Source organism: Streptomyces siamensis (genome assembly GCF_039543605.1).
Taxonomy (GTDB): domain Bacteria; phylum Actinomycetota; class Actinomycetes; order Streptomycetales; family Streptomycetaceae; genus Streptomyces; species Streptomyces siamensis.
The window spans coordinates 344,207-399,764 of record NZ_BAABKB010000016.1; the positions used below are offsets into that span (position 1 = coordinate 344,207).

The following is a 55,558-nucleotide window of genomic DNA, read 5'->3' on the forward strand; positions in this document are numbered from 1 at the left end:
CGTGGAGGAGGTGCGGGATCTTGACCTGGTTCTTGCGTACGGCATGCCGTAGGGGGCGTTTCGCGGCCGGATCCGGCGCCCTCGTACCTCGTCCACGCGTGCGTGCCGGCCGCGGCCGTCGGCATCCTGTGATCTTGCCGACGCCCGGCATGACAAGCTGTGCCTCCCACTGTCCGAACCCAGGAGGTCACGATGACCGCAGAGTCTGCATCACCAGAAGGTTCGGAGTCGGCTGACGCCGAGACGTCCGCCCTTGTGCCCGACAGCGACGGCCAGTACGACCTGAAACGCAAGTTCCGGGAAGCCCTGGCGCGCAAGCGCGCTGTGCAGGCGGACGCCGCTGACCTCGCTGCCAACCCCAACGCGTCGAAGATCCGTGGAGCGCACGGCCCGGCCGCGAGCCAGCGGTCGTTCCGGCGCAAGAGCGGCGGCTGAGCCGATGAGTTCTTCCGGCGTGGCCGCTGACCGGGTAGCGAAGTAGGGTCCGCGTCCCACTGCTCTGGTGCCGGTGAGAGGGGTGTGCCAATCCCAACTCACCGGCACCGGAACGTTGTCGGTCTTCCTCAGTCTGCCGTTCTCGGCCTACCCCGTGCCTTGGCCGAGCGGGTGACCTTCGCGCGTGGCCCGCGAGGGTGGCCCCTGCTGGTGTGTCCCGCACCGAGGTGCCACGGCCGACCCGGAGGCACCTGCGCTGGTACGACACCCTCCCGCAGCATGGTGGTTGAGCAGGGCCGCAATCAGGCCAAGAATGCCTGGGGGAGCAGGCTGGTGGTGGGGGAGCGGCAGCCTGGCCCTGCCGACGAGCCTCGCGGCTGCGTTCACCGGCCGAGGGCTATGCGCCCGCGGTGCCCGGCCGATGGCCGGTGAGGCGCTGACGAGACGCTCGCTGACAGATCTGTCATCGACGGCCTCGCCGAACCGACGGCCTGCCGCTATCGCAAGGACCGCCTTGATGCCGAGTCCTGGCCCAGGTCACCTGGCCCCTGCCGCGGCCACCTGGCCCGCGGCTGCTTTGCCGTCCTGATCCGCCGCCTCAAGGCTCACGAGCGTGGGAAGTGACGCGTGGCCCCGAGCGGGCCCCGATCGGGCCCCGATCGGGCCCCGAGCGGGCCCTGGGCGTCCCTGGCGCGTCCACATGGCGACGTTCCGGCCGGGCGGTGACACTGGGGAAAGCAGCGCCTGGAGAAGGTGGGCCATGCCAACCGTCGAAGAAGTCGTCGAGATCGCGGTCCCGGTGCGTACCGCGTACAACCAGTGGACCCAGTTCAAGAGCTTTCCGCGGTTCATGTCCGTGGTGAAGAGGGTCGAGCAGATCAACCCCGCGCTCACCCATTGGGTCATCGGGCTCGGCCCGGTGCACAGGGAATTCAAGGCGCAGATCGTGGAGCAGCATCCGGATTCGCACCTCGTGTGGCAGAGCCTGGGACGCAGCCCTTCTCACCGGGGCAGGGTGTCGTTCCGCTCCGTGGCAGCGGATCGCACCGAGGTGACCGTACGGCTCGAGACCACGCGGCCCGGACTCGCGGACACCGCCACGCACGCCCTCGGCCTCACGCGCCGCGTCGTCCGGGCCGAGCTGCGCAACTTCAAGGAGTACATCGAGGGCGTGGGCGAGGAGAGCGGTGCCTGGCGGGCGTCCATTCACAACGGACACGTACAGCCGGTGGAGCCGGAACCGCCACGGAGCCGGGTCCCGCGGTGGCCGGTCGGGTAAGAGTTTTCGCGTACGAGAGAACGAGAGACTGCAACCTCATGAAGAAGGCCCCGCGAGATGAGCCGGATGACGCACTCAGCGTGACTGCGCCCAAGACGTGGGCCGCGGGAGTGCCCGCGGTGAGGCACGCGCTGGAGTACTCCCTCGAGGAGACGTCGGTCCGGCGGACCGGAGTGACGCTGCTGACCATGAACCAGGTGGACGGCATCGACTGTCCCGGCTGCGCCTGGGCGGATCCCGCTCCCGGTCACAGGCACCGCAACGAGTACTGCGAGAACGGTGCCAAGCACATCAACGACGAGGCGACGACGCGCCGCATCAGCGCCGACTTCTTCCGGCGGCATCCGGTCTCCGAGCTGGGACGGCAATCGGATCTGTGGCTGAACCAGCAGGGTCGGCTCACCGAGCCGATGGTCAAACGGGCGGAGTCGGACCACTACGAACCGATCAGCTGGCGTGACGCCTTCGATCTGATCGCCGCTGAGCTGAACTCGCTGGAGTCGCCCGACGAGGCGTGCTTCTACACCTCGGGCCGGGCCAGCAATGAGGCAGCCTTCGTCCTGCAGCTCTTCGCCAGGGCGTTCGGCACCAACAACCTGCCCGACTGCAGCAACATGTGCCACGAGTCCAGTGGCACCGCGCTGCACGAGACCCTGGGCACGGGCAAGGGAACGGTGAGCCTGGACGACCTGCACCACGCCGACCTGATCTTCCTGGTGGGGCAGAATCCGGGCACCAACCATCCGCGCCAGCTCTCCGCCCTGGAGGAGGCCAAGCGCAACGGCGCCCGTATCATCGCGGTGAACACGCTGCCGGAAGCCGGGCTGCTGCGGTTCAAGAACCCGCAGCAAGCACGCGGGGTCGTCGGACACGGCACCCAGATCGCCGACCGGTTCCTGCACATCCGCAGCGGCGGCGACCTCGCACTGTTCCAGGGGCTCAACAGGCTGCTGCTGGAAGCGGAGGACGCCCGGCCGGGCAGCGTGCTCGATCACGACTTCATCCGCTCCAGCACCAGCGGCTTCGAGGAGTTCTCCCAGCACGCCCGCGGCATCGGCTGGGACCAGATCCTCCCCGCGACCGGACTCACCCGTGAAGAGATCGAGGGCGTACGGGACGACGTCCTGCGCAGTGAACGCGTCATCGTCTGCTGGGCCATGGGCGTGACCCAGCATCGGCACGGTGTCCCCACCGTCCGGGAGATCGTCAACTTCCTGCTGCTGCGCGGCAACCTGGGCAGGCCCGGAGCCGGAGCCTGCCCGGTGCGCGGACACAGCAATGTGCAGGGCGACCGCACCATGGGCATCTGGGAGCAGATGCCGGACTCGTTCCTGGACGCGCTGCAGCAGGTGTTCGGCTTCGACCCGCCACGCGCCCACGGCCTGGACTCCGTGAACTCGATCAAAGCCATGCAAGAGGGCCGCATCAAGGTCTTCCTGGCGCTCGCCGGCAACTTCGTCCGGGCCGCGCCCGACAGCACGGTCACCGAGGAGGCCATGCGGCGATGTCGCCTGACCGCCCACATCTCCACCAAGCTCAACAGGTCCCACACGGTCTGCGGCGGAACCGCACTCATCCTGCCGACCCTGGGCCGCACCGAACGGGACGTCCAGCCGTGCGGAGAGCAGTTCGTCACCGTCGAGAACTCGATGAGCGAGGTGCACACCTCCCGAGGGCGCCTGGAGCCGGCCTCCACACTGCTGCTCAGCGAGATCGCCATCCTGTGCCGGCTCGCACGTCACACCCTCGACGGCAAGACCGACATCCCCTGGAAGCAGTTCGAGACCGACTACGGAACGATCCGCCACCGGATCGCGCACGTCGTGCCGGGGCTGCACGACTTCAACCGGCGCGTGGTCCGGCCGGGCGGCATCAGACTGCCGAACCCGGTCAACGAGGGCGTCTTCGCCACCGCCACCGGCAAGGCCATGTTCACCTGCAACGCCTGGGCCATGCCGCAGGCCCCCGACGGGCACCTGCTGCTGCAGACCCTGCGCTCCCACGACCAGTGGAACACCATCCCGTACACGAACAACGACCGCTACCGGGGCATCCACGGCAGCCGTCGCGTCGTGCTGGTCAACCCCGCGGACCTCACCGAACTCGGTCTTCGCGAAGGACAGTCGGTGGACCTGGTGAGCGTGTGGACCGACGATGTGGAGCGTCGCGCGGAGGGCTTCGTGGTGGTCCCTTATCCGACTTCGCTGGGCTGCGCCGCCGCGTACTACCCCGAGACCCAGGTTCTGGTGCCGCTGGAGAGCGTGGCCGAGGCCAGCAACCAGCCGACCTCGAAGGGCATCGTCGTCCGACTGGAGCCATCGGCCACGCGCCTGGACGCCTCACCGCAATGACGCTGCGCCGCCCCCGGGCTCGGCGCCGTCCAGGAGCCGGCCCGGGTGATGTCCTGCGCGACGCCGTCAGCCGGCCGACGGCACCTGCCGCGGGCGGCCACCGTGGACGTCGGGCAGGGCCAGCAGCCCGAAGGCGCGGTGGGCCGCACCCGTCCCACGCCGGACGACTGCCAGGGCGATGAGGGCCACCGCTGCGGGCACACCGAGCCACCAACCCAGCAGGTGGATCAGAACACTTGAGGCTACGGCACTGCCGAGCGCCACGCCGAAGACGGCACTCAGCACCGCGAGCACGATGCGGACGTGCCCGGGTGCCGCACCGCTGCCCGGCTCATGCCGGCCCGAGCCGAGCCAGGAGACGATCGCTTTCAGCATCACGGGGACCAGGACAGCTCCCATCCCGTACAGCGTCAGCGCGACCGGCGAAGACAGCCAGTCGCCGACACGCGTCAGGGCCTGCCCGAAGCCCGGGTGCTCCGGCCAGGCCGCGAAGGTCTTCCGGTCGGCCGAGAAGAACCGCTGGTACCCGCGCCCGTCCCAGCCGTGGACGAGAATGAAGAACATTCCGAGGTAGCCCACTCCGGCCTGGAGGAAGGCGGCGTACACGCGGCCGGCCGCGATCAGCCGCGCCGCGACCCAGTATCCGAGCAGGCCCTGGCTCACGTTGGTCGCCGCGAACAGGGCGACCAGCCAGGCGGGCAGCACTTCGTGTCCACGCGCCACCTGCATCGTCTCCCAGTCCGGGAAGCCCCAGAGCAGCCATACGCCGCTGGGCGCGAACAGCAGTGAGCAGTACAGGACGGTACCCATGAGATACGGGTCCGACCACCGAAGGACGCGGTGGTGGGGCGAACCGGGCCTATTGGCGAGCCGGTACGCGGCGGCGGTCGCGAAGCTCGCGCCGATGCCGTACGACCAGAAGACGTCGACCTGGACCATCGTGCTCTCCATTCCGGAATGACACGTCATTCCGCTTCGAAGGCAGAAAAAGGAACAGTCGTGCGGGCCTGCGGCTCAGGAGGAGCCGAGGCCGTCGAACATGAGGGTTTCCACCGTGTGGATCCACGGCTGACCCATGCCGGCCGGGTCCTGCACGTGCAGCAGGCGTACGGCTCCGGTCACGATCATCCCGTTCACCGCGAGCCCGACCACGTGGGCGTCCAGATCGCGACGCAGGAAGCCACGGTCCTGGCCGTTGCGGATGAACGCGGCCGTGTACGCGGCCGCCGCCTCCATGGCCTGGCCCGCGAGGTCGGGTTCGGCGCGGTCGATGGCTATCGCGTCGTAGAACAGAATGCGGCCCAACTCGGGTTCCGCAACGACGAGTTCGAACAACTTTCGGCCGATCCGTCTGACCTGCTCCCGGTACTGCGACAGGGTCTCCGCGGAACCGGGGTCTTCGTCGGACAGCGCGTCCGATATCCGGCCGAGCGCCCGCGACACCACGCTCCGCGCGATGTCCTCCTTGTTCTTGAAGTAACGGTAGAACGTGCCGTGTCCGGCGCCGAGCTCCCGCGCGATGTCGGAGATGCCGGTCGCGTGGTAGCCGCGTTCGGCGAATACCTTTCCCGCGGCGCGCAGGATCGCCTCCCGCTTGTCGACCACACCTTCGGGCACGGGGGCTCCTCTCACGTCGGCGGAACACGGAATGACGTGTCATTCTCGAACTGGCCACCGGGCACCGTCAAGAGACCCGGCTCCGCCCGCTGGTCGAGGAAGCCGGCCCCCGCGCCGAGGCCGGACCCCGAACAGACGGGCAGTTGCCAGCCCAACGGGGCCGGCGCGAAGGACGGACTCAACCACTCGATCTCGGATGCCTGATGGGGGTGTTCTTGACGATCCTGCAATGAGCCACCACCGAGCGGTAGCGATCCGCTTCGAGAAGCGCGCGTAGGTCTTCCTGGTCACCGCCGTCGCCGCCGCCCTCGGCACCTGGTTCCGCACATGACCGCGTGCCACGACCTCAACTCACCGACGCACCAGGCGCCAAAACCAAACCGGCTGCCACGAGGAAGTCCTCAAGGTTGATGACACCACTGTCCGTGCCGTCGTCCCATTCGACCAGGAGCCCCGAGAGGCCCTCGTTCCAGGACTCCGGCGTGTCGACATCGGGGCCAGGATGCCACTCGACGCAGCCTTCACCATGCCGATATCGGAGATACAAGTACTGGCCGTCTGCCGTCCAGGCATCCCATTGCGACGGGCAGGCGGCACACGTTTGCACCACCCGCACCAGCTTCCAGCCATCATCCGCTTCCATCCGACGATGGTCACCCACCGGCAAGACCCGTGCAATCGACTCCAGACCGCCGTCGCGGCCGCCTCGACTGAGAGTTGACCATCCAGGGTCTCTGGGGTGGCGTGCGCCGGCGGTGGCATCGGCCGTCGGTGCGGGACAGGTGGTCCGGGCGCGTGTCGTTCTCCCTGCGAAGATGAGGAGACCAGGCCGCGCACACCAGGAGGGGATCCCCATCAACGAGGTACATGAAGGACTCTGCCTCATGGGTTCCGCCATGGTGACCGTATTCGTCATCGGCGCGGGCAACGAACCGCTGCCGCCGGAGGCGTTCCACCTCGCGGGACTCGTGCCCGACGAGGTGCACCCTTTCGTGCTGATGGACCAGCCGGCAGCGATCGCGTCGCTCGGCCTGATGTCGTACGACCTCACCTTCCGCGACACCTCTCTCGCGCTGTCCACCTACACGTGCGAGGCCCTGCGCCGTCTGTGTGCGGACGGCCGGGCCGTGGCCTGGGCCGGCTTCGAGGGCTCGTTCCACTACGACCACCTCCTCGCCGAGGACATCGCATCCTCGGTCTACGGATACTGCGTGAGCGGCGCCGAGCCCGTGGTCGTGGAGGACTTCGCCACCCTGCGCGGCGTGGCCTGGAAGATGCGGATAGGCGAAGCTCGCGCGGCCCTGGAAGAACTGCTGCCACCTGCTGAAGGCGACTGACACCGAAGCCCCGGTGACTTCATCGCATCGTCGGTTCCGGCGGCGTAGTCATGCCTCGGCCCCTTCCTTCAGGTGCCGAGGCATCAGCAGAACGCGGCAACGGCGGGCCCCGACTGCGTGGCAACCCAGCCGCCCCGAGGGGCCGCAGCGGTCGACACCACCCGCACCACCACCCTGCGGCTCAGTCCGCGGCCGCCCGCTCCACAACGGGACGCCTGCGCCACGCGCGATCGGTGAGTGACGGCGGCTGCCAGACACCGTCGGCCTGGTAGAGATCGGTGCCAGGCGCCACGATCTCGTCGATACGGTCGAGGACCGCGTCGTCGAGCAGCAGATCGGCTCCCTTGAGGAGCGAGGTGAGCTGGTCCATGGTGCGCGGACCGATGATCACCGATGTGACGGCCGGGTGCACCAGAGGAAAGGCGACGGCGAGTTCCGGCAGGGTGCAGCCCAACTCCTCAGCGAGAGTGACGAGTTGTTCGACGGCCGCGAATTTCGCGGCGTTGCCGGGGAGCGCGGGGTCGAAGCGGTGTGGCGTGCGTTTGGCGCGGCCGGCGGTGAGGTCGACGGGCTTGCCCGCACGCAGGGCGCCGGACAGGAATCCCGAGGCGAGCGGTGACCAGGTCAGTACTCCCATGCCCAGGCGCTGCGCGGTGGGCAGTACGGACCGTTCGATGCCGCGCGCGAGAATCGAGTACGGCGGCTGCTCCGTGCGCAGTCGCATCAGTCCGCGCCGCTCCGCGACATGGTGAGCCTCGACGAGGTCTTCCGCGGGGAACGTGGAGCACCCGAACGTCCGGATCTTGCCTGCCGTCACGAGGTCGCTGAGCACCGACAGCGTTTCCTCGATGTCGGTGGTGTGGTCGGGGCGGTGCACCTGGTAGAGGTCGATCCAGTCCGTGTTGAGGCGTCGCAGGCTGTCCTCGACGGCCTTGAGGATCCAGCGGCGCGAATTTCCGCCGCGGTTTCGTCCCTCTGCCAGCGGAAAGTGCACCTTGGTGGCCAGTACGACGTCGTCGCGCCTGCCCTTGAGCGACTTGCCGACGATCTCCTCGCATTCGCCGGCCGAGTACATGTCGGCGGTGTCCACGAAGTTGATGCCGGCGTCGAGCGCGGCATGGATGATGCGTGCGCTGTCTTCGTGGTCGGGGTTGCCGAAGGCACCGAACATCATCGTGCCGAGGCAGTGGGCGCTGACCTCGATGCCGGTCTTGCCGAGGACGCGATAGCGCATACAGGTGCTCCGTCACAGGTGAGGTGGCTGAGGGTCAGGTTAGGGCTTAGAGCGCACTTGACGGCAAGGGGACAGGGACGCTTCGCCCTGACCGAAGTAGCCCTGACTTGTGGAATCGCTCTGCTTCAAGTCCGCCGGCAACTTCATCAGGCATCATCGAGCCCTGTTCCACCGGGACCATCGTGATCGCGAGGAAGCTTCACCCAAGCACTGTTGGCCATCACATCATCATGGCCGCCGGACCGGCTGTCGTGCTCACCATGGGGCGCCGGATGAAGCGGCTGGACAGGAGTTTGTTGTGACTACAGCCTTGATCATCGGCGACCTCCAGCGAGGCATCACGAGCAGCTACCCCTTCACCAGGCAAGTCCTGCCACCGATCACCGAACTGCTCCCCGGTGCTCGTGCCGCCGGTGCTCTCGTTGTGTTTGTGCACTTCGCCGTCCGCGGCAACGGAGCCGACTTGCCGCCGGGAAACGCGCTGTTCAGGACGTTCTACGAAGCGGGGGACGCTTTCCATGAGGGATCGGCCGGAACCGAGCTCGATCTGGCGGTCGCCGACGAGGACGTCGTCGTACTGAAGCGCCGCGCCAGCGCGTTCGCCGGCACGGACCTTGACCTTGTGCTCCGCGCCGGCGGCGTCGACAGTCTGGCGATCGCCGGAGTCGCGACCAGCGCCATGGTGGCCGCGACGTGCTACGACGCGGCGGACCGCGGCTACCAGGTGACAGTGCTGCGTGACGGTTGCGCCGACGGCGATCCGGCAATGCACAGCTTCTTCATGGACGTCGTCTTCCCCAGCCGGGGGTTCGAAGTCCTGCCCTGCGAAGGGTGGCTGGCCACGATGCCTCGCTAGAACTGGCGCTTGCGGCAGTCAGGCAGAGGGTCCGTGCCGGCGGCGTTCGGCGCGGACCCTCGTCGGGCTTCCAGGACCGTCGTAAAACCTGCGCCGCCCGCTACTTTGCCGCGATCGTCGAGCGTCTCGCGCACTTGGGGCATCGGGTAAGAAGGGTGTCACCGGCCGTAGAAGCAGGCCGCTGGGGTCCGGAAGGGTGGCAGTGTGTTGAGGCGATCCCGGCGGTGGGTGCGCGTTGTCGATCTATTCGCGGACCGGCGCGTTCACTGTGGGATGCGTGTCGCGGGTGTCCGCGCCCAGGCCCGACAGCAGGCGCAGCCCGTCCTCGGCGGGGCTGCCGGGGGCCGCGGAAAGCACCAGCAACTCTAGGCCTGATTCGTCGGGTAGTGCGAAGTTCTCCTGATGGAGTTCCAGCAGTCCGACCAGCGGGTGCCGGTACGCCTTGCGCCCATGTGTGCGAGCCCGTACGTCAGCGCGAGCCCAGAGCCGGCGGAAGCGCTCGCTGCCCATGGCCAACTCGCCGATGAGCGAGGCCAGTCGAGGGTCGTCGGGGTATTTGCCGACGCCCAGGCGCAGGTGCCCGACCGCGTCGAGGGTGCACGTCTCCCAGTCCGCGTAAAGACCGCGCTCGGCCTCCTCGAGGAAGAGGTGCCGGGCGGTGTTCAGGCCCGGCATCGGCCTGCCGTAGAGGAGCCCGGCAAGCCGGTTGCCGGCGAGTACGTCCAGGCGATGGTCCATGATCAGCGCGGGTGCGTCGGGGACCAGGTCGAGAACACGCAGGAGCTCCGGCCGGACGCGCCCGCCAGGCACCTTCGTGCGACGGCGGCGCTGCCGAGCGAGTCGGTAGAGGTGTCCACGTTCGGTCTCGTCGAGGTCGAGAACGCGTGCGAGCGCGTCGAGGACCTGCTCGGAGGGCTGCGTCGCCCGGCCCTGCTCCAGGCGTACGTAGTAGTCGACGCTGACTCCGGACAGGTGCGCCACCTCTTCGCGGCGCAGCCCTTCGACCCGGCGGCGGCTGTCGGTGGTGATGCCGGCGGCCGCCGGATCGACCCTGGAACGCCGGGTTCGCAGGAAGCCCGCAAGATCGTCCATGTACCCAGTATGACCTCGATGTTGCACGTGAAGGTGGTCCTGCCAGTACCAGGAAGTCCCATCCGACGGAAGTGCCGCCCCTGAACGTCGGGCGCCGCAGCGCCCAGGATCGAAGGCAGCCGATCCGAAGGAGTTCCCATGAAGACGCTGATCGTCCACGCCCACCCGGAGCCGCGGTCGCTCAACAGCTCACTGAAGGACCTCGCGGTGTCCACGCTGGAGAACGCCGGGCACGAAGTACGGGTGAGCGATCTGTACGCGATGAACTGGAAGACGGTCGTCGATGCCGCGGACTACGGCTCCCACGCTTCAAGTCCGCTGAAGGTCGCCCTGGACTCGGGCCAGGCCTTCGAGGCCGGGACGCTCACCCCGGATGTCCTCGCCGAGCAGGAGAAGCTGCTCTGGGCCGACACGATCGTCTTCCAGTTTCCGCTGTGGTGGTACTCGATGCCCGCGATTCTCAAGGGCTGGGTGGACCGGGTGTTCACCTACCGCTTCGCGTACGGCGTCGGCGAGCACAGCGACACCAAGTACGGCGAGCGCTTCGGCGAAGGCACCCTCTCGGGCAGGAAGGCTCTGCTGTCGGTGACCGCCGGCGGACCGGAGTCGCACTACGCCGCTCGCGGGATCAACGGCCCCATTGACGATCTGTTGTTCCCGATCCACCACGGCATCCTCTACTACCCGGGTATCGAGGTGCTGCCGCCGTTCGTGCTGTACGGAACCGACCGGATGACCGACGAGGACTACGCGGACGTCGCCAAGGCATGGGAGCAGCGCCTGCTCACCCTGGATTCGACCGAGCCGATCGCGTTCCGGCCGCAGAACTTCGGCGACTACGAGATTCCCTCTCTGCACCTGAAGGAGGGACTGGAGCCCGCGGGCCGCAGGGGGTTCGGGCTGCACGTGCGCGGTTGCTGAGGTTGTAGGTGCGGGCACGGCAGGCCATGGGTCTGCGTCTCATGATGGAGTTGCTGCAACCTGCTGGACTGGTTCGGTGTGGCGGCAAGCCGGAGGGTGAGTGCCGAGAAGACCGTACCGCTGAAGCAGTTGAGCCGGCGGGCCATCCGCCGGCTGCGACGCGTACGTGGTTGGCCTTGCCGAGATCGACATCCCGCTCTCACTGCCCGCGGCATCGCCGAAGTTCGCGGGAGACAACCACCCCCGGCTGGCATGGCGGCGCCGCGTCGGTGCTCGAAGGCGCGGACGCCTTCCTCGTGGTGACCCCGGAGTACAACCACAGCTACTCAGCGTCATGTGCGGATCCGGCACAGGGCGTGAACCCGTGGGCCCTGGACGTGAGTCCGGCGAGATGAGGCCCGAGCGGTGTCCGACGTCAGGCTGCCCTTGACTCTTCGACCCTGGTGGCCTGTTGCCCACGGTCACGGTCACGAGGCGACGACGGCTCGCCGCGATGAACGACAGCGACTGCTGCGAGACCCGCGACGAGACCGAGGACGGTCTGAGGGCCGAACGGTTCACCGAACATCAAGGCTCCCCACACGGCCGTTACAGGAGCCATGAGGAACATCAAAGTATTCACCTTGGTGACTCCCGATCGCCGCAAGATGATCCAGTACAGTCCGTACCCGCCGAAAGTGGACAAGAGGATGAGCCAGGCGATCGAGGCCCAGAACGTGATCTCAGCGGGAGGTCTTGCGTCTCCCGTACTCATGGCGAGGGCGGTGAAGACGCCGGCGCTGGTCAGACAGTGCGTGGTCAGCGCTACCGTGGGTGCCACCCGGGTCCGGGAGCGGCCTTCGAGGAACGTCGCCGCCACCAGCGAGAGCATGCCGAGGAAAGGCATGGCGTAGGCCCACCAGACCACGCCGTCACCCGCCGCGGCATCGGCTCTGGTGACGACGACGACGCCACTCAGCCCAATGCACAGGCCAAGCCACTGTCGGCGTGAGACGTACTGATGCAGGAGCGGGCCGGCAAGTGCTCCGGCGACAAGGGGCTGGACACCGTCGATCAAAGCGGTGGTGCCGCTGGAAACCCCGAGTTGGATTGCGTAGTACACGGTGAGCAGATAGCCGGTTTGCGACAGGACTCCGATCGCGGCCTGCCGAGCCGCGTCCCGCAGTGCGAGGCCCCGCCACGACGTCCGGACCGCTGCAAGCAGTGACAGGGCGACAGCGAGCGGCACGAATCGCCACATCAAGATCGTGACGGCGGATGCGCTTCCCGCGCCGAGCTTGGCCCCGATGAAACCGGAGCTCCAGCAGAGCACGAAGGCCGCCGAAAGCAAGACGTTCATGGCCCATCTCCACTATACCGATCTGTATACTTGCTCACCCGGCCGACTATACAGATCGGTAAACTCCATGGGCATGGGACCTACGGTGCAACCACGACGCGTCACGATGACGCCTGCGGCCCTGCGCATCCGGGAGGCCGCGGCGAGGCTGTTCTACGAGCGTGGAATCCACGCCGTCGGCGTCGATCTGATCGCCGCCGAAGCCGGGGTCACGAAGAAGACCCTCTACGACCGATTCGGCTCCAAGGAGCAGGTCGTCGTGGAGTACCTGGCGGATCGCGATGAACGGTGGCGGGCCTTCCTCACCGAGCGTCTCGACGCCGCACAGCCGGAGCCGTCGGCACGGGTACTGGCCGTCTTCGATGCCTCGACCGCCTGGGCGCGGCAGAACAGTCCCAAGGGGTGCAGCATGGTGAATGCCCACGCCGAGATCAGCGATGCGTCCCATCCGGCGCACCCGATCATCAGCGGACAAAAGGATTGGATGCTCGCCCTGTTCACCGGCCTCGCCAAGGGCATCGCCTCGGACCGGGCCGACCAGCTGGGGCGAACCCTCATGCTGCTGCACGAGGGTGCACTCGTCGCCCACGGCCTGAACATCTTCCCGGACCCGATCGGCCATGCTCGTGAGCAAGCACACGTCCTCCTCGCCGCAGTGGGGAAGACCGTGACGGCAAACTGACCCACGACTCAAAGCGCCATGAGGGCAGAAGTGGAGGGAACGACAACGGTCGTAGTGCAGGACTGTATTGGGGTAAGGCGCCGGCGGCCGTCGCCCACGAGTTCCGGTGGTATCCGGCTGTTCGAGCAGTGCCCCGTGTCGAGCCGCACGCAGTCCGGCCGGGCCACGATCGGTTCCAGCCCCTAGCCTCTGCCCCTGGCCCCACAAGTCCGAGTCGGCTCGAATCGAGAGGAGTTGTGCCTTGTTCACCGTCGCAGATCGCACAGGGGTCCGAGAGCGCCTCCTCGCGTACGCGGAGGCGGATGACGCCATCGTGGGTGCCGCCTACACCGGCTCGCTGGCCGTCGACGCCGAAGACCGCTGGTCGGACACGGACCTTGTGCTCGCCGTCCGCGGCGACCTCACCACCACGCTGGACCGGTGGACCCGGTGGCTCTACGAGAAGCTCAACGCCCAGCACCACTGGGATCTACCTGCCGGGGCGAGCAGGATCCGCGTCTTCCTCCTGTCTCAATGGATCGAGATCGATCTGACGTTCGCTCCCGAAGGCGACTTCGGTCCGCGCGGCCCGCAGTGGCGAACCCTCTTCGGTCAGGAACAGCCGGTCGATTCCTTCTCGCTCCCTGACCGCAACACCCTCGTCGGGCTCGTCTGGCATCACGCCCTGCATGCCCGACTCTGCATCCATCGCAACCGCTGGTGGCAGGCGGAGCACTGGATCAGCGCCATGCGTGACCATGTGATCACGCTGGCAAGCCTGCGCCTGGGCCTGCCCGACTCCTACGCCAAGGGTGCCCATCTCCTGCCGGACGAACTCATGGCGGACATGGAAGCAACCCTCGTCACCTCCACCAACGCATCCGAACTCAACCGTGCTCTGGCTGTGACCATCGCCGTCGCCACGGATGAGCTGCGTCGATCCGCACCCGAACTCGCCACCCGCATCGGCCCGATGCTCGCAGAGCTCGCCGATGAGACCGCCGCATCCGGACCACCCGCAGGCCGGCGCTGCAGCCATGGCCGGTGAGCGCCATGGGCCGACAGGAGGCGACCGCACTTCGGCGCCAGAGACGACAGATCGGCTGGACGGCCCCGCCGGCAGACCGTCCGGACACTCACTCGAAGCCGCGGGTCGCCGGAGCACCGGACGACATGTCAAACAGGACCAGCGGAGCACGCCTTGGAGCGGAACGTGCGGCGGTAGGCGTCCGGAGGTACGCCGACCGTGCGATGGAAGTGCCGGCGCAACGATGCGCCGGTGCCCATCCCGGTGGCCGCGGCGATGGTTTCGATGCCGCTGTCGGTGGTTTCCAGCAACTCCTGGGCGTGAAGGATCCGTTGGGTCAGCAGCCATTGCAGGGGAGTGGTTCCGGTCACGGACCTGAAGTGGCGGCTCAGACTGCGCGAGCTCATGCGCGCCTGTCGAGCGAGATCCTCGACGGTCAGCGGTTGGTCCAGCCGTTCGATGGCCCAGGGGAGCAGTTCGGCAAGAGGATGGTTCTTCGGGGCAGGGGCCGGAGTGGTCACGAATTGGGCTTGGCCGCCGTCCCGGTGCGGTGGCACGACCAACCGGCGGGCGATCGAGTTGGCGATCGACGAACCGTGGTCGAGGCGGACGAGGTGCAGGCACAGGTCCATGGCGGCGGCCTTGCCGGCGGAGGACAAGACGCTGCCGTTGTCCACGTAGAGAACGTCGGGGTCCACCGTCACCTGAGGGTAACGCGCAGCCAGGGCGCGAGCGTGCGCCCAGTGAGTGGTTGCCCGACGGCCGTCCAACAGGCCCGCGGCGGCCAACACGAACGCACCCGTGCACAGGGAGGCAACGCGTGCGCCGGCTTCATGCGCAGCACGCACCGCGTCGACCAGGTCGGTGGGCGGGTCCTCGTTGATATCGGCCCAGCCAGGGACGATCACGGTGTGAGCGGTCGAAAGATGATCGAGGCCGTGATCGGGCTCAATCAGGAACCGGCCGAATCGCACGGGTGCTGGGCCGCAGACGACTGCGCTGTACCACGGATCGACCACGTCCGTCATGTCGGTGCTGAAGACCTCGTACGCCACGGAGAGCTCGAAGTGCAGCATGCCGTCAGTGACGGCCAGCGCGACAGTGTTCATGTCTGGAATTGTACGAGCCATGGCGTTCCAGACACTCGTCTGGGACATCCACCCTCCAGCAGGATGATTGCGATCCATCACAGCAGATCTTGAGCACGGGAGAATCATGAGTGGGCCCACGGTGACGGTGTTCGGTGCCTACGGGCACACCGGAAAATTCGTCGTAGCGCAATTGCGGGATCGAGGATTTGTCCCCGTTCTTTCCGGGCGCGACGCGAACAAGCTCAAAGAGCTGGCGACCTCATACGCCGAGCTGGACACTCGGCCGGCTTCGATCGACGACCCGGCCTCGCTGGACCGTGCCCTGGCCGGCGCGGACGCCGTGATCAACTGTGCTGGGCCCTTTGCCACGACGGCCCCGCCCGTGATCGAAGCGGCCTTGCGCGCCGGAATCCCCTACCTGGATGTGACAGGCGAGATCGAGGCCACCCTCGATACGTTCACACACTTCGCCGACCACGCCCAAGCCGCAGGCGTTGTGATCGTCCCTGCAATGGGCTTCTTCGGAGGCCTCAGTGACTTGCTGACCACCGCTGCGATGGGCGACTGGGAGGCGGCGGACGAGGCACACATCGCATACGGCCTGAGCAACTGGCACCCAACCCCCGGGACGCGTGCCGCCGGCGCCGTGTCCCAGCAACGACGAAGCGGGCGGCGTATCCGATACGCGAACGGACAGTTGGAGTACCACCAGGACGACCTGCCGGCATTGGAGTGGCCCTTCCCTGCCCCGGTGGGCCCCCGGGCCGTGGTCGGGGGATTCACGATGGCCGACGTCGTCACCGTTCCCAGTCATCTGTCCATCCGCGACGTCCACAACTACATGACGATCGACGCGGCCCGGGACGTGTTGAACGCGGACACGCCGCCGCCGGCCGCGACCGATGAACGTGGGCGATCCGCGCAGACCTTCCTCGTAGACGTCATCGTCCGTTCCGGCACCAGCGAACGGCGTGCCATCGCGCAGGGCCAGGACATCTACGCCGTCACTGCACCGATCGTGGTGGAAGCCGTGGACCGCATCCTCATGGGAAAGACACGGACGGCCGGTGTCGCCTCTCCCGGCAAGTTGTTCGACGCGCCCGACTTCCTCCGCGCCCTGTCCCCGCATGTCCGCCTGGACCTTCGTCCGTAGCGGTAGAAGCGAACACGTCGAGCTCCACACGTAAACACCAGTCAGCCTTCAGCCACCGTGTTACGACCATGAAGGGGTCCTGGCCACGCTCCATCACAGTGCGACAGTGTCAGGCAAAGGCTTGAGTCGGCGACCGACGACGAGCATCCCACCCACCTTCACAAAGGAGCCCGATGATCACCTGTGTCATCGACTACACCATCGACCCCGCAAAGATCGACGCATTCGAAGAGTTCGCGCGTCGTTGGATCGATCTGGTGAACCGGCACGGCGGAACGCACCACGGCTACTATCTGCCCGGCGAAGGCGCCAGCGACAAGGCGCTTGCGCTGTTCAGCTTCCCTGACCTTGCCTCCTACGAGCGCTACCGGATGCTCTTCGGTCAGGACCCGGAATTCATTGCCGCTGATGCCGTGCGTGACGACAGCTCATGCGTCATTCGCTACGAACGCACTTTCATGCGCCCCCTCCTGCCCTCCGATCCGCAGGACTCACGATAGATTTTTCGTCGGTGCGAAGGTCAACCACGGACGGAGGACTGACGTGCGGATCGGTGCCTTGGCGCGCGCAACTGGGGTAAGCCAGCGGTTGTTGCGGTACTACGAAGAACAGGGCCTGCTCAGGCCGACTCGGCAGCCGAACGGCTACCGCGAGTATGCCGAAGCCGACATGGCCGCAGTGCGGCGCATCCGAACCCTGATCCAGGCCGGCCTGCCGACCGCGGTCATTGCTCACATCCTGGCCTGCGTCCACGACGACGGCACGCACTTGATCCCCTCAACGTGTCCAGGCGTGACCAACCACCTGCGACGAGAACAAGCGCGGGTCGTTGACGCAATCACGCAACTCCGCACTGCTCAACAAGCGCTCGACGAGCTGCTCGGCGGGGCTTTGCAGCTCTCCCGGCACGACACGGCCGAGGAGACACGGCACCCGTGATCCAGGGCCGACGCCGCACACCGGCTTGTCTTTCCTCCCTACAGGGTCGAGGTGTTTCGCCGTCCGCGCACACACCTTCGCCTGCTGGACTCGTGGCCATAGTCTCCTGACATGCAACCACCGATCGTCTCCGTACAGGCTCAACCCCTGGATGCCACTACCTGGACAGCTCTGGCCCAGCGCGTGGAAGCAGACGGATACGATGCGCTGCTCGCGGCCGATCACCCAGGCACCACCGCCTCTCCCTTCGTCGCACTGGCTGCAGCCGCGGCAGTCACCGAGCGCATCGGCGTCGGCACGTACGTCTCCCAGGCAGGCGTCCGAGAGCCGCTCCTGCTCGCGTCGGACGTCGCGACGCTGGACGTGATCTCGAACGGACGCGCGCGCCTGGGACTGGGCGCTGGTCACACCCCGGCCGAGTGGGACATGGTGGGGGCGGAACGGCCGGACGTCGCGGGACGCGTCCGGCGCTTCCAAGCCGTGGCCGAGGCCTGCCGTGCCCTCCTGGCGGGCGAGACAGTCACCATCGACGGCCCCGAAGTGCGCGCCCACCAGGCCCGGCTCACCAACCCTCGCCCCGTTCAAGAGCGGATTCCGATCACCTTCGGAGGAGCCAACACCAGCCTGCTGCGCTTGGCCGGGGCGCAAGCAGACATTGTGGGGCTGAGCGGTCTCGGACGTACCCTGCCCGACGGGTACCTGCACGAAGTGCGGTGGAACGGGGCGGATATCGACCGCCAGATAGACCTCATTGAACAGGGGGCTTTCGGCCGGGCCACCGCCCCGGCCCGCGAAGCATTCGTCCAAATGGTGGAAGTCACCGACGACGCTGAGAAGGCGGCACACGAAATCGCCCAGCGACTCCACTGCAGCGCTGCCGAGGTGATCGCCTCTCCGTACGCGTGGATCGGGACGGTTGAGGAGATCGGAGCCGCGCTGACCGCCCACGAACTCCGCTGGGGCATCACTCGCTACGTCATCCGTGAGGCGTACCTGGACGCGGCGGACCAGGTGCGCGCGCACCTGTCGCGAGCCGCCGGATGAGGTCGCGTGCCATTCGTGTCCTGGTGACAACGACGCCTGTCATTGCATCGTGCACCCGCCCGCGTACTGGCGCGGGCCGAACAGCCGGGTCATGAAGTGTCGGCATCTCGGCTGCCACAAGACCGCTATTCCTTGTCGGAGTCCGGGCCGGCCTCGGTGACGGCAGGACGCCCCCTGTGGAGGACCTCCCGCTCCCATTGGTGCTGTGGCTGTGTGTGCAACCGCCAGTAGTGCTCGGCGATGACATCCGGATCGAAGTCCGTGTCAGGGACGACAGGCCCGTCGATGGTGATGCTTGCGACATGTACGCCGGCCGCACCGTACTGCTCGTCCAACATGTTCACCAAGGTCCGGACACCAGCCTTGCCCAGCGAGAGACTCACGTACTGCGGTTTCGGCTCGGGCATTCCTCCGGTGATGAGGAATGAACCCCCGCCCCGCTCGGCCATCTTCGGCAAGACGTGTGCTGCGGCGGTGATCGCTCCGACCACGTTGACCGCCCACATGTCCAGGTGTGCGTCCACTGACAGCTCGCCGATCGAGTCCGGCCGAACAGCTGCCGCGTTGTACACCACGACGTCTGGAAGGCCGAATTCTTTGATGGCGGTGTCCAGTGCCGCGCGCAGGGCAGGCGCGTCGGTGGCATCGGCGGCCGCGGAAGCGGTCGGCACCCCGAGGGAGGACACTGAGTCGACGGCAGCCTCCAGAGTGTCCTCGGACCGTGCCACGAGAGTGACCGGCAGGCCTTCGCGCGCGAAGCGACGAGCGACCGACCGGCCCATCCCCGGCCCCGCTCCAATGATCACTGCTCCGGGCATGTGTCTCCTTCATGGTTCGGGCTTCTGCGAAGAAGGCTAAAGCCTCTCATCGGTGTGAAGGTCAACCCCAAGCACGGGACTGATCAGGCAGGTTGGCTCCTTGGCCTGCTACGGGAAGTACCGGCGCTCCGGCGCGCGTACCACGGCGGATCCTTCCGGTCAGAGCACTGGACGCAAAGCCCCCGCCTGCGGGGCTCGGTGCCCGGCAGGCGGGGGCTGGGTGTGGATCGCTTCTCAGCGTCGGTGGGTCAGCGTGCGAAGGGCCCGCCCAGTCGCGTGTACGACAGCTTCAGTGACGTCACCGAGTAGGACTTCGAGCCGGTCGTCGTGATGCCCGATCCGGCGCCCTTGAGCAGGTGGACGAGGCCCCAGCGGTCCTCGTAGCCCAGCTGTTCGTTGGTGTCGATCACGAGGTCCGCGCGGCCGTCGCGGGTGTAGTCGGTGAGCTTGAGATGGGAGCCGAACTGGTCCTGGGTCTCGGCGGTGCCGGTGATGCCGGAGGTGTCCTGCGTGTAGGACTTGGCGCCGGTGCCGGACAGGCCGCCCGCGCGGCCGAACAGGACGGTGACCGCGCCGGCGTCGCGCGTGGTGCCGAGGTCCTCGCCGCGGGCGCCGACGGCGAGGTCCGCGTACCCGTCGCCGTTGATGTCACCGGCGGCGATGGCGGAGCCGAAGTAGTCCTCGTTCTCGGAGGAGCCGGGCACGCCGGTGGTGTTCTGGGTGAACTTGACCGGCTTGCGGGCAGTGTCGGGACCGCTGGGGCCGCCGTACTGGACGGTGACGTAACCGCGTTCGCTGTCGCCCGTCTCGTAGCCGCGGCCGATGGCGAGGTCGCCGTAGCCGTCCTTGTCGAAGTCGGCGACGGAGAGGATGTCGCCGCCCTGGTGGCCACCGTCGTCGGGCACCCGTATCGCGCCCGCCTGCTGGGTGAAGGTGCTGCCCCCGCGGTGGAAGTAGGCCCGCAGGTCCACGTCACTGTTGCGCTGGAGGTCGGAACCGAGGATGTACAGGTCGGTGGCGGCGTCGGCGGTGACGCGGCCGGCGACCAGGTTGGGGGCCCACAGGAGGCCGTAGGAGTTGCCGAGGGAGTCCCAGCCGCTCTTGCCGCCGGTGCGCGTGAAGGGGCCCTTCAACAGGACCACGCCCGCCCGGCTGTTGCTGGTGACGGCCAGGTCCTGGTCCCCGTCGCCGTCGAAGTCGCCGGCCACCACGTCCTCGCCGAACGCGTCACCCGAGCCCTCGTATTCCTGCGGGACCGGCGAGTTGAAGACCGTGCCCGAGCCGAGGCCCTGCGCACTGCCCCAGACGACGGTCAGCCCGCCGCGCATCTGCACGTCGCCGACATCCTCGCCGGGCGAGGAGACCACCAGGTCGGCGTAGCCGTCGCGGTCGAGGTCGGCCGTGGTGGCGGCGGTTCCCCACCCGTCCTCGGCCTCCACCGCGCCCGGGATGCCCGCCGAGTCCTGGTGGATGACCTGGACGCGGGTGCCGGGACCGGACGACGTGCCGTAGACGACGGTGACCCGGCCGTCCTTGCCGTGCGAGCCGCCCAGCATGACGAAGTCGCGGTAGCCGTCGCCGTTGAAGTCGTCGGACAGTTTGGCGGGGGCCGCGGACGCTCCGGGGGCGGTCAGGAGCGGTGTGCCGACCGCTGCCGTGAGGGCCACGGCAGCAGCGAGGGCGGTACGTCTGGCGTGCATGGATCTCCGTTGTCGAGAGCGTGCTGTGAGCGATCTGACCACCCTGCCTGGCCCTGGCCTGACAGGATCTTGATCTGATCGACTGCGCTCTACGACGAACGCGGCGGTCGAATGGTTGTACGCACTCTCTGGGGCAGTTGTAGGACGGCTTCCCGACACGGCGACCGGCGCTCACGCCGTCAGCGGTGCAGAAGGTCTTCCGTGACCCGCCCGTTCTCTAGGATCTAGCAACTAATTTCGTCTGATTCTTTGTTTTGCTGCGTGCTAGGCCTCGTGCGACCCACCAAACCCAGGCAACCTCAAGCGATAGGCAGCCTTTCCATATAGATCTATCGCAAGATACTTGAATCCGTAGCGAAAATTGGCTTTCTCAAGACACTTGACCGACTCCAAAAGAGACATATGGTGGAAAAAGAGATCGCCACCCGTCCCCAGAAGGCACGCCTCCATGGACCGCACGGATCCCCGCTCCATCACAACGATCGCCAACGAGGTCGCCCCTGCCCCGCAGCACTGCGCTTCACCTGCTCGAACTATGACAGGCAGTACACCCCTGGTTGCCGCCCGTGAGGAAGCGATCGTGGGCGGGCCCTGGTCCTTGCCGTGGTCGCCGACCTCCTGCGCCCAGGCCAGGGCGGTGGTACGCGAAGTGCTGCCTCAATGGGGTCTTGCCCGACTGATCGCCACCGCCGAGCTGCTGACGAGCGAGCTGGTGTGCAACGCCCTGCGTCATGCCGCCGGACCTCTCAGCCTCACCTTGGTGTGGGCCTCCGATGTGCGCTGCCTGGTCAACGACGGCTCGCCCGTGCCGCCGCGGCCGACCGTCGCCGACCTCGATGACGAGAACGGCCGCGGCCTCGCACTCGTGGACATGCTGGCAGCGCGGTGGGGATGGGAGCACGAACTCGTGGGCAAGAGCGTGTGGTTCGAGCTCGCCGCAGCGGCGGACAATTCTGGCCGTGCCACGGGCGACGGTCACGGTATTGCGAGGACGGGCGAGACCGATCTGCGCGACCTGAACGCCGGCAGGAGCATGGCGGCATGACACTCGACGACGAACCCATGGCGCTGGCTGCCGAACAGCTGCGCACGGCAGGCATGCGAGTGACAGCCCCGCGCATGGCCATGCTGATGGTTGTCTCAGAGTCACGCGGTCACCTCGACGCCGAAACCCTGCGCGAGCGCGCGCAGCGCATCACTGGCCGCCTGTCCCTGCAGGCCACCTACAACGTGCTGCGCGCCCTCACGGACTCCGGGCTGGTCCGGTGCACACAGTTCCCCGGTCACCCGGCCCGCTACGAGACCGAGCGCCACGACAATCACCATCACTTCGTGTGCCGCGGTTGCGGTGCCATCCGTGATGTGAAGTGCTCAGTGGGTGCGGCGCCGTGCATGGAGCCGCAGTTGCCGGAGGGCTACGACACCCAGGAGGCCGCGGTGACCTTCTGGGGCATGTGCCCCGACTGTCGGGCCGCGCCGCGAACATGACGCAGGCTGCGCATCGGAGCGAGCTCTTCGGGACGGCTCCTGCGCGGCCTTCGAGAACCGACCGCCAGGGACATGCGTCAACTGGCTGAGGTGCGTCGTGGTGTCCCGCTGTTTCCCTCCGGGTGGAGGAGATCGTCGAAGGGGCCGTCTGCGTGGTGGTGCTGGAGGTTCAGTCGATGTACGGCATGAGGGGCGGGCCGTCCTCCTCGACGGCGAGGGTCACGACCCGCAGGAGGGCGGCCAGGTGGTTCAACTCCTTCTTGTCCAGGGGTGCGAGCAGTGCGCCTTCGGCCTCCCGTTGGTCGTCGATCACCGCCGCCCATGTCGCGGCCCCCTGGGGAGTCAGGCCGACGAGAAGGCTGCGGCGATCCTCAGGTGCGTGCTCGCGAGTGATCAGCCCCGCCGACTGCAGTCGGTCGAGGCGGTTTGTGAGGGTGGCGGGGTGGACGCCGAGTCCCTGGGCGAGACGTGTAGGTGTCATGCGGTAGGGCTCTCCCGCTGAGCGCAGGCGCCACAGGATCTCGTACTCCCACAGCTTCAGGCCGTGCCGCGCCAGAGCGGCCTCCTTCCTTTGCTGCAGGTGCCGCACGAGCATCTGCATGCGGGTGACGGTGCCCTCCAACTCCGGTACCAAGCCGGAGACTTCGCGTCCCCAGCGAGCGATGTGCAGGTCGATCGAGTCCTGTGCCTGCGACGATTCCGCCGCCGAGTGCTGTGATGCCACGGCGTCACCTTACCCTCCGGAAATTATGGAATCAGATATTTTGAAATCGTAGTACTGTCCCGAGGCATGTCGACCTTCACGCTCGCCGGCCGCATAGACGAACACGTCATCGACAGCGCGTTGCTCCGCGGCAACCCCCTCGACGACCCGACGCAACGACCGCTGTGGGTCTACACCCCACCCGGCTACGACGATGCGCCCGAACGCCGCTACCCCGTCACGTATCTGCTGCTCGGCTACGCGGGGACGCTCCCGGTCTGGCGCAACCGCACGGCCTTTCGGAAGCCGGTCCCCGAGCTCGCCGACGAGATCTTCGCCCGCGGGGAGGCGCCCGGGATGCTGCTGGTGTTCGTGGACGCCTGGACCACCTACGGCGGCAGCCAGTTCATCGACTCACCCGGTACCGGCCGCTACCACTCCTACCTGTGCGAGGAGGTCGTGCCGTACGTCGACGCCCGCTACCGCACGCTCACCGCGCGCGACCACCGAGCCATCGCGGGCAAGTCCAGCGGCGGACTCGGCGCGGCGATCACTTCCATGCTCCGCCCGGACCTGTTCGGCGCCTTCGCCACCCACTCCGGCGACTCGCTGTCCGAGGCCCAGTACCACCCGCACTTCCTCACCGCGGCCCGCCAACTGCGGCCCTACGGCGGCGACATCTTCCGCTGGTGGGACGACTTCCGCTCGCGGACTGCCTTCACCAAGGAGGAGGACCTGAACCTCCTGGAGATCCTCGGCGTCTCCGCCTGCTTTTCCCCAGGCCACGACGGCACCCCCGTCCTTCCCTTCGACCCCCGCACCGGAGCGCTGCGCGAGAACGAATGGCAGCGCTGGCTGGCCTGGGATCCGGTACGGATGGCCACCACGCACGCCGACGCCCTCCGCTCCCAGCGCGGCATCTGGATCGACGCCGGAACCCGTGACGAGTGGTTCCTCGACCTGGGCGCAATGGCCTTCCGCGATGCGCTCACGGACGTCGGAGTGGCCGACGACATCGTGCATTTCGAGCTGTTCGAGGGTGGCCACCACGCCGTCGAGTACCGGATGCCGCCCGCTCTTGCCTGGTTGGCGCACCGCATCGCCGAGCGGCCCTGACCTCCCGCGTGGAATCAAACCTCACGAACGATCAACAGCGCTCAGAGCCCACCCGATGAGAATCTGTCAGAGCGAACGAGAATGACCCTTTTCGTCCTCAGCGCGAGGTTCTAGCGGGAGTACGGCCATGACCAGGGCGCTGACGAGGGTCGTGCTGACACCCAAATCATCTAGGAACAGATCTGTCCTAGTTGCTCCCTAGCGTCGCCACGTCACGAAGAACGACAAGGAACGACAAGAGAGGACCACACCGATGAATCGGACTGCACCCGAGGGCTACACCAGCGTTGCGCCGTGGGTGGTCACCGACGACACCGGCGCACTGCTCGACTTCATCACCGTCGCGTTCGACGGCGAAGAGATCGCACGGGTGCCGGTCGAGGACGGCACCATCGGTCACGGCGAGATCCGCGTCGGCGACACAGTCGTGCTGGCCTTCGACCGACGGCCCGACTGGCCGGTGATGCCCTCCCTGCTGCGGGTCTATGTCCCGAACGCGGACGCTGCCATGGCCGCCGCTGTTGAGCACGGGGCTCAGGTGATCACCGAGGCCGCAGACAGTGCGTGGGGGGATCGCGGCGGCAGGGTGCGGGACCCGTTCGGCAACATCTGGTGGGTGATGAGCCGGGTCGAGCACATCGCACCGGACCTCGCCTGGCAGCGAATGACCGAGCCGAAGTACGCCGACGCGATGCGTACGGCCCAGGAGACCCTGGATGCCGCGCTGAGCGGTCGGAAGACAGGGGTGGCCAGTACCCCGCAGCGCCCAACCCACTGAGATCCACTTCCGACCTGGCTGCAGGCGACGGAGTTGAGAGCCCGCTCGACGGCCCAGGGGCCGTGCGCCGGCAGCGGAGAGCCGACGGGGCCATCCGGGCGCTGGACGACTGCGCTTTGCCGCCGGCCTCGTCGGGTGCCTGGGATCCTGGCTTGGACAAGGACTCAGACGTGCCGGAGCGCGAGAGATTCTGGCCCCGCTGGACGGACGTCAGGTCCGCCGCTGCGTCGGCGGCCGGCCCGTCGGTCCCTCGGGTCGCGGACTCGCGTGCGGGACGGCTCAGCCCAGCAGCACTCCGCTGACGCTGGTGGCCGGGTAGGTGTCAGCGGCCTTCGGGACCTTCGGCTTCACCGGCTCACCGAAGTCCGAGAGATCCATGGTCGCGGTCACGCCGGAGCCCGACATGTTCAAGGCCATTCGCGTGCGCACGAGCCGTCCCTTGCCGTCGACCCATGCGTCGACGAAGACCGGGATGTCACTGCCGACAGAGGTGCGGACCTGGTCCATCTTGTCCCGCACGTCGTCAGCCATCCGCAGGGTGAGGGCGGCGTGGCTCAACACGCCGCGATAGCGCACGGCACGTACCCCATCGACGGTTTCTGAGCCCACCTTCGACACCTTGCGTATCGCGGACACCTGTCGCAGGACATGTTCTGGATCGTTGAGGGGAGCCCGCAGTGCGTAATGGACTTCCGCCTTGTCGCGGGCGACGACTCCCCAGGCGCCGTCGTCGGTCCCCGCGGTGCCGCTCACGTAGATCTTGCCGTCCGCGAAGACCTCTTCGCTGTGGTCGATACCGCCGCCGGGGAAGTCAACGGCGATGCTGCCCCGGTCTGCCGCGAAGTCGAAGTCACCGGCGACGGTGAGCGTGTATGTGCTGCCGTCGCCGGTGATCTCGATCCGCTCATCGACACCGGCGCTGCCCTTGCCGACGGTTTCGGCGGCCTTGCGTACGGCGTTTCGGTACGTGACCGAAGAAGTCGGAGCCGCGGAGGCGCGGGCGTCGGCGGCGCCGTCCGAGTCGGCAGTGGAGCATCCGGCACACAGCAACGCGGCGGCGGTGGCCAGCAGGACGGGTCTGCGCATCGAGAACTCCAGGAATCGTGACGCCGCATACGGGCGGACCGATCGACCTGGACGGTCGTCTCCGGTGCAATGTCTCCCGCCCGGACGGAGCCGTCCGCATGATCCGGCGCGCGGAGGCTTCAAGCACCTCCCGCACAGTGATCATACAAGCGCAGTGCTGATGTGCTGCATCGTCGGCCAGGCCTTCGCACGTCCAGCCCGCATCAGGAGCGGCGCCCGAGCGGCTCGCCGCGGGGCGCGCCGACCGCGACGATCTGGTGCCCGAGGCCAGGGCAATAGAGGCGTCACACGTCCTAGCAGGCTTTGGCCTTGAACTCCGCTATGGAGACGGTCACTGCGGATTCGTCACCGTCGTCCGAGATCCGCTGGTAGCGGACCTTTCCCGGGGTGAGCCGGTCCCGTTCGGCCGGGGTGAAGGAAACGCTGCGCGATGACCACGAGTTGTCCTTGGTCCAGCCGTAGAGGGTGTACGTGGTCCTCGTGGTGAGCGGAGCGAGAGATCTGGTCGCGGTCCACCCGACGGCAGGAGCATCGAGGGTCCATGTGGCGAGACCGGTCCCGAGGGCGCGGTCGGCGGTCCACGAACCTACTGTCACCGTCTTGTCGACGTCGGCATTGTCCACGTAGAGGGTCGCGCCATCGATGTGATGTCCGCAGACCATCATGACGCCGAGCAGACGGCCGTCGCCGGTCACAGAGATGCCGGCCACGGCATCGACGGGCACCGTGCACCCCGAGGCTGTGGTCAGGGCCACGCCGACCGCGAGGGCTGTGACCAAGCGCCGCAACGCCGACCGTGCAGTGATCGACCCCATGCCAGTCCCCCTGTCCGGAAGCGCGCACGAGCCCCCAGTCCCCGAATGGTAGAGAGCGATCGGCGGCGCGCCATCGGCTCGCCACCCACCTGTTGCGTACTCGTTGTTGTCTCGATTTGTTCCACCGGCCTTGGACGATGCGTGGCGTTCGCGGACCGGCAGACGGTCGATGAGGCTGTCCAGGGGCAGGGGCAGGGGCAGGGGCAGGGGCAGGGGCAGGGGCAGGGGCAGCCAAGTTGGGGCGGTCGCGCAGCCGACGGCCCGCGCACCGACGGGATGATGTCCTGTAACGACTCAGTCCGCCCTTGCTGATGGGGACAGTTGCTTTGAAGGGAGGGGTTGGGGATGCTGCCCGACGGATGAGCAACCGCTCCCCGCTCGGAGGTGACTCCTTCCGTGAGCGGGTGGCTTCGGACCGCGTGGCAGACTCGAGGCCACACAAGGAGGACGCATAGATTCGGATGAGCCGATGTACCAGTTCCGGCGCGATGTCACGCGGCATCAAGGCCCCTCGAACCTTCTGGACGTGACAGGGGTGGACGGTCTGGCCCAAGCCGCCGGCATCGCGAGTTTCTGGATCCGCAAGGGCATCGCTGACCGCGTCGAGGTACTCAATCGGCAACGACTGGTGCTTGCGATCTCCCGGTTCGACGTCCGCCTGCTCGATGAGCCGCGTGGGCGGAACGCCTACCAGATCCGGACGCTGGACCAACAGCACGCCTTGATCTGCCTGGACCATGCGGCCCAGCTGCGAGACGCGTTGGTCGTCGCCGACGAGCAACTGCTGTCCCGAAGTGCGTCCGCTGCGGTGGAGATTCGCACAGGCCGCTCCGCCGTTGCACTTCTGACCCGGGCGGACCTGGGCCGGGTGTGGCCCGGACGTGGCGCTCGCACGTGAAGAGGGTTCGGCAACGTCGGACTGACAGTTGCTTCGTGATTGCCGCAACGTGGCCGCCGTCCGCAACACGAACGCTCGCACCCCGTCGGCGCATCTACGCACTCGCTGCTCGATCGCGGGCGTCCCCCAATGCGAACCGCACCCATTGCTGATGAATAGGTGCCAGCCGTGACGTAGTCCTTGGCCATGCACTGGCGCTGCCCCCGCCGCTCGCCCCGCCAGCCCGCCGTATCCCGCAGCCACGTCTGGTGCGTAGCCGCCAGCGCCTCAGCCCCGCCCCTGGCCAGACCCGCCACGAACCCACCGCGTCGAACTCGCCCACAAACTGCTACGTCTGGAAGGCCGCGATCCGCTCCGGTACCGAGAAGTCTGACGCACAGTCCGGACACGGTGGCTCGGCGAGGTCTCGTCGGTGATCCTCCAGCAGTCCCTTCGCGACCTGGACATCGCCTACCGGAACTTCTTCGACGGCCTGGGGGCAAGCGGCCCAAGATGGGGGCGCCCCGGTTCAAGTCCCGCAAGGACAATCGGCAGTCGATCCGCTTCACCGCGAACGCCGGGTGGAAGATCACGCCAGGCGGGAAGCTGTGCCTGCCGAAGGGCGGCGACATCGCGGTGAAGTGGTCCCGTTCCCTGCCGGCCGTCCCGTCCACGGTGACCGTGATCAAGGACGCGGCCGGAAGGTACTTCGCGTCCTTCGTGGTCGAGACCGACCCGTGCGAAGTCCTGCCTGAGACCATGCCCGAGGTCGGTATCGACCTGGGTCTGTCGCACTTCGCGATCCTCTCGGACGGCACGAAGATCGACAGCCCCCGCTTCCTGCGGCGGGCCGAGAAGAAGCTCAAGAAGGCACAGCAGTCCCTGAGCCGGAAGACAAAAGGATCCAACAACCGAGGAAAGGCCCGGCTCAAGGTCGCCCGCGCTCACGCACGGGTGGCCGACGCACGGCGCGAGTGCCACCACCAGCTCTCCACCAAGCTGATCCGCGAAAACCAAGCCATCGCGGTGGAAGACCTGGCGGTCAAAGGACTCGCCCGCACGCGCCTGGCCAAGTCAGTGCACGACGCCGGCTGGTCGCAGTTCGTGACCATGCTGGAATACAAGGCCGCTCGGTACGGGCGCACCCTCTTGAAGATCGGCCGGTTCGAGCCGACGACTCAGGCGTGCTCGCAGTGCGGCGTCAAGGCAGGTCCCAAGCCACTGCACGTCCGTGCCTGGGAGTGCGGAGCCTGCGGGGCCGTCCTCGACCGGGACATCAATGCGGCGGTCAACGTCGCCAAGGCCGCCGGACTGGCGGTGTCAGCCTGCGGAGCGCGGGTAAGACCGGGACTCATCCCGGCGCAGCGCGAAGAAACAGGAACCCACCCGAAGCCGCGCCCGACAACAGTGCGGCAGACGGGAATCGCCCTCCTTTAGGTGGGCGAGGATGTCAAGTCTGCCCGACGTCTCCCGAGCATCCGCATACCGACCTGATCCAATGAACTGTCGAGCCTGTCAGACACCCTCCGCAGGCGGTGGCAGAAGTGCCGCTGCGTCAGGGCGTGTGACGAGCCGTGCGCCTCACCGATGCCAGCCGGATTGCTTCGACCAGTCCCCATCACCACGTCATCCGGCTGTGCCGGTGACGACTACTGAGCCTCGGCACAATGGCGGCGGAACCCGCAATACACGAGGCTCCTGTGTGGTTGGGGAGGTGTTCGACGTCTCAACCCGTCGGCCCAGGAGCCTCGTTGGCTCCCCTCAAAATCCTGCGTGAAGCCGACCCGGCTCTCGTCCTGTTCGACAGCCCCCTCACCCGCCTGAAGTCCTGGCGGATCTTCCACCTCGCGAGCTGCAGCCCGAAACGAATGTCGTCCATCGTCGCTGCCGTCCTCACCCTGGAGCGGCAACGCTGAAAGAGCTCAATGAACGCGGCTCTTTGGGTTCAGCCCGTCAGGTGGACCGTCGAGCTGTCCAGCGCTGCGCACAGCCAGTCGTGGGTGGCGCCCGGGGTCGGTTCCGTGGGGCCGTTGAGCTCGGCGGTGAGTTTCCAGTAGTGGTCGATGCGGGGGTCGGCGGCCAGCAGGCGGCTGAGCCGGTGTCGGAAGTCGGGGGTGTCCCGCGTACCGCGTGAGCGGGCGTAGGCGGCGACGAAGCAGTCGAGTGCCTCGCCCTCGTGCGGTGGCCGGTCCGCGCGCAGCTGCTTCGAGGCCAGCCCGTACGCCTCGCGGAGACCGTCGTAGAGCACGGCCGGGCGTCCACCGTCCGGTCCGTGCGCCGCGGGCTGGCCCTGGCGGCCCTTGCCGGGGCAGGGGGCGCTGACGAAGGCGTGCAGGCGGGTGAAGGCCAGCACCTGGTCCGGCGTGGGGCCTTCGGGGAGATGTGGGACCGCCTGTTCGACGATGGCGGAGACCAGCCGGGCCGGGAGCCTGGGCGGCAGCCAGCGTCGCCAGAACCGCGCCAGCGGGGCCGTACTGGGCGGGACGGCCACGGAGCCGATCAGCCGCAGCCGTTCGGAGCGTTCGTCGGGAGCACAGTCCTGGAGGAGTTGAAGGGCCGCCTCCTGCCAGCGCAGGGCGGTCAGTCGTGAGCCGACCTCCCGTAGCCGCTCCGCGACGACGTCCTCCAGCGTGACCTCCTCGTCGAGGACCCGGCCCACCTCGGGAACCGGAAGATCGAGGGTGCGCAGAGAGCGGATCAGATGCAGTCGTTCGAGCGCCTCGGGGCCGTAACGGCGGTGGCCCCCGGAACTCCTGGCGCCCTCGGGCAGCAGGCCGCGGTCGGAATAGAAGCGGACGGTCTTGACGGTGACGCCCGCGCGCTCGGCGAGCTCTCCGATGCTCAACAAGTGTTCGGGCGACACGACTTGAACCTCCCTCAGGGGGAGTTCCTACCGTACCGGCGAGCGCGGAGCGCCGGTACGGCAGGCCCCGCGGACCATCGTGTGCGAGGAGACGGCGATGACGGCATTCATCCTGGTGGCGGGCGCCCACACAGGCGGATGGATATGGCGGGACGTGGCTGACCGGCTTCGGGAGTCGGGGGCCCAGACGTACCCGGTGACCCTCACGGGCATGGGTGAACAGGCCCCTGCGGCGGGACCTGACACGGACCTGGAGACGCATGTCCGCGATCTGCTGCGGCTCATCGACCAAGTGGACCCGCCAGATGTGGTGTTGGTGGGTCACTGCTATGGCATCCACCCGGTGCTCGGCGCGGCCGACCGGCGTCCGGAGCGGATCGCGCGGATCGTCCACCTGGACGCCGGTATGCCTCAGGACGGCGACCAGGCCTTCACCCTGCTGCCCGACGAGGCGACTCGCAACCGGTTGTCGGGCCCGGCGGCTGCCGCCGAGGACGACTGGCGGGTCCCGCCACCGTCTCGCGACGAATGGCAGCGCTGGGGCAGCGTCGCAGGACTCACACCCGAGATGCTGGCCCGACTGACGGACAACGCCGTCCCGCAGCCGGCCAGGACGCTCACCCAGCCCCTGCGGCTTACGGGAGCGGTTTCCGCGCTGCCGACGACGGGCGTCCTGTGCGTCGCGAACGGTTCGAGCATCGCGATGGTCGAGGGCCTGGTGGGTTTGGGAGACCCCCGCTTCCAGGTGCTGACCGACCCCCGGGTGAGCTTCTTCGAACTCGACACCGGACACTGGCCGATGCTCTCCCAGGCCGACGAGGTGGCGGACGTCCTCCTCCGGGCCGCCGCGGGAGAAGGCCACCGGGTGTCCGCGACGGTGAGCGAACAACCAGGGCACCTACGCCCCTTCCTGATCGATGTGCCCGAACGGCCGCGCGAGCGGGTGGGACGCGTCGACCTCCACCTCCCGGACGATCTCTCCGAGGACGGGCGCCCCCGGCCGGCGGTGGTGTTCGTCCACGGCGGCCCGGTCCACCCCGACGTGCGGCCGACTCCACGGGACTGGCCGGGCTTCGTCGGCTACGCCCAGTACGTCGCGGGCAAGGGTGCCGTAGGCGTGACGGTGGACCACCGGCTGCACGATCTCGCCGACTACGAGCGGGCCGCCGAAGACATAGCCGAGGCGGTCACGCTCGTGCGGGCCGACCCGCGCGTCGACGAAGACCGCGTGGCGCTGTGGTTCTTCTCCGCCGGCGGACCGCTTGCGGCGCAGTGGCTGGGGGCGCCGCCGGCCTGGTTGCGGTGCGTGGCGGCGACCTATCCGATCCTCGCGCCACTGCCGAACTGGGGGCTCGCAGACTCCCGGTTCCGTCCGGCGGTCGAGGTGCGCACCGCCGGCCGGCTGCCGATCGTGCTGACCAGGGTGGAACTGGAGCGTGCGGAGATCGCGGCGACCGTCGAGGAGTTCCTCGCCGCCGCCAAGGAATGCGACGCCGATGTCGAAGTGGTCGACGTACCGCTCGGCCACCACGGCTTCGAGACGATCGACCACACGGAGCCGGCCCGGCGGGCCGTGGAACGAGCGGTGGGGTCCGTGCTGGGGCACCTGAAGCGTTGACGCGTGGCCGGCCGACCCGGCGACGTCGTCCCGCCCGGGAGGTTCCGAACGTCGCGCTCTCCTGGGGGCACCCCACGGCGAGGGGTGCCCACGACATCGTCCCACCGGTGGTGCCCACTGCCTGCCTCCCGGACGGCGACCGCTCTGTCGTGGTGGACGGCGTCGCGGGCAGCTTTGTCGATGAGAGGGCCTGGGCGGACCTCGCCGGTCACTTCCGCTGCACGAGCGACGGGGACGGCTGGACGGACTGCGGCGAGATCCACACCCAGCAGGGGGACCCGGCGACCGTCACGGTCACCAGCCTCTCTTCGACGAGCACGGCACGGCAATCGCGTCCGCCGTGAGGTCAAGGACGTCACGCCGCAATCCTCGTCGGCCGAGGCGGTCACGCCGGAGGCGCTCGATGTCGAGGTTCTGGAGTGCTTGCGCCTCGGCCAGGTCAGTCGCACCGCGAAGACGCCGCTTCTGTCGGTACGCGGCGCCCGGCTATTCCGCGGGCACCGGCACCCGCCAGACCAACGTGGTGCCGCCCTCGGGAGGGCTGATCAACTCCACGTTCCCATCCAGTTGTTGGGCTCGCTCTCCCATGTTGCGCAGTCCGCTGCGGCGCCCCTCGGGCGGGATGCCCACGCCGTTGTCGGCGACGGTGAGACGGACCTGGCGGGAGTCGGATGTGAGGACGATGTCGGCACGGCCGGCGTGAGCGTGCCGCGCGATGTTGGTGAGGGCCTCGGAGAGTACGGCGACGACATGGTCGGCGATCTCCCGCGGTACGTCGGTGTCCAGCAGGCCCTCCATCCGGACGCTTGGTGCGAAGCCGAGCACGGGGGTGGCCTCACCGACAACCCGCACGACCTGGGCTCGCAGTCCCGCCCCAACCGCTCCGTCACGCTCCCGCAGGCCGAAGATCGTCGACCTGATGATCTTGATGGTTTCGTCGAGGTCGTCCACCGCGCGCACGACGCGCTCAGAGGCCTCGGGGTGCTCGATGAAGCGACCGGCGCTCTGCAGGGTCATGCCCGTGGCGAACAATCGCTGGATGGCCAGGTCGTGCAGGTCGCGGGCAATGCGGTCGCGGTCCTTGAGCACTGCGACCTGCTCGGCGTCCTGCCGTCGTTCCGCCAGTTCCATCGCGATGGCGGCCTGTGCGGCGAAGGCGTGCAGGGTCTCGGTCTCCGTCGACGTGAACGCCGGTCGACCGGACTCCCGCGCCAGCAGAAGCACGCCGCGCGCACCCGCCACGCCTGTGCCGATGGGCACGGCCACGGCCGGGCCGAGTCCCCCGAATCTCGGCGGTTCCAGGGAGATCCGGTCGTCATGGCCGACGTCCGTGCTGGTGACAGAGGCCGCGCTGGAGAAGGCCAGCCCCATCAGGCTGCGGTCCATGGGCAGCACGAGCCCCTGGTGGGCTTCGGAGTCCAGCCCGACGGCGATCTCCACGGAGAGCGCCTCGGTGTCGTCCATGGGCACCGCGACCGCGGCCAGCGCCGAGCCGGTGATCTCCCCGGCCCGCTCGGCGATGAGCCCGAGCACCTCGGCCCGCCCGCCGCCGGACATCAGGTTGTGGGTGATCTCCGCGTTGGTCTGCAGCCAGCGCTCGCGCAGCCGGGACTCCTCGTACAGGCGGGCGTTGTCGATGGCGACTCCGGCCGCCACGGCCAGGGTCGACAGCACCGACTCGTCCTCCTCGTCGAACTGCGTCCCGCCCCGCTTCTCGGTCAGATACAGATTGCCGAAGACCTGCTCGCGCACCCGGATGGGAACCCCGAGGAAGGTGTGCATCGGAGGATGGCCCGGTGGGAAGCCGTACGAGGCCGAATGCTCGGAGAGCTTCGCGAGCCGCAGCGGCTCGGGACGGCGGATCAACTCCCCCAGGATGCCGTGCCCCTCCGGGAAGGGACCAATCCGGGCGATCTGCTCCTCGTTGACCCCGACCGTGTGGAAAGCGGACAGCCGCGTACCGTCGGGTCCGATCACTCCCAGGGCCGCGTACTCCGCATCGACCAGCACCGACGCGGCCTCGACGATGCTGTGCAGCGCCTGCTCCAGCTCCAGCTCGCGGCCGACGGAGAGAACGGCTTCCAGCAGACTGTGCACCCGGTCCCTGGTGCCGCGGGCCGCGTCCAGCCGTGCCTGCAGCTCCTCCAGCAGCTCGTCCAGCTTCAGTTGCGGCAACCGTATGCGCGCCATCTGAGGCTCCTCGGGGCTTCCCACCTGCGTCTCCTCCGAGCTCCCGGGCGGGCGGACACCGACCGCTCCCATATCTGCTCACGCTACCGGGCCACGGAGCGTGGGGGTAAGGCTTACGATCCGGCCGCAGGTGGTCCGGTGGTCACCCTCGCTGTGAACGAAGGCCGAACGGGCGCCGACGTGGACCACCGAAGACGATGCGCTGGGGCCGTTCGGCCCTGTCGGGGGGACCGACAGCACCTGCCCCGTCCGCTGGGCCCTGTTCGACGCTGGAGCCGCGTCGCGATCCAAGAACGCGAGAGCCCGACCGAGCCCATTGAGCAGAGGAGCGCACCGTCATGGTCCGTTACGTGTACGACTTCTGCGAGGGCCGCCATGACATGGCGGACCTGCTGGGCGGCAAGGGCGCGAACCTGGCCGAGATGACCCGGCTACGTCTGCCGGTCCCACCCGGCTTCACCGTGACCACCGACGCCTGCCGCGCTTTCCTCGGGGCCGGTGTCGAGCCGGAGGGCATGTCGGACGAGGTCTCCCGGCACCTGTCCGCCCTGGAGGACTCCGCCGGACGCCGACTGGGGCAGCAGGACGACCCGCTGCTGGTGTCCGTCCGATCCGGGGCCCGGTTCTCCATGCCGGGCATGATGGACACGGTCCTGGACATCGGTCTGAACGACGACTCCGTGGTGGGCCTCGCCGAGATGTCCGGCAGCGACCGCTTCGCCTGGGACTCCTATCGCCGTCTCGTCCAGATGTTCGGCAGTACGGTCATGGGAGTCGACGCCGCCCGCTTCGAGGAAGCCATGACCCGGCTCAAGGAGGCCTGCGACGCCCCCGACGACCTGTATCTGGACGCGAACGACCTGGCGGGCCTGGTCGAGACGTACAAGCAGCTGATCCTCGATGAGACGGGCCAGGCATTCCCGCAGTCCCCAGCTGAACAGTTGCGCCTCGCGATCCTCGCGGTCTTCCGCTCCTGGAACGGCGAGCGCGCCCGGCTGTACCGCCGGCGTGAGCAGATCCCCGACGACCTGGGCACGGCCGTCACCGTCCAGCGCATGGTGTACGGCAACCTCGGCGCCGATTCCGGCAGCGGCGTCGCTTTCACCCGCGACCCGGCCACCGGCAGGCCCGGCCCGTACGGCGACTACCTCGCCAACGCCCAGGGCGAGGACGTGGTCGCCGGCATCCGCAACACCGTGCCTCTGACCGAGCTCGAACACATCGACGCGCGGTCGTACCGGCAGCTGCGTGACCACATGGCGACTCTGGAGCGGCACTACCGCGACCTGTGCGACATCGAGTTCACCATCGAGCGCGGCACTCTGTGGATGCTGCAGACCAGGGTCGGCAAACGCACCGCCGAGGCCGCGTTCGCCATCGCCGCCGAGCTCGTTGAGGAAGGGCAGATCACGCCGGAGGAGGCGCTGGCCCGCGTCAGCGGGGAGGGCCTGGCCCGGCTGATGTTCCCGCGGTTCGACGCGGACGCCACTGGCGAGCCACTCGCCCACGGCCTCCCGGCCTCCCCGGGCGCGGCGGTCGGCGTGGCAGTCTTCGACTCCGCCGAGGCGGTACGGCGAGCGGAGACCGGCGAGAAGGTGGTGCTCGTGCGCCAGGAGACCACCCCCGACGACTTGCCCGGCATGGTCGCCGCCGAGGCTGTGTTGACCAACCGCGGCGGCAAGACGAGCCACGCGGCCGTCGTCGCCCGGGGTATGGGCAAGGTCTGCGTGTGCGGCGCGGAAGACCTCGCCGTGAACACTGAGGCCCGGTGTTTCGCCACCCCCGACGGCACCGTCGTCCAGGAGGGCACGGTCATCTCCGTGGATGGCTCCGCCGGAGCGGTGTACGCGGGCGCGGTTGCGCAGGTCGCCTCCCCGGCAATGCGGTACCTGGAGACCGGTGAGCGGACCGACGGCGTCACGGCGGCAGTCGCCGGAGCCCTTGAACAGGCCGATTCCGTACGACGGTTGGAGGTACGCGCCAACGCAGACACCGCCGAGGACGCGCGGCGTGCCCGCCGGTTCGGTGCACAGGGCATCGGGCTGTGCCGGACCGAGCACATGTTCCTCGGTGAGCGCCGCAAGCTGGTGGAGGAGATGATCCTGGCCCGCACCGACGCCGAACGCGACCGGGCACTGGCGGCACTGCTGCCGCTCCAGCGGCAGGACTTCACCGACATCCTGGCGGCGATGGACGGCCTGCCGGTCACCATTCGTCTTCTCGACCCGCCGCTGCACGAGTTCCTGCCCGATCGCACCGAACTCGCCGTACGCGTCGCTGCCACTCAGGCACGTGGGGAGCAGCCCGACCCGCTTGAGGCCGAGTTGCTCGAAGCGGTGAACCGCATGCACGAGGAGAACCCGATGCTCGGCCTGCGGGGCGTCCGCCTCGGCCTGGTGGTCCCGGGTCTGGTCGCCATGCAGGTGCGGGCCGTTGCCGAGGCCGTCGTGGCCCGTACACGCGCCGGGGGCTCACCGCAGGCCGAGATCATGGTGCCGCTTGTCGGCGCCGTCGAGGAACTGCGTATCGAACGCACGGAAGTGGCGCGGGTGCTCGCCGAGGTGTCCGAGGAGTCCGGTGTTCCCGTGCGGTGCCCGGTCGGCACGATGATCGAACTGCCCCGCGCCGCGCTCACCGCGGGCCGCATCGCCGAGGAGGCGGAGTTCTTCTCCTTCGGCACGAACGATCTCACCCAGACCACCTGGGGCTTCTCCCGCGACGACGTCGAGGCGGCCTTCTTCTCCGCCTACCTCGACAAGGGTGTCTTCCCCGCCTCCCCCTTCGAGACGATCGACCCCGACGGCGTGGGCCGTCTGGTCCGCATCGCCGTCGACGAGGGTCGCGCCACGCGACCCGGCCTGAAGATCGGCGTCTGCGGCGAACACGGAGGCGACCCCGACTCCGTCCACTTCTTCCACACCGCGGGACTCGACTACGTCTCCTGCTCGCCGTTCCGGGTCCCGGTGGCCCGTCTGGAAGCGGGCCGGGCGGCACTGCCGTCGGCCAAGGGCAGCGACAGCCGATGAACCCGACACATCGACGGGACAGCGATGACGAACGACCAACGGGAGCGGAGCACATGACCGACAGGGACGTCAGCGCCCACGACACCGTCCAGATACGGGCGAACGGTGACGTGGAGGACGAAGCACTCTCGTACATCCGGTCCAAGGTCGACGTGGCTCTGGCCCGGCCCGGGCTCGGGGCCGTCAGCGGTCGAGTGACGGTCACGAGGGACACGGCGCACCATGTCCTGCTGCCTTGGGCGGCCGGGGCGGAGATCGAGATCGACGGCCGGCTTGTCGTCGTCCACGCGCGTGAAGCCGACGCACATCAACTCGCCGACCGCCTGGGGGAGCGGTTGCGAGCCCAGGCGGAGCGCACCGCGCACCGCGCCGGCACGGCTCGCAGGACTGCTGGGCCGCCTCCGTGGCGAGGCGGAGCCCCCGGGCTGAGGCGGGAGCCGCGGAAGTTCCCCTTCGACGCGTGAGGGCCGTACGGGCCCCCACAGGGGACCATTGGCCCTTGGAAAGGGCCGTAGGCCGGGACACAGTGACGGCACGAGCGGCAGCGTTCCCCCGCGGTGCCGCTCCCGCCGTATGTCGACCGAGCAGTGAGCAATACCTCGAACGCACACCAACGGAAGCCGTCATGGTCCACGACAACCACTGGCCCTTCGCTGCGGAGCCGCGTCGCAGCATCGAACTCGACAGCGCCGAGGCGCTGCGTCTGCTGGGCAGCGTGTCCCTGGGGAGGGTCGTCTTCACCCGGCACGCCCTGCCCACCGTCCGCCCTGTCAACCACGTCCTTGTCGACGGCGACGTCCTCATCCGGACGCATGAGGGCGCCGATCTGGCCGCGTACACCCGGCAGACCGACGGTCCCGGTGTGGTCGTCGCCTATGAGACCGACGCCATCGACCCGGAGACGCACCTGGGCTGGAGCGTGGTGGTGACGGGATACGCCCACCTGGTCACCGACCCTGGTGAACTGGTCCGTTATCACACCATGTTGCGGCCGTGGGTGGACCGGACCATGGACTTGGCGGTCCGGATTCGGCCGGACCTGGTCACCGGTGTTCTGCTCACGACAGGCAGCCGCCCGGACGGGGTCTGATCCACGCCCGGGCGCCGGCGGATGCGAGGGGATACCGGGGGTGGTCACCCGGTCGGGACGAGGAGCACAGGGCAGTGTGAGTGGTGCAGCAGGGCGTGGGCGACCGGCCCGAGACGGGCGCCACGACGGCCACCGGGTCGGCGCGATCCGATGACGACGACGGCGGCACCCCGTGTGGCTTCGACCAGTGCGTGCGCCGGGGCGGTGCGGACCGTTCGACTCTCGACCTCCACGCCAGGGTGTTCCTCTCGAATCCCGGAGATGGCGAAGCGGGAGACCGCCTCTTCCGACCGGTCGTGGAGAGCCGGCCGCTGCTGGCTTGGGGTCGTCGCCGGTATCAGTGAGGGCAGTTCGGGGGGCGTGTGCCGATGCGTCCACGCGTGCAGGATCCGGAGCCGCGCACCGCGCCGTTCCGCCTCCTGCAGTGCGTAGAGAGCCGTTGCGGTGTCGACGTCGCTCTCCAGACCGAGCAACACGTCGCGGTGGTCGGCGTCTTGCGCGCGATCTCCCCGTACGACGAGCAGTGGGCCGTGCGTGTGCGCGGCCAGGCGCGGGCTCACCGCTCCGAGCACGAGGCCGGCGAAACCGCCGAGTCCCCTGGTGCCCACGACGGTGAGGGCCGCGTCGGCACTCTCCCGCGTCAACTCCCGGACGGCGTCTCCTTGCGCCGCCGTGACCACCACGGTCAGGGTCGGATATCGTCCGTGCACGCGCGCGCAGGCGGCGGCCAGGACGGGGCCCGCTTCGTCACGATCCGACACGGCGTAGACCACGCGCAGCGCGGTCCCGCGACGGGCCGCCTCGTCCGCTGCCAGGTCCAGCGCCCGGGTGGAGATCAGTGAGCCGTCCACACCGACGGCCACGTGATGGTGGTGAGTCATGGCCCTGCTTCCTTTCGCTACTCGCTCTGTCAGTGCGCTTCCACCAACGATGCTCGTACTCCGTCGCGGCGCACAGCAGGGGTCGAGGGCACCGCCGACACGACGAACGGCCCCATGAAGAAGGGCCGTTCGGTCCACGCACCGCGCCGGGGGAGAGTGACGTGTCGTACGGCGCGGTGCGGACGCGGTGAAGACACCGCGGAACCAGACGGAGACGGACTCGCGGTAGTCGTGACCGCCGCCGAGCACCCTTCCGGGCGGGCAGGTGGGATGAGTGTCGGTGGGGCCTGCTCCGGCGGGACGAAGGCGCCCGGCGGGGCGAACTCCCCGTCGCCGCGGGTCCCGTAAGGATTGAGGCCGGCCAGGTCCTCGGCGGCGGGAGAGGGCGGCAGCGCGTCGACGCCCGGAGTCAACTCCGTTCAAGTGATGGTGAGTTCAGGACCGTCGGCCCCGCGGTGCGCCAGGTGCTTCAGTTAGGTGGACGCCATACCCGGGCGGCCGTCTCCTGCCGCGTGAGGCCGAGTTGTGCGCGCCGGGCGGGGAGCCGGCGTCCCAGATCGCCCAGTGGCCGCTCCGCCGTCCTTGCGGTGTCGGTTCCGGTCCGTTCGGGCATGGTCGTCACGTTCGTCGATCAGATCGCGCGCACGGCGACGGTCTCGTGCTGCGCTCCTCCGAGCACGACCTTGAGGGCACCGGTGTCGGCGGCGTGGGCGAAGACGTCGTACGCCTCCTCCATGTGGTCGAGCGGGAAGGTGTGGGTCACCAGCTGCGTGGTGGGCAGCCGTCCGGCAGCGGCCATCCGCAGCAGGGTGGGGGTGGAGTAGGTGTCGACCAGGCCGGTGGTGATGGTGACGTTCTTGATCCACAGGTCCTCGAGGTGCAGGGTGGCCGGTGCACCGTGCACGCCGACGTTGGCGACGTGGCCGCCTGGCCGGACCATGCGAGTGCACAGCTCGAAACTCTCCGGGACGCCTACGGCCTCGATCACGACATCCGCTCCGAGCCCGTCCGTCAGGTCGGCGATCAGCTGTTCGGGAGTCTCCCCTGGGTCGGCCACCGCATCGGCGCCGAGCTTGCGGGCGGCCTCCAGCCGGGCGGCGGCCAGGTCCACGGCGACGATCCGCTCGGGGCTCAACAGACGAGCCGTTGCGATCGCAGCCAGACCGATGGGACCGGCGCCGACCACGACGACTGTGTCTCCGGGACGCACGCGTCCGTTCAGCACCCCGACCTCGTACGAGGTGGGGAAGATGTCGGCCAGCAGGACGGCATCCTTGCTGTCCATGGTGGCGGGCAGGGGGTGCACGGACAGGTCGGCGTAGGGGACGCGGACGTACTCGGCCTGGGTGCCGTCGATCAGGTGGCCGAGGATCCAGCCTCCGCCGTCACGGCACTGACCGTACGTTCCCTGACGGCAGTAGACGCAGCGACCGCACGCGCTGATGCAGGAGACCAGGACCCGGTCATCCGGCCGCACGGTGCGGACGTCGCTGCCGGTCTCGACGATCTCACCGACGGCCTCGTGCCCCAGCACGGTGCCGGGGCGTACCTCGGGCACGTCGCCCTTGAGGATATGCAGGTCCGTGCCGCAGATGGTGACGGTCCCGACGCGCACGATCGCGTCGGTGGGTTCCTTGATGGCCGGGTCCGGGACCTCTTCCCAGGCGGACTGTCCGGCGCCGTGGAACACGAAGGCTTTCATGGCGCTCCTCACTCCACTCGATCGGCTGCGGAGCCCGGTTCCGACTGTGAGGTCTCGGCGACCAGTTGGAGCCTGACGCCGCCACCGCGCAGGATTTGCCCCGCAAGTCCAGCGTGGACTCCGTGTACGCGGACCGCTTGGGCCGGTCGGGCCACATCGCCGGCCTGACGGCGCCGGTTGCGCGCGGCATCCGTATGGATGTTCCTGGGCCCACCGCGCCCAGCCTCCAGGGACGGTTCGGCCGTTCGCGCTGTACGGCCGCGTGCACGAGGCACTCGTCCGCGCCTCGAACGTCGGCCGCCGCCCTGCCGCGATAGGCCGAACAACCCTATGTCAGCCGTGAATTCAGCGCGCCCGTAGATCGACATGGACAATGGCCTCGGCGCCCGGGAATCCGTGCGCCGAGGCCTCTCCCGTTCGTTGCTACTTGCCGCCCGACAGCTCTCCGGCCACCCGGGCGGCCCACTCCTCGATCCGGTCGAAGTCCCGGAAGTCCCCACCCTTCCCGGAGCGTAGGATCATCCGGGCCACGAACCCCCTCGCGCCGTCCTCCAGGCAGCCGCCGAAGGTGACGTGTTCCTGGGCGTCCAGCTGCGTCATGGCCTTCTTCACGCCGGACACGGGCGGGATGTCCCGCTCCGAGGCCGAGGCGTCCAGGGGGCCGCTGCTGAAGAGCCAGAGCGGGCGTGCGGCGAGAGCCTCACGGTGACGCCGGACGAAGCGACGGGCGTCCTTGTGCCAGCGTCCGGCATACAGGCCGCCGCCGACCACGACAGCGTCGTACGAGGACACGCTGTTCACCGACCGGGCGGGGAGGGCGTCCACAGACAGCCCGTGCTTGCGCAGGACGTCCGCGATGGCCTCGGCTATACGCGCGGTCGACCTGTTCGTGGTTCCGTACGCCACCAGCACCTTGCCGGTCATGGTGGTCCGCCTCCTTTCACAGCCGGCGCAGCCAGTCGTCGGCCACGCCGTGCAGCGTCTGTTCGTCGGGCTGCAGCCGTGCGTCATCCAGCCGATAGGTGAGCTTGTCGACCACGGCGACCGCACCGTCGATCTGGCGGGTCATCGAGACGGCGATCTCCGTCTCGCTCTTGCGCTCCATCTGGCCGGTGAGGGTGACGACCCCTTCCGTGACGGAGACGTCGATGCTGCGCGGCGGTATCCACAGGGCGTGCATCAGCACCTGCTGGACGACCTGCTCGCGGATCTCCGCGTCGGGCCGAAGGAAGACCTGGAGCAGGTCACGACGGGTGACGATGCCCACCAGCCGGTCGGCCTCGTCGAGGACCGGCAGCCGCTCCACGCGCCGCTGGGCCATGGTCCGGGCGGCCTCGACGATGCTGTCGTCGGCGTGCACCGTGACCGCGGGTTCCGTCATCAGCTGTCCGGCAGTGCGGGCCCTCGCCTTCGCGGCCTGTAGCCGGGCGTTGCGCGTGAGCGCCGCGAGCCGCCGACGACGCGGAGGCTCGAAGGGGTCCGGCGTCGCAGCCTGGCGCACCATCAGGTCCGTCTCGGAGACGACCCCGATCACCTTGTCGTCCTCGTCGACGACCGGCAGCCCGCTGATCCGTCGGTCGGCCAGCAAGCGTGCGACCTCTTTGAACGGGGTGCCGTACTCGGCCCGGACGACGTCAGTCGTCATGACGGTGCCGACCTTGTCGTGTTTCATGGCTTTTCCTCCTCAGTGCAGGCGGCGCAGATAGGGGTTGTGGGGCCGACGCGGCAGCAGGCGTATGCCTGCGTCGAGCGCGGTGACCCGACCCGGTGCCGCTAGGCCCGGGCTGACGTCGGCCTCGGCGAGCTGCCACGGGCCGGGATGCGGTTTCGAGGAGTTCACCGACCGAGTGGGTCGGTGCGATGCCGGCTCGGGTGAACAGGGCCTGGCGGGTCATGGTGCGGGCGGCGGCGGCCGCGGTGCGCGAGCGGCGGCTCGTGGAGGAGAACCTGAGCTGTAGGATCTCCAGGAACATCTCCCCGTAAATCCCCTCCAGTTGACCGTGGTCGCCCGGCGCCGCGGGGCGGATGCACACGGTGGTGCCGTCCGCGAGCAGGGCGTGGACCGGCGATCGATTGAGCACGTCGTCCGTCATCGGGGATCTCCTCCAGGCCTCTTACGGCACTTCGAGCATCCAGCGGATCGGAGAGGGGTCCCATGGGCTGTCCGGGGCCGCTCGGGGACCGGTCGGCCCAAGGTCTTCCGCTGGTCGTCCCAGGCATGCGGAGGGGACCGGTGATCGGTGACACCGGTCCCCTCCGGAGTGGTCAGTCGTCGGCGACGAGGGCCGTGAGGTCGAGCAGCCGGTTGGTGTAACCCCACTCGTTGTCGTACCAGCCGAAGACCTTGACGAGGGTGCCGTTGGTCTGTGTGAGGGCCGGGTCGAAGATGCAGGAGGCCGGGTCGCCGATGACGTCACGGGACACGATCGGCGCCTTCGACACACGCAGGATGCCATTGAGCGGGCCCTCGGCGGCCACGGCGAACGCCTCGTTGATCTCGCCCATGGTCGCTTCGCGGTTCAGGACCACGGCGAGGTCGGTGAGGGAACCGTCCTCCACCGGCACCCGGACGGCGCTCCCGTCCAGTGCGCCCGCCAGCTCCGGCACCGCCAGGCCGACGGCGCGGGCCGCGCCCGTGCTGGTCGGGATGATGCTGAGCGCCGCCGAGCGGGCCCGACGCAGGTCCTTGTGCGGGCCGTCGAGGAGGGCCTGGTCATTGGTGTAGCCGTGGATGGTGGTCATCATGCCACGCTCGATGCCGAAGTTCTCGTGCAGCACTTTCACCATGGGGGCAGCGCAGTTGGTGGTGCAGGAGGCGGCCGAGATGATCCGGTGGCTGTGGCGGTCGTAGGTGTCGTCGTTGACGCCCATGACGATGGTGGTGTCCGCGCCCTTGCCGGGCGCCGACAGCAGCACCGAGTGGGCGCCGCTCTTCAGGTGCAGGGCGGCCGAGTCGCGGTCCCGGAAGTGTCCGGTGGACTCGATGACGATGTCGGCGCCGTAGTCGGACCAGCGCAGGGCTGCCGGGTCGCGTTCGGCGGTGACGTCGATGCGTCGGCCGTCGACGGTGATCGAGCTGTCGTCGTGGACGACCTCGCGTCCGATGCGTCCGAACGTCGAGTCGTACTCCAGCAGGTGGGCCAGGGTGGCGGGCGCGGTGATGTCGTTGACAGCGACCACCTTGACGTCCTGGGTGCCCGCCTCGGCGCGGTCTAGGGCCGCGCGCAGGTAGGCGCGCCCGATACGGCCGAAGCCGTTGATGCCTACGCGTACAGTCATGGCAGTGAACTCCTTCGCAGGTCAGGGGTGTTCAGGCGTTCCAGGTCCAGTCGGCGACCTCGGGCAGATCGGTGCCGTGCTCGCGGATCCAGGCGTGGTGGCGGGTGCGCGCGTCGGCCATCGTCTGGTGTAGCGCAGCGGCTCGTACCCCGAGGCCGGGGACGCGGTCGATGACGTCCATGACCAGCCGGTAGCGGTCCAGGTCGTTGCGGACCACCATGTCGAAGGGTGTGGTCGTGGTGCCCGACTCCTTGTAGCCGCGCACATGCAGGTTCCGGTGGCCGGCGCGCCGGTAGGCGAGGCGGTGGATCAGCCAGGGGTAGCCGTGGTACGCGAAGATCACCGGCTTGTCCCGGGTGAACAGTCCGTCGTACTCGAAGTCGCTCATCCCGTGCGGATGTTCGTCACCCGGCAGGAGCCGGGTCATGTCGACGACGTTCACGACACGGACGGAGAGCTGCGGGAGGTGGCGCCGCAGCAGTTGCGCCGCGGCCAACACCTCCTGGGTGGGGACGTCGCCTGCGCAGGCCAGGACGACGTCAGGTTCGGCGCCGTTCTCCGTGCCCGCCCAGTCCCAGATGCCCGCGCCGCGCGCGCAGTGGTTCCGGGCCTGGTCCATGGACAGCCAGTCGAAGCAGGGCTGCTTGCCCGCCACGATCACATTGACGTAGTCGCGGCTGCGCAGGGTGTGGTCGGCGACGGACAGCAGCGTGTTGGCGTCCGGCGGCAGATACACACGGACGACCTCGGGGCTCTTGTTGAGGACGTGGTCGACGAATCCGGGGTCCTGGTGGGAGAAGCCGTTGTGGTCCTGGCGCCACACGTGCGAGGTCAGCAGATAGTTGAGGGAGGCGATGGGAGCACGCCATGTCAGCTGCCGTGACGTCCTGAGCCATTTGATGTGCTGGTTGACCATCGAGTCGACGATGTGCACGAACGCCTCGTAGCAGGAGAACAGCCCGTGCCGGCCGGTGAGGAGATAGCCCTCCAGCCAGCCCTGGCAGAGGTGCTCGGAGAGGATCTCCATCACCCGGCCGTGCCGGTCGAGGTGTTCGTCCACGGGCAGTTGCCGTTCCTGCCAGGCCTTGCCGCTGGCCTCGAAGACCGCCTGCAGCCGGTTGGACGCCGTCTCGTCGGGCCCCACCAGACGGAAGTCCCGGCGCTGCGCCGTGTCCTGCATGATCCGTTCGAGGAAGTCGCCGAGCACACGGGTGGGTTCGTGCAGTGTCGCCCCCGGTTTGTCGACGGGTACGGCGAAGTCGTCGAGCGGGGGGACGGGGAGGTCGCGGACGAGGAGACCGCCGTTGGCGTGCGGGTTGGCGCCGAGCCGCCGTGCCCCGTCGGGGACGCAGGCGAGCACGTCCGCGACCGGCCGGCCCTCGGCGTCGAACAGTTCCTCGGGCCGGTACGAACGCAGCCAGGCCTCCAGCTGCCGCAGGTGGTCCGGGTTCTCCCGGACGCCGGGCAGCGGCACCTGGTGGGCGCGCCAGGTGCCCTCGACCGGCACGCCGTCCACCTCGGCGGGACCGGTCCACCCCTTCGGCGTGCGCAGCACGATGACGGGCCAGTGCGCGCGCTCGGTGACGCCTTCCTCGCGTGCCCCGCGCTGCACCTCGGCGATGCGCTTCAGCGCCTCGTCGAGGGCGGCGGCCATGTCCCGGTGCACCTGGGCGGGGTCGTCGCCGGTGACGTGGAGGGGCTCGTGACCGTATCCGCGCAGCAGTGCGTCGAGCTCGGACTCCGGGAGACGGGACAGCACCGTCGGGTTGGCGATCTTGTAGCCGTTGAGGTGCAGGATCGGCAGGACGGCGCCGTCGTGCACGGGGTCGAGGAATTTGTTGGAGTGCCAGGAGGCGGCCAGTGGCCCGGTCTCCGCCTCCCCGTCACCGATCACACAGGCGACCAGCAGGCCGGGATTGTCGAGGGCGGCGCCGTAGGCGTGGGCGAGCGAGTAGCCGAGCTCGCCCCCTTCGTGGATCGAGCCGGGGGTCTCCGGGGCGACATGGCTGGGCACGCCGCCCGGGAACGAGAACTGCCGGAAGAGCCGTTCCATGCCCGGGGCGTCCCGCGACACGTCCGGGTAGGTCTCGCTGTAGCTGCCCTCCAGCCAGGAGTTGGCGACCACGGACGGTCCGCCGTGTCCAGGTCCCCACACGCACACCGCGTCCAGTCCGCGTTCCTTGATCACGCGGTTGAGGTGGGTGTGCACCAGGTTCAGGCCGGGCGAGGTACCCCAGTGCCCCAGCAGCCGCGGCTTGATGTGCTCCGGGCGCAGCGGCTCGCTCAGCAGCGGGTTGGCCAGCAGGTATATCTGTCCTGCCGCCAGGTAGTTGGCGGCCCGCCAGTGGGCGTCCAGGGTGCGCAGTTCCTCGTCGGAAAGTACGGTGGCGTCCTGGTGTTCGACCTTGGGCATGGGTGACCCTCCGGGAGTCATCGACTAGGTCATCGGGTGGTGGAGGCGGCATGGCCGACGATGAGGCGGCAAAGCTGCCGCGCAAGGTGTACGAGCAGGAACTGCTTCGTCTTCAGACGGAGTTGGTGAAGCTGCAGGAGTGGGTGCGGGCCGAGGGGGCCCGACTGGTCGTGGTCTTCGAGGGGCGCGACGCGGCGGGCAAGGGCGGCACGATCAAGCGGGTGGCAGAGCATCTGAATCCGCGCTCGGCGCGGATCGCGGCGCTGCCCAAGCCGACCGAGCGCGAGCGCACGCAGTGGTACTTCCAGCGGTACGTGGAGCAGTTGCCGGCCGCCGGGGAGATCGTGCTCTTCGACCGGTCCTGGTACAACCGGGCCGGTGTCGAGCACGTGATGGGCTTCTGCACGAAGGAGGAGCACCAGCGCTTCCTGCGCCAGTGCCCGATCTTCGAGCGCATGCTGGTGGAGGACGGCATCCTGCTGCGCAAGTACTGGTTCTCGGTGAGCGACGCCGTGCAGCAGGAGCGCTTCCGGCGGCGGCTGGAGGACCCGGTGCGGCGCTGGAAGCTGTCGCCGATGGACCTGGAGTCGCTCACCCGCTGGGAGGCGTACTCGCGGGCCAAGGACGAGATGCTGGTGCACACCGATGTGAGCGAGGCGCCCTGGTACGTCGTGGAGAGCGACGACAAGCGCCGGGCGCGCCTGAACATGATCGCCCACCTGCTGGGTTCCCTGCCGTACCACGAGATCCCGCCACCGGTCCTCGAACTGCCGGAGCGGCCGGCGTCGACCGGCTACCAGCGCCCGCCGCGTGATCTGCAGACGTACGTGCCGGATCACGCGGCGACCCTCTGAGGGGCCCGTCGTCGCGTTCACGGCCGCTCGGGCACGACGGCCACGGGGCAGGCGGAGTGGTGCAGGACGCCGCGGGCGACGCGGCCCAGCCGGAGCCTCGCGTGTCCTCGCTCGCGCCGGGCACCGACCACGAGGAGGTCCGCGTCCTGCGAGGCGGCCAGGAGCACGGGGCGCGGGGCGCCCTGCACGGCGTGCCGGTACACCTCCACGGCCTTCGGGGCGTCGTGCACCGCCGTCTTCAGCGCCTCCACGGCCTGCTGCTCGTGCGTGGGGGCCGGACCGTCCTGGGGCGCCGAAGGAGCGGGCCGTGCGTGCCCGTGCGCGCGCCAGGCCCGTACGGCTTCCAGGGGCACTCCGCGCAGTTCCGCCTCCTGGAGCGCGAACCGCGCCGCCGCCGAGTCGGCCGCCGCCTCTTTGACGCCCAGGACGACGAGGCCGGGCTCGTCGTCCTGGGCGCGGTCGTCGGCGCTGCCGCGCAGCACGATCACCGGGCAGCTCGCCCGTTCGGCCACGCTCAGGCTGACGGAGCCGAGGAGCAGTTCGGCGAGGCCGCCGCGGCCGTGCGTGCCGAGCACGACGGCGGTGGCGTTCCGGCTCTCCCGTACGAGCGCGGAGGCCGGTTCCTCGGGCAGCACGTCGGTGGTCGTGGGCACGCCGGGCCGGCGCCGGTGGGCGCGCCGCGCGGCGGCCTCCACGATGTTCTCGGCCATCACCTGCTCCGCCGGCTTCTCGGCCAGGCCGTCCGGCGCGGCACCCTCGAAGCGCTCCCACAGCGAGGCGTGCACCAGCCGCAGGGGCACCTTGCGGCGCGCGGCCTCGTCGGCCGCCCAGTCGACCGCCCACAGGGTGGCCTCCGAACCGTCGACACCGACCACGAGCGGGAGGTCCACCGTCCTCACCACCCGGTGCGGACGGCGACACGGACGCCGCCTCGGTACACGCCGGGACGTTCCGCCGCGACCGGGTGCGCGCCGACGTTTCGTACGACCGCTGCCTTCATCGGTTCCTTCTCCTCGTGGGTCGGTCAGCCGTGGACCACGACGGCGACGGGAGCGGTGGAGTGGTGCAGGACGGCGTGGGTGACGTGACCGATGTGGGCGCCGAAGGCGCTGCGGCGGGCCTGCCGTCCGACGACGACCAGCGAGGCCTCGCGGGAGGCCTCGACCAGGCACACCGCGGGGCTGCCGCAGCGGGACTCCTCGACGACGTCCACATCCGGGTACTTCTGCCGCCACGGACCGACCGTCTCGGCCAGGGCGGCGGACTCGTACGGCGCCGTGGCCGCGCGCCGACCGGCATCGGCAGACGTGCCGTAGCCGTGGTACGGCGCCGGTTTCCAGCATCGCACGACCCGCAGGGTCGTGGCGCGGCGGACGGCGGCGTCGAAGGCGAACCCGATCGGCGTCCCGTCGGGGTTCTCGGTGTCGAGGCCGAGGACGACGGGCCGGAACGGTGCGGCGGCGGACGGTACTCCGGCCGGGTCCTTCTCGTGCTCGTCGGCGGCCTGTTCGCCGGCCCGGACGAGCACCACGGGCCGTTCGGCGCGTGCCACCACGGCCATACCGACGGAGCCGAGCACACATCCGCCGGTCCCGCCGAGCCCGCGGGTGCCGAGAACGAGCAGGTCCGCCGCCGCGGCGGCCCCGCACAGTACGTCCACGGGGTGGCCGGTGACGTTCTCGCCGGACACCTCGATGCCGGGGTGGCGCAGCCGGATGCCCACGACGGACTCCCGGGGGACGCGTTCGGCCCAGTGCTGATGCGTCTCGGCTCCGAGGAACGGGGCCCGGGCCATGGGGTGGGGTGCCGGCTCCGAGACGTGCAGGACCCTCAGGGGCAGGCCGCGCAGCCCGGCCTCGCGTGCCGCCCACTCGGCGGCGGCCCGGCTCTCGGGCGAGCCGTCCAGGCCCACGGTGACGGTGCGCGGCATGACCTCCACCTCCTGGGTCGGGGGATCCGGCTCCAGCGTCGCGTTCCGGGGGCCGCGGGTGCAGGGGCCACTGGTCCCGGGCCGGGACCGTCCGGCCCATGGGCCTCGCGGACGGGGCCGGGCAGTGTCGGCCCGACGGGACCGCCCGGGGGGCCGAACGGACCGGTTCGCACGGCGTGTTGGTGCGGCGGTACGCGCGGGAGCGGCGCGCGTCTCGCGGTGCGGGGCACCTCGGTGGATGCTGATGTCACAGGACGGAAGGCGGCACATGACCCACGATGCGCCCGTGAGCGTTCGGGGGTGGAGACGTCTGCTGCCCGGCCTCGGCGTCCTCCTCGGCTACCGCCGCTCCTGGCTGAGGGGGGACCTGCTGGCCGGAGTGACCGTGGCCGCGTACCTCGTGCCGCAGGTCATGGCGTACGCGGGTGTCGCCGGGCTCTCTCCGGTCGCCGGGCTGTGGGCGATCCTGCCGGCCCTCGGGCTGTACGCGCTGCTCGGCTCCTCACGCCTGCTCTCGGTGGGGCCCGAGTCCACCACCGCCCTGATGACCGCCACCGTCGTCGGCCCGCTCGCCGCCGGATCCCCCGGACGCTACGCCACGCTGGCCGCGGCTCTCGCGGTCACGGTCGGGCTGTTGTGTCTGGTGGCGCGGGCGGTGCGCCTGGGGTTCCTCGCCGACCTGCTCTCCCGGCCCGTCCTGATCGGCTATCTGGCGGGCGTGGCACTGATCATGATGGTGGATCAGCTGCCGAAGCTGACCGGCGCGGGCACGACCGGCACCGAGTTCTTCCCGCAGCTGTGGTCCTTCCTCCGGAACCTGCCCGACGCCCGGCCGGCCACCGTCGTGCTGTCCGCGGCCACACTCGTCTTCCTGTTCGTGGTCGCACCACGGTTCCCCGCGGTACCCGGACCGCTGCTCGCCGTCGTGCTCGGCACCGCCGCCGTGGTGGCCTTCGACCTCGATCAACGGTACGGCGTCCAGGTGATCGGCGAGGTCCCGTCGGGGCTGCCCGGCCTCGCCGTGCCGGACCTGCGTGACCTGCCCCAGCTGGTGCTGCCCGCCCTAGGTGTGCTCCTCGTCGGGTACACCGACTTCATCCTCACCGCCCGTGCCTTCGCCGACCGCGCCGACGAGGGGCCGGGGCTGGACGCCAACCAGGAGTTCCTCGCGCTGGGCGCGGCGAACCTGGGTGCGGGGGCCGTGCACGGCTTCCCGGTCAGCAGCAGCGCCAGCCGCACCGCCCTCGCCTCCTCGGCGGGCGCCCGGAGCCAGGCGTACTCCCTGGTGGCCGGGGCGGTGGTGCTGGCCGTGCTGCTCGTCCTCAGCCCGCTGCTCACCCGCACTCCGTCCGCCGTGCTGGGCGCGCTCGTGGTCTACGCGGCGATCCGCATGATCGATCTGGCGGGCTTTCGCCGGCTGGCGTCCTTCCGGCGGCGCGAACTCATGCTCGCGCTCGGCTGTCTCGCGGGCGTCCTCGCCCTGGACATCCTGTACGGGGTGCTGGTCGCCGTGGGGCTGTCCGTGGCGGAGCTGCTGACCCGGGTGGCGCGCCCGCACGACGCGGTGGAGGGGCTGGTGCCGGGGATGGCGGGCATGCACGACGTCGACGACTACCCGCAGGCGCACACCGTTCCCGGCCTCCTCGTCTACCGCTACGACTCGCCCCTCTTCTTCGCCAACGCCGAGGACTTCCGCCGCCGGGCCCTGGCCGCCGTCGACAAACAGACCGAGCCCGTCCGCTGGTTCGTCCTCAACACCGAGGCCAATGTCGAGGTCGACATCACCGCGCTCGACGCCGTCGACGCCGTACGCCGCGAACTCACCGACCGGGGGATCGTGTTCGCCCTGGCCCGCGTCAAGCAGGACCTCCTCGACGATCTGACGGCGTACGGACTCGCGCAGTCCGTCGGGCCGGACCTCGTCTTCCCGACACTGCCCACCGCCGTGGCCGCCTACCGGACGTGGTGCGGCGACCGGTGAGCGGCCGGGGTCCGCGCTGCGGGTGGGGCCGGAGTCCGCGCTGCGGGTGGGGCCGGTCGGCCCTGGTGCATCCGGCCCACGCGAGCAATGATCGTGAGGGAGGGGCCGCAGTCCGTCCGCCGTCGGGGAACCAGGGGTCGTCATGACCGAGCCAGGCACTTTCACGGAGCAGAACCCGATCCGCGTGTTCCTGCTGGACGACCACGAGGTCGTACGACGCGGGCTCACCGACCTGCTGGACTCGGAGCCGGACATCTCGGTGGTCGGCGACGCCGACACGGTCGAGCACGCGCTCACCCGCGGGCCGGCGCTGCGCCCGGACGTCGCGGTGCTGGACGTGCGTCTCCCGGACGGCGACGGCATCACGGTCTGCCGCGAGCTGCGCAGCCGGATGCCGGACCTGGCCTGCCTGATGCTGACGTCGTTCGACGACGAGGACGCCCTGCTCGACGCGATCATGGCGGGGGCCGCGGGCTATGTCCTCAAGCAGATCAAGGGCTCCGACCTGGTCTCGGCGGTGCGCACCGTCGCCTCGGGGCAGTCGATGCTGGATCCCGCGACGACGGCCCGCCTGATGCGCTCCCTGCGCGCCGATCCGGCCGAGAGCCCCGGTGTGCCGCCCGAGCTGGCGAGTCTGTCGCCACGCGAGCGGGAGATCCTCGTCCTGATCGGTGACGGGCTCACCAACCGTGAGATCGGCGAGCGGCTCTTTCTGTCGGAGAAGACGGTCAAGAACCACATCTCCCGGCTGCTGGCCAAACTGGGGGTGCAGCGCCGGGTCCAGGCCGCGGTGCTCGCCTCGCATCTGGAACAGCAGCCGCACGCCGTCGACCGTCCGGCCAGGTGAGGCAGGACCGCCGCGCACCCGGCGACGACGTCACACGGCGTCCGCGGGGCGGTTGACGCGATACACGTCGCGCACGCAGAGGTTGAGGGCGGCGGCCGCGACGACGAGTCCGGCGCACGCCACGAGGATCGTGCGGTTGTCCCACACGTCGGACGCGAGGGCGGTGATGAGGTAGCCGAGGGGGATGGCGAGGAGTTCCCCGACGCTGTTGAACGCGCTCATCCGGCCCTGCTCGGCCTGCGGCACATGGTGCTGGAAGGCGGTGGTCCACGCGACGATGGCGACGTCGAGACCGATGCCGGCGAGCAGGGCCGCCGCCAGCACGAACGGCAGCGGCAGCCCCCGTCCCATGGCGAACAGCGGGACGGCCAGCACGGAGCTCGCCACGACCGCCACGGTGAGCAGGCGGTACGGCTTCCAGCGCAGGCACACGAGCGTTCCGACGAGCAGGCCCGAGGCGAAGGACGCCTGGACCAGTCCCCAGTCGCGGGCCCCGCCGTACCCTTCCGCCGCGACGAGCGGCCCGAGGAGCTGGAAACCGGCCAGCCAGGCGGCCACGAGGACCGTTCCGGCGGCCGTGTAGGTCCACAGCCAGGTACGCGACCAGAAACCGCGCCACCCCGCGCGCAGATCGTCCAGGGCGCTGTGCGCGGTCGGCGGCGCGTCCAGCCGCAGGCCGCGCAGGAGCAGGGCCGCGACGGCGAAGGTGAGCGCGTCCCACGCCAGGGCCCAGGCCGGTCCTGCCGTCGCGACGACGAGACCGCCGACGACGGGTCCGAGCACCTTGACCGCGTTGCTCGGCAGTCTGAGCAGGGCGTTCGCCTGCTGGAGGTGTTCCGCGGGGATGATCTGGCCCACCGCTCCCTGGGCGGCGGGCCTGGTGAAGGCCACGGCGGTTCCGGACGCGAAGCCGCAGAGGGCGATGGACGTCGTGCTCGCGTGGCCGGTGCCGACGGTCGCGGCCAGCGCTCCCTGCGCGGCGGCGGCCAGCAGATTGCCGAGGAAGAGGATCCGGCTCCGGGACATCCGGTCCGCGAGGACTCCGCCGATCAGGAGGAAGACGACGGTCGGAACGGTGTTCATGGCGAGCACGACGCCGAGGGCTCCGGCGCCGCCGCCCTGCTCGATCACGGAGTAGGCGAGCGCGAGGGGAGCCATCGCGGACCCCGTGACGGAGATCAGGTTGGCGAGGACGAACCGCCGGAAGGCCGGGACCCTCAGTGGGGCGCTGCGGATCGTCGGTGAGTCTGCCGCGGTCTTCATGATCTCCCTCGTGCTCGGCGCGGCGAGCACCTTAGTGCAGCGCCTGGCCGACGGGACATCGCACCCCGGCGGGGACGACGGGATCCGGCCGTCCTCGGCGGCCCGCGGGCACCGTGACGGCCCTCCTGCCCCTCCGGACCGCGGGCACGGCGAGAGCCCTCCTCCCTCTCCGGACCACGCGCACGACGACAGCCCTCCGGCTCCCCTCCGGACCGCGGGCACGACGACAGCCCTCCGGCTCCCCTCCGGACCGCGGGCACCACGACGGCCCTCCCGCCCCTTTGGTCCGCGCCGTCGGCATCCCCGTCCCGCCGCGCGTCCGGCCCCGGACAGGCGAGTCCCCGACGGGGATTCCGTCGGGGACTCGTCGTGCCGCCGGACTGCGGTGTGTTCGGGAAGCGGGAAGGGTGGGCGGCCCGGCCGGCTATTCGACCGTGGTCCAGTCGAGCGTGCGCTCCACGGCCTTCTTCCAGTTGGCGTATCCCTCCGCCCGCTGGTCGTCCGACCACTGGGGCTCCCAGCGCTTGGACTCCTGCCAGTGGGTGCGCAGTTCGTCGGTGTCCCGCCAGAAACCGGTGGCGAGGCCCGCCGCGTAGGCGGCGCCGAGCGCCGTGGTCTCGGCCACCACGGGCCGGCTGACCGGTACGCCGAGCACGTCGGCCTGGATCTGCATGCACAGGTCGTTGGCCGTGACACCGCCGTCGACCTTGAGGACGTCCAGGTGGACTCCGGAGTCCTGCTCCATGGCCTCGACGACGTCACGACTCTGGTAGCAGATGGCCTCCAACGTGGCCCGCGCCAGATGGCCGTTGTCGTTGTAGCGGGCGAGCCCGACGATCGCGCCACGGGCGTCGGAGCGCCAGTACGGGGCGAACAGGCCCGAGAACGCGGGCACGAAGTACACGCCGCCGTTGTCCTCGACGGTGCGGGCCAGGGTCTCGCTCTCGGCCGCGTTCTTGATGATCTTCATCTGGTCGCGCAGCCACTGCACCGCGGACCCGGTGACCGCGATGGAGCCCTCCAGGGCGTAGACCGCCGGGCTGTCGCCGAACTGGTAGGCCACGGTGCTGAGCAGCCCGTGCTGTGAACGGACCAGCTCCGTGCCGGTGTTGAGCACCAGGAAGTTGCCGGTTCCGTAGGTGTTCTTGGCCTCGCCCGGCGAGTAGCAGACCTGTCCGACGGTGGCCGCCTGCTGGTCCCCGAGCACTCCGGTGATGGGGATGGCGGCCTGCAGCGGCCGGGTGGTCCGCGTCACGCCGTACGCCTCGCGGTGGGACGAGGGGTTGATGGTCGGCAGCATCGAGCGCGGGACGCCGAAGAACCCCAGCAACTCGTCGTCCCAGTCGAGGGTTTCCAGGTCCATCAGCATCGTGCGGCTGGCGTTGGTCACGTCGGTCGCGTGGATGCCGCCGTGCGGGCCGCCGGTCAAATTCCACAGCACCCAGCAGTCCGTGTTCCCGAAGAGGGCGTGTCCCTGCTCCGCCGCCTCCCGGACCCCGTCGACGTTCTCCAGGATCCACTGGATCTTGCCGCCCGAGAAGTAGGTCGCCGGTGGCAGCCCCGCCTTGCGGCGGATGACGTCGCCCTGACCCGAGCGTTCCAGGGCCGCGGCGATGGAGTCGGTGCGGGTGTCCTGCCAGACGATGGCGTTGTAGTAGGGACGGCCGTTGCGCGGGTCCCAGACGACGGTGGTCTCCCGTTGGTTGGTGATGCCGATCGCCGCCAGGTCCTCCGGGGAGAGGTTTCCGTGCCGCAGGGCGTTCTGCATCACCGAGTTGGTGCGTTCCCAGATCTCCACCGGGTCGTGCTCCACCCATCCGGAGCGCGGAAGGATCTGGGCGTGCTCCAGTTGGTGCTTCGCCAC

Annotated in this window: 50 protein-coding genes and 4 pseudogenes (1 of these 54 only partly in view); 28 read left to right on the top strand and 26 right to left on the bottom strand. The window is 69.2% G+C overall.

Features of this window, described 5'->3' with window-relative positions; translation table 11 throughout:
- The first annotated feature begins 192 nt into the window (after positions 1–192).
- The 3 genes from ABEB03_RS22125 (at position 193) to ABEB03_RS22135 (ending at position 4,065) form a co-directional block, all read left to right on the top strand.
- A complete protein-coding gene (locus tag ABEB03_RS22125; RefSeq protein WP_345651934.1) occupies positions 193–435 on the top strand; it encodes a DUF5302 domain-containing protein in 243 nt (80 codons plus the stop codon).
- Between the two features lie 760 nt (positions 436–1,195).
- On the top strand, positions 1,196–1,714 hold the full coding sequence (locus tag ABEB03_RS22130; protein ID WP_345651937.1) for an SRPBCC family protein: 519 nt from the start codon (positions 1,196–1,198) through the stop codon (positions 1,712–1,714).
- A gap of 38 nt (positions 1,715–1,752) precedes the next feature.
- Positions 1,753–4,065, top strand: coding sequence for an FdhF/YdeP family oxidoreductase (locus ABEB03_RS22135; protein ID WP_345651940.1), 2,313 nt, complete (start codon positions 1,753–1,755; stop codon positions 4,063–4,065).
- A gap of 66 nt (positions 4,066–4,131) precedes the next feature.
- Here the strand turns inward: ABEB03_RS22135 and ABEB03_RS22140 are convergent, their stop codons facing one another.
- From ABEB03_RS22140 to ABEB03_RS22150, 3 genes are all read right to left on the bottom strand, one after another.
- A complete protein-coding gene (locus ABEB03_RS22140) occupies positions 4,132–5,016 on the bottom strand; it encodes a hypothetical protein (protein WP_345651943.1) in 885 nt (294 codons plus the stop codon).
- Positions 5,017–5,079: 63 nt separating this feature from the next.
- A complete protein-coding gene (locus ABEB03_RS22145) occupies positions 5,080–5,682 on the bottom strand; it encodes a TetR/AcrR family transcriptional regulator (protein WP_345651946.1) in 603 nt (200 codons plus the stop codon).
- 346 nt (positions 5,683–6,028) lie between these two features.
- A complete protein-coding gene (locus tag ABEB03_RS22150) occupies positions 6,029–6,325 on the bottom strand; it encodes a hypothetical protein (RefSeq protein ID WP_345651949.1) in 297 nt (98 codons plus the stop codon).
- A 241-nt stretch (positions 6,326–6,566) separates the two neighbouring features.
- Here ABEB03_RS22150 and ABEB03_RS22155 point away from each other — a divergent pair, with 241 nt between their 5' ends.
- Positions 6,567–7,019 (top strand): hypothetical protein, encoded by a 453-nt coding sequence (locus tag ABEB03_RS22155; protein ID WP_345651953.1) that lies wholly within the window; start codon positions 6,567–6,569, stop codon positions 7,017–7,019.
- 181 nt (positions 7,020–7,200) lie between these two features.
- Here ABEB03_RS22155 and ABEB03_RS22160 read toward each other — a convergent pair whose 3' ends face one another.
- Positions 7,201–8,253 (bottom strand): aldo/keto reductase, encoded by a 1,053-nt coding sequence (locus ABEB03_RS22160; protein WP_345651956.1) that lies wholly within the window; start codon positions 8,251–8,253, stop codon positions 7,201–7,203.
- A gap of 310 nt (positions 8,254–8,563) precedes the next feature.
- Here ABEB03_RS22160 and ABEB03_RS22165 point away from each other — a divergent pair, with 310 nt between their 5' ends.
- Positions 8,564–9,109: a cysteine hydrolase family protein gene (locus ABEB03_RS22165; protein ID WP_345651961.1), complete on the top strand. Its 546-nt coding sequence runs from the start codon at positions 8,564–8,566 to the stop codon at positions 9,107–9,109.
- Positions 9,110–9,352: 243 nt separating this feature from the next.
- On the opposite strand, the gene ABEB03_RS22170 is transcribed toward ABEB03_RS22165, so the two are convergent.
- Positions 9,353–10,201 (bottom strand): helix-turn-helix transcriptional regulator, encoded by an 849-nt coding sequence (locus tag ABEB03_RS22170; protein ID WP_345651965.1) that lies wholly within the window; start codon positions 10,199–10,201, stop codon positions 9,353–9,355.
- 138 nt (positions 10,202–10,339) lie between these two features.
- On the opposite strand from ABEB03_RS22170, the gene ABEB03_RS22175 reads away from it, so the two are divergent.
- Both ABEB03_RS22175 and ABEB03_RS22180 read left to right on the top strand, forming a co-directional pair.
- Positions 10,340–11,122 (top strand): NAD(P)H-dependent oxidoreductase, encoded by a 783-nt coding sequence (locus ABEB03_RS22175; RefSeq protein ID WP_345651968.1) that lies wholly within the window; start codon positions 10,340–10,342, stop codon positions 11,120–11,122.
- 157 nt (positions 11,123–11,279) lie between these two features.
- Positions 11,280–11,457, top strand: a pseudogene (locus ABEB03_RS22180) (NAD(P)H-dependent oxidoreductase); the annotation flags it as partial.
- An 80-nt stretch (positions 11,458–11,537) separates the two neighbouring features.
- Here the strand turns inward: ABEB03_RS22180 and ABEB03_RS22185 are convergent.
- Complete coding sequence (locus ABEB03_RS22185; protein WP_345651971.1) at positions 11,538–12,461, bottom strand: DMT family transporter; 924 nt, start codon at positions 12,459–12,461, stop codon at positions 11,538–11,540.
- A 106-nt stretch (positions 12,462–12,567) separates the two neighbouring features.
- Here ABEB03_RS22185 and ABEB03_RS22190 point away from each other — a divergent pair, with 106 nt between their 5' ends.
- A complete protein-coding gene (locus ABEB03_RS22190) occupies positions 12,568–13,143 on the top strand; it encodes a TetR/AcrR family transcriptional regulator (protein ID WP_345652691.1) in 576 nt (191 codons plus the stop codon).
- Between the two features lie 313 nt (positions 13,144–13,456).
- On the top strand, positions 13,457–14,170 hold the full coding sequence (locus ABEB03_RS22195; protein ID WP_345651974.1) for a hypothetical protein: 714 nt from the start codon (positions 13,457–13,459) through the stop codon (positions 14,168–14,170).
- A gap of 128 nt (positions 14,171–14,298) precedes the next feature.
- Here the strand turns inward: ABEB03_RS22195 and ABEB03_RS22200 are convergent, their stop codons facing one another.
- On the bottom strand, positions 14,299–15,258 hold the full coding sequence (locus tag ABEB03_RS22200; protein WP_345651977.1) for a helix-turn-helix domain-containing protein: 960 nt from the start codon (positions 15,256–15,258) through the stop codon (positions 14,299–14,301).
- A 106-nt stretch (positions 15,259–15,364) separates the two neighbouring features.
- On the opposite strand from ABEB03_RS22200, the gene ABEB03_RS22205 reads away from it, so the two are divergent.
- The 4 genes from ABEB03_RS22205 (at position 15,365) to ABEB03_RS22220 (ending at position 18,376) form a co-directional block, all read left to right on the top strand.
- Positions 15,365–16,393, top strand: a complete 1,029-nt coding sequence (locus tag ABEB03_RS22205; RefSeq protein ID WP_425589281.1) for a saccharopine dehydrogenase family protein — start codon at positions 15,365–15,367, stop codon at positions 16,391–16,393.
- Between the two features lie 173 nt (positions 16,394–16,566).
- Complete coding sequence (locus ABEB03_RS22210; protein ID WP_345651980.1) at positions 16,567–16,893, top strand: NIPSNAP family protein; 327 nt, start codon at positions 16,567–16,569, stop codon at positions 16,891–16,893.
- A 43-nt stretch (positions 16,894–16,936) separates the two neighbouring features.
- A complete protein-coding gene (locus ABEB03_RS22215; protein ID WP_345651983.1) occupies positions 16,937–17,332 on the top strand; it encodes a MerR family transcriptional regulator in 396 nt (131 codons plus the stop codon).
- 111 nt (positions 17,333–17,443) lie between these two features.
- Complete coding sequence (locus ABEB03_RS22220) at positions 17,444–18,376, top strand: LLM class flavin-dependent oxidoreductase (protein ID WP_345651986.1); 933 nt, start codon at positions 17,444–17,446, stop codon at positions 18,374–18,376.
- 125 nt (positions 18,377–18,501) lie between these two features.
- Here the strand turns inward: ABEB03_RS22220 and ABEB03_RS22225 are convergent, their stop codons facing one another.
- Both ABEB03_RS22225 and ABEB03_RS22230 read right to left on the bottom strand, forming a co-directional pair.
- Entirely contained in the window at positions 18,502–19,194 is a 693-nt protein-coding gene (locus ABEB03_RS22225; RefSeq protein WP_345651989.1) for an SDR family NAD(P)-dependent oxidoreductase, read from the bottom strand.
- A 248-nt stretch (positions 19,195–19,442) separates the two neighbouring features.
- Complete coding sequence (locus tag ABEB03_RS22230) at positions 19,443–20,894, bottom strand: FG-GAP and VCBS repeat-containing protein (protein ID WP_345651992.1); 1,452 nt, start codon at positions 20,892–20,894, stop codon at positions 19,443–19,445.
- A gap of 535 nt (positions 20,895–21,429) precedes the next feature.
- Here ABEB03_RS22230 and ABEB03_RS22235 point away from each other — a divergent pair.
- Entirely contained in the window at positions 21,430–21,939 is a 510-nt protein-coding gene (locus ABEB03_RS22235; RefSeq protein ID WP_345651995.1) for an ATP-binding protein, read from the top strand.
- The gene (locus tag ABEB03_RS22240; protein ID WP_345651999.1) at positions 21,936–22,382 is read left to right on the top strand and encodes a Fur family transcriptional regulator; all 447 of its coding nucleotides are present in this window, start codon (positions 21,936–21,938) and stop codon (positions 22,380–22,382) included. Before ABEB03_RS22235 ends, ABEB03_RS22240 begins: the two co-directional genes overlap by 4 nt.
- Before the next feature lie 169 nt (positions 22,383–22,551).
- On the opposite strand, the gene ABEB03_RS22245 is transcribed toward ABEB03_RS22240, so the two are convergent.
- Entirely contained in the window at positions 22,552–23,106 is a 555-nt protein-coding gene (locus ABEB03_RS22245) for a MarR family winged helix-turn-helix transcriptional regulator (RefSeq protein ID WP_345652002.1), read from the bottom strand.
- Between the two features lie 66 nt (positions 23,107–23,172).
- On the opposite strand from ABEB03_RS22245, the gene ABEB03_RS22250 reads away from it, so the two are divergent.
- Together ABEB03_RS22250 and ABEB03_RS22255 are read left to right on the top strand one after the other, a co-directional pair.
- Positions 23,173–24,201, top strand: coding sequence for an alpha/beta hydrolase (locus tag ABEB03_RS22250; protein WP_345652005.1), 1,029 nt, complete (start codon positions 23,173–23,175; stop codon positions 24,199–24,201).
- A gap of 253 nt (positions 24,202–24,454) precedes the next feature.
- Positions 24,455–24,979 (top strand): VOC family protein, encoded by a 525-nt coding sequence (locus tag ABEB03_RS22255; RefSeq protein WP_345652008.1) that lies wholly within the window; start codon positions 24,455–24,457, stop codon positions 24,977–24,979.
- 279 nt (positions 24,980–25,258) lie between these two features.
- Here ABEB03_RS22255 and ABEB03_RS22260 read toward each other — a convergent pair whose 3' ends face one another.
- A complete protein-coding gene (locus ABEB03_RS22260; protein ID WP_345652011.1) occupies positions 25,259–26,065 on the bottom strand; it encodes an LppX_LprAFG lipoprotein in 807 nt (268 codons plus the stop codon).
- Between the two features lie 293 nt (positions 26,066–26,358).
- Positions 26,359–26,775, bottom strand: a complete 417-nt coding sequence (locus ABEB03_RS22265; protein ID WP_345652015.1) for a hypothetical protein — start codon at positions 26,773–26,775, stop codon at positions 26,359–26,361.
- Between the two features lie 574 nt (positions 26,776–27,349).
- Here ABEB03_RS22265 and ABEB03_RS22270 point away from each other — a divergent pair.
- The 3 genes and pseudogenes from ABEB03_RS22270 to ABEB03_RS22280 form a co-directional block, all read left to right on the top strand.
- A complete protein-coding gene (locus ABEB03_RS22270; RefSeq protein ID WP_345652018.1) occupies positions 27,350–27,778 on the top strand; it encodes a hypothetical protein in 429 nt (142 codons plus the stop codon).
- Between the two features lie 373 nt (positions 27,779–28,151).
- Positions 28,152–29,194: pseudogene (locus ABEB03_RS22275) on the top strand (RNA-guided endonuclease InsQ/TnpB family protein); the annotation flags it as partial.
- 374 nt (positions 29,195–29,568) lie between these two features.
- Positions 29,569–29,673: pseudogene (locus ABEB03_RS22280) on the top strand (IS5/IS1182 family transposase); the annotation flags it as partial.
- Between the two features lie 29 nt (positions 29,674–29,702).
- Here the strand turns inward: ABEB03_RS22280 and ABEB03_RS22285 are convergent.
- Entirely contained in the window at positions 29,703–30,620 is a 918-nt protein-coding gene (locus tag ABEB03_RS22285; RefSeq protein WP_345652021.1) for a helix-turn-helix domain-containing protein, read from the bottom strand.
- A gap of 97 nt (positions 30,621–30,717) precedes the next feature.
- Between ABEB03_RS22285 and ABEB03_RS22290 the strand changes: the two genes are divergently transcribed.
- Together ABEB03_RS22290 and ABEB03_RS22295 are read left to right on the top strand one after the other, a co-directional pair.
- Positions 30,718–32,238, top strand: a complete 1,521-nt coding sequence (locus tag ABEB03_RS22290; RefSeq protein WP_345652024.1) for an alpha/beta fold hydrolase — start codon at positions 30,718–30,720, stop codon at positions 32,236–32,238.
- Between the two features lie 107 nt (positions 32,239–32,345).
- The gene (locus ABEB03_RS22295; protein ID WP_345652026.1) at positions 32,346–32,582 is read left to right on the top strand and encodes a hypothetical protein; all 237 of its coding nucleotides are present in this window, start codon (positions 32,346–32,348) and stop codon (positions 32,580–32,582) included.
- Positions 32,583–32,724: 142 nt separating this feature from the next.
- Here ABEB03_RS22295 and ABEB03_RS22300 read toward each other — a convergent pair whose 3' ends face one another.
- Entirely contained in the window at positions 32,725–34,428 is a 1,704-nt protein-coding gene (locus ABEB03_RS22300) for a GAF domain-containing sensor histidine kinase (protein WP_345652028.1), read from the bottom strand.
- Between the two features lie 338 nt (positions 34,429–34,766).
- Here ABEB03_RS22300 and ppdK point away from each other — a divergent pair, with 338 nt between their 5' ends.
- The 3 genes from ppdK (at position 34,767) to ABEB03_RS22315 (ending at position 38,544) form a co-directional block, all read left to right on the top strand.
- Positions 34,767–37,454 carry a pyruvate, phosphate dikinase gene (gene ppdK, locus ABEB03_RS22305; protein WP_345652031.1) on the top strand — a complete coding sequence of 896 codons (2,688 nt, stop codon included), beginning with the start codon at positions 34,767–34,769 and terminating at the stop codon, positions 37,452–37,454.
- A 53-nt stretch (positions 37,455–37,507) separates the two neighbouring features.
- Positions 37,508–37,918 carry a hypothetical protein gene (locus ABEB03_RS22310; RefSeq protein ID WP_345652034.1) on the top strand — a complete coding sequence of 137 codons (411 nt, stop codon included), beginning with the start codon at positions 37,508–37,510 and terminating at the stop codon, positions 37,916–37,918.
- A 161-nt stretch (positions 37,919–38,079) separates the two neighbouring features.
- The gene (locus ABEB03_RS22315) at positions 38,080–38,544 is read left to right on the top strand and encodes a pyridoxamine 5'-phosphate oxidase family protein (RefSeq protein WP_345652038.1); all 465 of its coding nucleotides are present in this window, start codon (positions 38,080–38,082) and stop codon (positions 38,542–38,544) included.
- Between the two features lie 44 nt (positions 38,545–38,588).
- On the opposite strand, the gene ABEB03_RS22320 is transcribed toward ABEB03_RS22315, so the two are convergent.
- From ABEB03_RS22320 to ABEB03_RS22350, 8 genes and pseudogenes are all read right to left on the bottom strand, one after another.
- Entirely contained in the window at positions 38,589–39,425 is an 837-nt protein-coding gene (locus tag ABEB03_RS22320) for a universal stress protein (protein WP_345652043.1), read from the bottom strand.
- 631 nt (positions 39,426–40,056) lie between these two features.
- Positions 40,057–41,127, bottom strand: coding sequence for a zinc-dependent alcohol dehydrogenase family protein (locus ABEB03_RS22325; protein ID WP_345652046.1), 1,071 nt, complete (start codon positions 41,125–41,127; stop codon positions 40,057–40,059).
- 423 nt (positions 41,128–41,550) lie between these two features.
- Positions 41,551–42,051 (bottom strand): flavodoxin domain-containing protein, encoded by a 501-nt coding sequence (locus tag ABEB03_RS22330; protein ID WP_345652049.1) that lies wholly within the window; start codon positions 42,049–42,051, stop codon positions 41,551–41,553.
- 16 nt (positions 42,052–42,067) lie between these two features.
- A complete protein-coding gene (locus tag ABEB03_RS22335; protein WP_345652052.1) occupies positions 42,068–42,799 on the bottom strand; it encodes a CBS domain-containing protein in 732 nt (243 codons plus the stop codon).
- 12 nt (positions 42,800–42,811) lie between these two features.
- Positions 42,812–42,967: a hypothetical protein gene (locus ABEB03_RS22340; protein ID WP_345652055.1), complete on the bottom strand. Its 156-nt coding sequence runs from the start codon at positions 42,965–42,967 to the stop codon at positions 42,812–42,814.
- Positions 42,945–43,220: pseudogene (locus ABEB03_RS45375) on the bottom strand (hypothetical protein); the annotation flags it as partial. The pseudogene ABEB03_RS45375 and the gene ABEB03_RS22340, both read right to left, overlap by 23 nt.
- 172 nt (positions 43,221–43,392) lie before the next feature.
- Entirely contained in the window at positions 43,393–44,406 is a 1,014-nt protein-coding gene (gene gap / locus ABEB03_RS22345) for a type I glyceraldehyde-3-phosphate dehydrogenase (protein WP_345652058.1), read from the bottom strand.
- A gap of 31 nt (positions 44,407–44,437) precedes the next feature.
- The gene (locus ABEB03_RS22350) at positions 44,438–46,819 is read right to left on the bottom strand and encodes a phosphoketolase family protein (RefSeq protein ID WP_345652061.1); all 2,382 of its coding nucleotides are present in this window, start codon (positions 46,817–46,819) and stop codon (positions 44,438–44,440) included.
- A 50-nt stretch (positions 46,820–46,869) separates the two neighbouring features.
- On the opposite strand from ABEB03_RS22350, the gene ppk2 reads away from it, so the two are divergent.
- A complete protein-coding gene (gene ppk2, locus ABEB03_RS22355; RefSeq protein ID WP_345652064.1) occupies positions 46,870–47,673 on the top strand; it encodes a polyphosphate kinase 2 in 804 nt (267 codons plus the stop codon).
- A 17-nt stretch (positions 47,674–47,690) separates the two neighbouring features.
- On the opposite strand, the gene ABEB03_RS22360 is transcribed toward ppk2, so the two are convergent.
- Together ABEB03_RS22360 and ABEB03_RS22365 are read right to left on the bottom strand one after the other, a co-directional pair.
- Positions 47,691–48,563, bottom strand: coding sequence for a universal stress protein (locus tag ABEB03_RS22360; RefSeq protein WP_345652067.1), 873 nt, complete (start codon positions 48,561–48,563; stop codon positions 47,691–47,693).
- Between the two features lie 134 nt (positions 48,564–48,697).
- Positions 48,698–49,603: a universal stress protein gene (locus ABEB03_RS22365; protein WP_345652070.1), complete on the bottom strand. Its 906-nt coding sequence runs from the start codon at positions 49,601–49,603 to the stop codon at positions 48,698–48,700.
- Positions 49,604–49,871: 268 nt separating this feature from the next.
- Here ABEB03_RS22365 and ABEB03_RS22370 point away from each other — a divergent pair, with 268 nt between their 5' ends.
- On the top strand, positions 49,872–51,584 hold the full coding sequence (locus tag ABEB03_RS22370; RefSeq protein ID WP_345652073.1) for a SulP family inorganic anion transporter: 1,713 nt from the start codon (positions 49,872–49,874) through the stop codon (positions 51,582–51,584).
- A gap of 142 nt (positions 51,585–51,726) precedes the next feature.
- A complete protein-coding gene (locus ABEB03_RS22375) occupies positions 51,727–52,431 on the top strand; it encodes a response regulator transcription factor (RefSeq protein ID WP_345652076.1) in 705 nt (234 codons plus the stop codon).
- 30 nt (positions 52,432–52,461) lie between these two features.
- On the opposite strand, the gene ABEB03_RS22380 is transcribed toward ABEB03_RS22375, so the two are convergent.
- The gene (locus ABEB03_RS22380) at positions 52,462–53,694 is read right to left on the bottom strand and encodes an MFS transporter (RefSeq protein WP_345652081.1); all 1,233 of its coding nucleotides are present in this window, start codon (positions 53,692–53,694) and stop codon (positions 52,462–52,464) included.
- A gap of 424 nt (positions 53,695–54,118) precedes the next feature.
- Positions 54,119–55,558, bottom strand: partial view of a glycerol kinase GlpK gene (glpK, locus tag ABEB03_RS22385; protein WP_345652084.1) — the 3' portion only. It continues 78 nt past the right edge of the window; only the last 1,440 of its 1,518 coding nucleotides appear in the window; its start codon lies beyond the right edge, outside the window; the stop codon is at positions 54,119–54,121.

What these genes read in the sequence shown, in the direction of transcription:
- ABEB03_RS22225 (WP_345651989.1), bottom strand. Translation starts at nt 19,194, where the DNA reads ATGCCCGGAGCAGTGATCATTGGAGCGGGGCCGGGGATGGGCCGGTCG.
- ABEB03_RS22320 (WP_345652043.1), bottom strand. Translation starts at nt 39,425, where the DNA reads ATGACTCACCACCATCACGTGGCCGTCGGTGTGGACGGCTCACTGATC.
- ABEB03_RS22210 (WP_345651980.1), top strand. Translation starts at nt 16,567, where the DNA reads ATGATCACCTGTGTCATCGACTACACCATCGACCCCGCAAAGATCGAC.
- ABEB03_RS22230 (WP_345651992.1), bottom strand. Translation starts at nt 20,894, where the DNA reads ATGCACGCCAGACGTACCGCCCTCGCTGCTGCCGTGGCCCTCACGGCA.
- ABEB03_RS22260 (WP_345652011.1), bottom strand. Translation starts at nt 26,065, where the DNA reads ATGCGCAGACCCGTCCTGCTGGCCACCGCCGCCGCGTTGCTGTGTGCC.
- ABEB03_RS22310 (WP_345652034.1), top strand. Translation starts at nt 37,508, where the DNA reads ATGACCGACAGGGACGTCAGCGCCCACGACACCGTCCAGATACGGGCG.
- ABEB03_RS22300 (WP_345652028.1), bottom strand. Translation starts at nt 34,428, where the DNA reads ATGGCGCGCATACGGTTGCCGCAACTGAAGCTGGACGAGCTGCTGGAG.
- ABEB03_RS22125 (WP_345651934.1), top strand. Translation starts at nt 193, where the DNA reads ATGACCGCAGAGTCTGCATCACCAGAAGGTTCGGAGTCGGCTGACGCC.
- ppdK (WP_345652031.1), top strand. Translation starts at nt 34,767, where the DNA reads ATGGTCCGTTACGTGTACGACTTCTGCGAGGGCCGCCATGACATGGCG.
- ABEB03_RS22155 (WP_345651953.1), top strand. Translation starts at nt 6,567, where the DNA reads ATGGGTTCCGCCATGGTGACCGTATTCGTCATCGGCGCGGGCAACGAA.
- ABEB03_RS22380 (WP_345652081.1), bottom strand. Translation starts at nt 53,694, where the DNA reads ATGAAGACCGCGGCAGACTCACCGACGATCCGCAGCGCCCCACTGAGG.
- ABEB03_RS22200 (WP_345651977.1), bottom strand. Translation starts at nt 15,258, where the DNA reads ATGAACACTGTCGCGCTGGCCGTCACTGACGGCATGCTGCACTTCGAG.
- ABEB03_RS22160 (WP_345651956.1), bottom strand. Translation starts at nt 8,253, where the DNA reads ATGCGCTATCGCGTCCTCGGCAAGACCGGCATCGAGGTCAGCGCCCAC.
- ABEB03_RS22370 (WP_345652073.1), top strand. Translation starts at nt 49,872, where the DNA reads ATGACCCACGATGCGCCCGTGAGCGTTCGGGGGTGGAGACGTCTGCTG.
- ABEB03_RS22255 (WP_345652008.1), top strand. Translation starts at nt 24,455, where the DNA reads ATGAATCGGACTGCACCCGAGGGCTACACCAGCGTTGCGCCGTGGGTG.
- ABEB03_RS22190 (WP_345652691.1), top strand. Translation starts at nt 12,568, where the DNA reads ATGACGCCTGCGGCCCTGCGCATCCGGGAGGCCGCGGCGAGGCTGTTC.
- ABEB03_RS22205 (WP_425589281.1), top strand. Translation starts at nt 15,365, where the DNA reads ATGAGTGGGCCCACGGTGACGGTGTTCGGTGCCTACGGGCACACCGGA.
- ABEB03_RS22185 (WP_345651971.1), bottom strand. Translation starts at nt 12,461, where the DNA reads ATGAACGTCTTGCTTTCGGCGGCCTTCGTGCTCTGCTGGAGCTCCGGT.
- gap (WP_345652058.1), bottom strand. Translation starts at nt 44,406, where the DNA reads ATGACTGTACGCGTAGGCATCAACGGCTTCGGCCGTATCGGGCGCGCC.
- ABEB03_RS22240 (WP_345651999.1), top strand. Translation starts at nt 21,936, where the DNA reads ATGACACTCGACGACGAACCCATGGCGCTGGCTGCCGAACAGCTGCGC.
- ABEB03_RS22170 (WP_345651965.1), bottom strand. Translation starts at nt 10,201, where the DNA reads ATGGACGATCTTGCGGGCTTCCTGCGAACCCGGCGTTCCAGGGTCGAT.
- ABEB03_RS22235 (WP_345651995.1), top strand. Translation starts at nt 21,430, where the DNA reads ATGACAGGCAGTACACCCCTGGTTGCCGCCCGTGAGGAAGCGATCGTG.
- ABEB03_RS22220 (WP_345651986.1), top strand. Translation starts at nt 17,444, where the DNA reads ATGCAACCACCGATCGTCTCCGTACAGGCTCAACCCCTGGATGCCACT.
- ABEB03_RS22365 (WP_345652070.1), bottom strand. Translation starts at nt 49,603, where the DNA reads ATGCCGCGCACCGTCACCGTGGGCCTGGACGGCTCGCCCGAGAGCCGG.
- ABEB03_RS22290 (WP_345652024.1), top strand. Translation starts at nt 30,718, where the DNA reads ATGACGGCATTCATCCTGGTGGCGGGCGCCCACACAGGCGGATGGATA.
- ABEB03_RS22330 (WP_345652049.1), bottom strand. Translation starts at nt 42,051, where the DNA reads ATGACCGGCAAGGTGCTGGTGGCGTACGGAACCACGAACAGGTCGACC.
- ABEB03_RS22150 (WP_345651949.1), bottom strand. Translation starts at nt 6,325, where the DNA reads ATGGAAGCGGATGATGGCTGGAAGCTGGTGCGGGTGGTGCAAACGTGT.
- ABEB03_RS22250 (WP_345652005.1), top strand. Translation starts at nt 23,173, where the DNA reads ATGTCGACCTTCACGCTCGCCGGCCGCATAGACGAACACGTCATCGAC.
- ABEB03_RS22375 (WP_345652076.1), top strand. Translation starts at nt 51,727, where the DNA reads ATGACCGAGCCAGGCACTTTCACGGAGCAGAACCCGATCCGCGTGTTC.
- ABEB03_RS22315 (WP_345652038.1), top strand. Translation starts at nt 38,080, where the DNA reads ATGGTCCACGACAACCACTGGCCCTTCGCTGCGGAGCCGCGTCGCAGC.
- ABEB03_RS22135 (WP_345651940.1), top strand. Translation starts at nt 1,753, where the DNA reads ATGAAGAAGGCCCCGCGAGATGAGCCGGATGACGCACTCAGCGTGACT.
- ABEB03_RS22350 (WP_345652061.1), bottom strand. Translation starts at nt 46,819, where the DNA reads ATGCCCAAGGTCGAACACCAGGACGCCACCGTACTTTCCGACGAGGAA.
- ABEB03_RS22270 (WP_345652018.1), top strand. Translation starts at nt 27,350, where the DNA reads ATGTACCAGTTCCGGCGCGATGTCACGCGGCATCAAGGCCCCTCGAAC.
- ABEB03_RS22325 (WP_345652046.1), bottom strand. Translation starts at nt 41,127, where the DNA reads ATGAAAGCCTTCGTGTTCCACGGCGCCGGACAGTCCGCCTGGGAAGAG.
- ppk2 (WP_345652064.1), top strand. Translation starts at nt 46,870, where the DNA reads ATGGCCGACGATGAGGCGGCAAAGCTGCCGCGCAAGGTGTACGAGCAG.
- ABEB03_RS22130 (WP_345651937.1), top strand. Translation starts at nt 1,196, where the DNA reads ATGCCAACCGTCGAAGAAGTCGTCGAGATCGCGGTCCCGGTGCGTACC.
- ABEB03_RS22175 (WP_345651968.1), top strand. Translation starts at nt 10,340, where the DNA reads ATGAAGACGCTGATCGTCCACGCCCACCCGGAGCCGCGGTCGCTCAAC.
- ABEB03_RS22335 (WP_345652052.1), bottom strand. Translation starts at nt 42,799, where the DNA reads ATGAAACACGACAAGGTCGGCACCGTCATGACGACTGACGTCGTCCGG.
- ABEB03_RS22140 (WP_345651943.1), bottom strand. Translation starts at nt 5,016, where the DNA reads ATGGAGAGCACGATGGTCCAGGTCGACGTCTTCTGGTCGTACGGCATC.